Consider the following 46,780-nt stretch of genomic DNA (forward strand, 5'->3'; position numbering starts at 1 on the left):
GGATCTTCCTTTTCCCCCTCCCCCCCCCTCCCCACCCCCCCCCCCCCCCCCCCCCCCCCCCCCCCCCCCCCCCCCCCCCCCCCAACCACCCCCCCCCCCCCCCCCCCCCCCCCCCCCCCCCCCCCCCCCCCCCCCCCCCCCCCCCCCCCCCCCCCCCCCCCCCCCCCCCCCCCCCCACGACGTCATCAGCGTACGACCGGGATGGCTCGCAGCAGCGTCTGGTCGATCGAGGTGCCGGTGGCGTCCTCGGCGGTGACCCGGAAGCCGACGAAGCTGTCGGCAACCAGTGCCGTGCGCGGCGCGGTGAAGCCGTACTCCCCCGGGCCGGCGGGTCGGACCTTGACCTCGGTCCAGGTGGCACCGCCGTCGGCGGTCACCCAGGCCGTCAGGTTACGGAGCTCGCCCGAGGCGCCGGTGACGCTGACGTTCACGTTCAGCGGCCGGTCCGCGCGGGCCCGGTTGTGCAGGTCGAGATCCGCGGTGACGGCCACGTTGAGCAGCCGCACCGGGGTCGCCTCGCCCGACGAACCGTCGGTGCGGAAGGCCCACCTGGTCCTGCCCTCGCCGCCAACGGGGTAGACGTCGCCCGAGGTGAAGGAACGCTCGAGGACGTACGACGCGGGTCCGCTGCCGTCGAAGGTCTTGTCGAGCATCGTGCCGCGGTCCGCGACAAGCGCCCCGTCCCGGTAGAGCCGCGTGGTGGCGTCGGACTTCGACGGGTAGCTGAAGTCGGCGTACATGCCCTTCCGCCCCTGGCTGTCGACCGCGTCGTCCAACGTCAGTTGCAGCCGCGGGCCGGTGACTGTTCCCTGGGCTCGGACCCCGATCGGGGCGGCGAACCAGGTGTCGCGGGTGGTGGTGCCGGGCTGGTAGGCCCGCGGCTGCTGGGTGAAGCGGTACTCCACGCGGTCCTTGTTCCGATAGGTGAGCTTCATCCACTGCGTGTTCCGGGCGGTGATGTACTCGGTGCGGACCCGGGGCACGGTCAGGTACGACGGCGAGGTGACGTTGAGCCCGATCAGGTTGGGACCGTAGACGGTGGTGCCCTCCTGGTAGCGGTGGTCCTCGTTGAAACCCTTGTAGGTCGTACGGACCTTGGCCAGGTCCTCGATGTCTTCGGTGCGGAGCCGGTGCGTGGGGTCGTCCGGCACCTCGTCGTCGGCGAACGTGAGGTCGAACAGGAAGTCGCCGTCGCCGGTCATATGGTCGCTCTTCGCGTCCGCCAGCCGCCAGTGCTCGGAACGGCCGACCGTGCCGTCCATGGTGCCGTTGGTCGGGGTGATCCAGAGCGCGTCCCGGCTGAACGGGCCGTACGCGCCGCCGAACAGGACGCTGTGGCCGGTCCAGTACCTGCCGTCCTTCGTCATGCGCCGCAGGTTGGCGGCGACGAGTTCGGGCCGGGTGTCGAAGCCGTCCGCGGTGACGGTCCAGCGGCGCGTTTCCCGCGCGTCGAGGACGATCGTGTCGGAGTTCGCGGGGTTGTCCTTGGTCAGGATCGCGCCTGCGGGCTTGCCGTTGACCGTCATGGCGATGGTGCCGACGACCACGTACGGGCCGTCGGGCACGCGGACCTCGGTGGTGCCCGCGGCGGGAAGATTGACGGTGACAGCGGTGCCGCTGTCGGCGTTGAGCATCGTCACCTGGGCCGGAGCCGGGTTCCCGTCCCGGTCGAACGCCGAGATCCTGACGGTACGCGCGCGGTCGAGCAGCAGCGGGATGCGCAGCGACTGCCCGCCGTTCGCCGGGGTGGCGGTCAGCGCCCCGCTGTAGGTGCCGGTCGGCGTACCGGTGCTGTCGACGGTGAGCGTGACCTCGCCTGAGCCGCCGGCGGGCAGCGTGACGGCGGCCGGGCTGACGGCCAGCAGGCCGGGGGGCGTGGCAGCGCCGGCGCGGGCGAGGGTGCCCGCGAGGTTGACGGTGGCCTCCGCGGTGCCGGTGTTGGTGATGGTCAGCGTGCGGGTGGTGGTGCCCTCACCGGCGGGGAAGGCCAGGGACCCGGCGGAGGCGAAGAGGGGCTGCGACAGGGCGGCGTCGGCGTCGACGAGGCCGGCGCCCACCTCGTGGATCGACTGCGACGCCGGCGGGGCCACCGCGGTCCCCATGAGCACCGACTTCAGCCGGTCGGCCTTCCAGTCCGGGTGCTCTTCGGCGAGTAGCGTCGCGACGCCGGCGACGTGCGGGGCGGCCATCGACGTACCGCTCAGCGCCGTGTAGTTGGGGTCGGCCTGGACAGTGCCGATGGTGGTCCCGGCGGCGCGGGCGGCCACGATGTTGACGCCGGGTGCGGCGATCTCCGGCTTGACGAGTCCCGGTGCCCGCGCCGGTCCCCGGCTGGAGAAGGCGGCGGTGCCGCCGGCGAAGTCGACGGCCGCGACGGACAGGGCGTGCGGGGCGACCGACGGCGCGGAGACGGAGCCGACGCGGGGGCCGTCGTTGCCGGCGGAGACCACGAACAGCGCGCCGGACTGGGCGGTGAGTTGCTCCAGCGCGGTGGACACCGGGTCGGTGCCGTCGGTGGGGCCGCTGCCCAGCGACATGTTGATGATCCGTGCACCCTGCGCGACGGCCCACTCCATGCCCGCGATGATCTGCGAGTTGTAGCCGTCGCCCTTGTCGTCGAGGACCTTGCCGACGATCAGGTCCGCGTGCGGGGCGACCCCGGAACGGATGCCGGCCGCGCCAGCACCGCTACCCGCGACGGTCGCGGCGACATGGGTGCCGTGACCCTGCCCGTCGGTGGCGTTGCCCTTGCCGGTGAAGTCCGCCGAGGCGCTGATGCGGCCGGCCAGGTCGGGGTGGTTCGGGTCCGCGCCGGTGTCCAGCACCGCGACCTTGACACCCTCGCCGGTACGGCCCGCCGCCCATGCCTCGGGTGCCTTGACCTGCGTCAGGTTGCGGTCGAGGGCATCCGCCTCGGCCTTGCCGTCCAGCCAGATCCGGCTGAAGCTGTCCAGCGTCTCGCCGAGTTCGTCGGCGTCGTCCTTGTCCAGGACGGCCGCGCTGGCCCCGATGGAGGGCAGGTCGCGTCCGTCGGTCAACAGGTCGTCGGCTACGGCCCTCGCCTTGGCCGCCGCCCTGGTGTTGCGCTTGACGATCAGTGGGAGGGTGTCGCGGTGGGCGTCGTCGTAGCCGTCGCGCAGCAGTCCGGTGACGTTGAACAGCTGCGGGTCGAGCCGGGTGCCGACCTGTCCGATCACGTCGCTGGGGTAGAAGAAGGTCTCGCCTGCCACGTCGGTGCGGGCGAGGAACGTGCCGGGCGCGGAGTCGGGTGCCGGTTCCGCGCTGTAGGACCGGGTGCCGTCCGGGGCGGTGGTCACCGTGATCCGGTCGCCGGTGACCAGGGTGATCGTCGTGCCGTTCGCGGCCGACGAATCAGCGGCCGGCGGCGCGGGCTCGGCGGACGCGGGAAGCGCCGGCCACCCGATGATCGCCAGGCCGGCCAGCCCTGCGACCCATCGGGAGAAGGTGGGATGTCTCATCGATCCTCCGGATTCCATTGGCTGCGCGGGTGTCCCACGGTCCGTATCCGGAACATCGCGGGCACCGCGGTCTCGTCGGCGGCGAGCAGCTCGCCGCCGCCCGCCGCACACCATGCGCCCAGTTCGCCGGGGATCGCCGGGTCCTCGGTGAGCACCTCCACCACGTATCCGGGTGGAAGGCGGTGGCAGTGCCGTTCGAGGACGTCCCGCACCCTCGGCCAGGGCTCGCCGCCGGCGTCGACGACGGCATGGACCGGATGCATGGGCTACCTCGGGTGGTGGTGGGGCGGTGTGGCGGCCGAACCGTAGAAGACGGCAGTTACAAGTCAGTTACCGTGACGACGGCGAGCGTTCGGTTGGCCGTGGTGGCGTACGTCAGTCAACCGCCGCGGCAGCCGGCTCGGCGGCCAACTCCGCGGCGAGCACGCGGACCCGGCCCAGCACCTGGGGGTCGTTGGAGTTCCGAGCCGCCTGCTCGCAGTCGGCCAGCGCCGCCCGCGCCTCCTCCGTACGGCCGGTCCGCAGCAGAACCGTGGTGAGGTTGGCCAGGGCGGGCGGTAACGCCCAGGACCGACCGAGTGACCGGGCCAGTCGTACCGCGGACGTCGCCAGGGCCTGCGCCCGTCGGTGTTCGCCGTGGAGCAGCTCGATCTCGGCGAGGTTGCTCTGGTCGATGGCGAGGACGGCCGGGTCACCCATCCGGCGCGCCGCCGCCACCGCCCGCCGCGCGCAGTCGCGGGCCACGTCCAGCCGGCCGGTCTCCCGGGCCAGTTCCCCCATGATGGACAGCGCGCGAGCCAACAGCGGGATGTCGTCACAGCGCTCGGCCAGCCGCAAGGCCTGCTCGCACGCCTCCGACGCCGCCGCGACGTTCCCGGTGACCAGCAGGCATGCGGCGCGTACGCACTCGATCTGGGCGAGCTGGGGCAGCGTCACCGCCTCGTCGAGCTGTCTCGCGGCATGCTCGGCACGGGTGAGCGCGGCGAGCGCGTCGGCGTACTGCCCGGAGCCGAAAAGCATCGTCCCGACGGTCAGTTCGAGGTCGACCCGATCGGTGTGCGGGGTGCCCTCGTCGCCCGGGACCGGTCGGTCCTCCAGGAGATGCCGCACGGATTCCAGCTCCGCCAACCCGTCCTGCGGCCGCAGCGCCCGGCCGAGCACCTCCGCCAGGGCGATCGCCGCGCGTACCACGCTTCGGGGCTCTGCCGACTGCCGGTACGACGTCAGCGCCACCCGCAGCACCTCCTCCGCCTCGTGGTAGCGGGCGCTGCGGCGCAGCACCGTACCCCAGTCGAGCCGGGCGGCGGCTGCCGCGGCCGGGTCGTTCGGCTCCAGGCGCGCGACCAGGTCGGCGTAGTAGGCGCAGGCGCTGTCGTTGGCGAAGAGACTGGCGGCACGTTCGGCAGCACGGCGCAGCCAGTGCGCGGCGCGCGGATCGTCGGCCCGGCTGAGATGGAAGGCCGCGGCTTCCACCGCGTCGGGGCGCTGGACCAGCACGGTCTCGGCGTACGCGCGATGCAGTTGCCGCCGGCTCGCGGCACCGACCCCTTCGGCGCAGGCGAGTTCGACCAGCGGGTGACGGAACGCGTAGCCGGTCACTGGACGCCCGAGTGCCGTGACCGTGCGTTCCACGATGAAGCCGGCCGTGACCGCCGTGTCGAGTGCGGCGGCGACGGCAGGGCCGCCGAGGGGCGGGTGGAGCCCGGCAGCCGCGACGGCCTCCAGTTCGGCGACGGAGATCGCGCCGCCGCCGCCGACGGCGAGGGCACCGAGCGCCGCACGGGCCTCGTCGGGCAGCTGGGAGAGCCGTCCGCTGACCAGTCTGCGCACCCCGTCGGGCACGCCCCGCACCTCGCCGGCGGTGGCGAGTTCCAGCGCGAACAGCGGGTTGCCTCGGGACAGCTCGTAGATGCGCCGAGCCCGCTGCGGCGGAATTCCGACCAGCCGGGCACAGTCGGCTCGGCTGAGCCGGAGCAGTTCGACCTCGACCGCCAACCCCTGCTCCGCGAGGGCGTCCAGGATGAGGCGACGTGGGTCACCGGCGGGCAGTTCGTCGCCGCGGACGGTCGCGACGAACCGCCAGCGCCGTGACTGGGCGGTACGGATGAGATGGTGCAGCAACCGCAGGGATGCCGGATCGGCGGCGTGCAGGTCGTCGAGGACGAGCAGAAGCGGCCGGGCGGCGGCGAGATCGGTCAGCAGCGCGCTCACGGACCGGAAGAAGCGGGCCTGTTCCTCCTCGGGGCTACCCGCGCGGGTGGGCGCTTCCCCGAGGCTGGTCAGGACGGCAGCAAGACCGGGATGTTCGGCGGCGATCGTCGCCCGCTCCACCGCCGGGCACGCGGCGAGATAGCTGTCGAGCGCGTCGACGAACACCCCGTACGGGGTCTGCCCCTCGGCTGTGCGACAGGTACCCCACAGCACCTGGGTTCCCGCCCTGGCGGCCTGCCCGGCCACCTCCGCGACGAGGCGGGTCTTGCCGATGCCCGCCTCCCCCGCCACCAGCGCCAGCGGCGCGCCGCCCGGCCGCCCGGCGAGGGTGGGGGCGTCGGTGGCATGCCCGACGAGCAGGGCAAGCGGACGCGCGCGGCCGATCAGGGGCTGGTCGTGCGGGTGGTGGATCACCGGCGGCAACTGCACCACCGTCCGGTCCGCCCCGGTGCGTGGGGACGTCAGGGCGTCGAGTGCCTCTCGCAGCAGCGCCTGGAACTCGGCCGCGGGCGGAAAACCCAACTCCTCTGCGAGCACATCGCGCGCCACGTGGTACTGCCGTACGGCCTGCCTCGGCCGTCCGGCATCCAGCAACACCCGCGCCAACAGCAGGTGCAGTTCCTCCGCGGCCGGAGTCCGTTCCAGTTCGAGGCGCAACACCTCCACTGCCTGGTCCGTCTCGCCGGTCCGGGCCAACACGGTGGCGAGGGCCGGGACGACCCGGCTGCGCAGGGCCACCAACTGGCGCCGGCGCTCCTCGGCCCAGGACGCGTACCGGTCCTCGGGCAGCAGCTCACGGCTCAACGAGGTCAGTACCGAGGCGAGCGCCGCCCGGTCACCGGTCGCAAGAGCGTGCGCGGCAGCGGCCGTGGCCTCGTCGGCATCGATCAGTATCAGGTCCCGGTCGAGGCAGATCAGCTCACCCTCGGTGTGCAGGTACGCCGACGGGCTGCGTGGCGCCAGTTCAGGTTCCAGGGCGTGCCGCGCCGCGTGCAGGGTCACGCGGAGACTCCGCAGCGTCGCCTCGTACGGCATCTCCGGCCACAGCGCCTCCATCGCCTGGTCGCGGTGCAGTCGCCCGCCGGGCGTGACGGCCAGCAGTTTGACCAGGGTGCGGGCACCGGTACGCCGCCACTGCTCGGCCACCGACCGGCCGCCTTCTCGCTCGACACGGAACCCGCCGAGCAGGTGGATGCGCAGCCGGTGGGGGCGCTCGGCTCCCGGATCCGCCGGCTGAGCTGCCCCTGACATGCGCGACACCCTATCCACGCTGCGGCAACCCCGGCCTGCTGGGGCGTGGGTCACCCACCTCGTGGCAGTCATCGGTCCATCGCCGGGTCAGTCGGGTGATGGCCGCTGCCGACAGCCCGGCCGCGGAGCCCGGGAAAGACTCCAGCGCGGGCACGAAGTCCCCGCTCGACGCCCGGTTCCACCTGCTCGGCCTGGCCGAGCCGTCCTCGGACGGCTCGGCCACGCTTTCGGTTCGTCAGGGGATCACCCGGGTAGCCGGGCTGTCGCCCGGCAGGCCCGACATGTTGGCCTCGACCGGCGGCAACGGGGTGCTTCCGAGGACGCTGCCGTCCGTGGCGTACGCGGTGAGGGTGGCCGGCTGGTCCGGCGGTATCCGGGTGGTGCCGGCGTTCGACGTGTCGAGGGTGACCGTGGCCGGGGGTGCGCCGCCGACCGTGACCGTGACGCGGGCCGCGTCCGGCGGGGCGATCACCCGCACCTGGTCCGTCGGCGTGCGGGTGCCGTTGTCGGCCCGGATCCGCCAGCCGATCGGCCGCTGGTCGGCGCCTTCGGCCGGCAACAGCAGCCGCAGGTCGGTCCACCAGCCGGTTCGGTCGTCGCCGTGCCTGGCGTACGCGATCACCCCGCCGCCGGCGGGCTGCACGGTGAGCAGCGCGGCGGCCTGGCCGTGCTCGCTGCCCGACCAGCGCAGCCGCACCGTCGTGCCGACCGCGGGGAGGCGGCTGTCGAGGAGTGCCTCTTCGACGAAGCTGCGCAGGGTGGCGTCGTCCAGCGGCGTGCCTCGGGCACCCCGTCGGGCGGCGGTGAGCAGGATGTCCATCTCAGCGCCGGTCGGGTCGATCCCGGCGTACGGGCCGCCGCCCAGGCCGCCCTGGTAGAGCACGTGGTCGCCGCGGCTGACCCGGACGACGGGTTCGTTCCGGAGCGGCACGGGGGGCAGGACGGCGAACCCGACCCCGCTGCCGTCCTCCCTGGCGAGGTTCTGGTACTCCAGGGTTCCCCTCGGCGTGTAGCGAGGGTCGCCACTGATCATCACGGTGGATTCGGCCGGCCCGACGACGACCGCGAATCCGCCCCGGTCGGGACCGGCCTGCATCAGGGTCATCACCGGGTCGTCGACGCCCTCGCTGTGGCCGGCGTAGTGCATCTGTTCGGCGCCGGCCCCGGCCGGACCCACGTACCAGACCAGCGCCTCCTTGATCAGCAGGCCGAACCGCAACGGCACCGCCACCAGCGCGACCCGGTGGCCCGGCTGGTCACTGCCGTACAGCAGGCGGATCCGGTCACGGTCGCCGACCTTCCAGACGCCATCCGGGTTCAGGACACCCGACGGTGTGTCGCCGCTGATCCGCGGGTCGGTGCTGATCCGCGTCCGCAGCGTGTCCAGCCAGTCCTGGTCGCCGGCCAGCGTGCCCCGGGGCGGGGCGTCGAGCAGCGCTGCCGGGGCGGCGGCGACCGCGATGCCGGGCGCCCACCCGGGCAGGGGCACCACGTTGGTCTGGATCCCGACGAGCGCGGCCCCGACCGCGACGGCGACCGCCGCCCGGATCAGCCGCGTCCGCCGGTGCCGTCGCTCGCGCCGGGCGAACCCCGGCCACGGGTCCTCGGGTACGTCGACGCCGTGCGCGGCCTGCCGCAGCGCGGGACTGAGCGTCGAATTCGCGAAGCTCTCGGTCATGCCAGTTCCTCCTCGAGCCGTACCGGGGACTGAGGGACGGGTGGGGCGAACTCGCCCCGCAGCCGGGCCAACCCGCGCGACGCCTGGCTCTTCACCGAGCCGACGGAGCAGCCGAGAACCTTGGCGGTGTCCGCCTCGCTGAGGTCCTCGAAGTAGCGCAGCACCAGCACCGCCTGGGTCCTGGGCGGCAACCGCCGCAGCGCGGTGAGGAGCAGTTGCCGCTCCTCCACCTGCGCGTACGCGTCCGGCGTCGGCGCGCTGTCGGAGGTCAGCAGCGGCACCTCCAGCGGTCGCCGCCGACGCCGCCAGGAGATCGCCGTGTTGACCATCGCCCGGCGTACGTAGACCTCGGGCGCGTCCCTGCGCAGTACCCGCCCCCAGCGCCGATGGGTCTTCTCCAACGCCGTCTGCGCCAGGTCCTCGGCTGTCCCCCGATCGCCGGTCAGCAGGTAGGCCGTTCGCAGCAACGGCCCCCACTGTCGTTGTACGAACAGCCGGAACTGTTCGTCGTCCTCGTGCCGACTCACGCCACCTCCAGGTCACATCCGCCTCGTGTCACGTGCGGATGCAGGGTGAGACGCGATCGGCGGCGTCCGGGGTTGAGTGGAACCGTACGTCGAGACGGATCCGGATCTGCCGGTGGCTACCCGCCACGGTCGTGACGGCGGGCTGCGCCAGTCGACTCGCGAAAGGTGCCACGTTCGCGGCCACTCAGTCGAGGCACATAGCAATGCTCTTTCGGTCGGCGTCGGGTCACCACTGGCTGATGAGGGGCGGGTCCGGTTCGTGCTGCCGCCAGGCTTCGCTGAGGCGGGCGAGGCGGGTGGGGGCGGCGATGCCGCGCACGGTTGCGATCTTGCCGTTGGTGATGTCGAACGCCACGGCCCCGAGGACCTGGTCGCCGAGCACGAAGAGGATGGCTGGGGCGCCGTTGACGAGCGCGTAGTGGATGGCGGGCGTGCCGCCGGCAAGTCGCCGTTTCGCGGGTGTGGGTTTGAAGCCGGCCCGTACGACGGCGGCGACGCGCTGCGGAGTGTCGTACCGCAGCAGCGTCTCGGCCAGGCCGGCGCCGTCGGTGATCGCGGTCGCGTCGTCGGTGAGCAGCGCTACCAGCCGTTCGGTGCGGCCCGAGGAGGCAGCGGCGAGGAATTCCTCGACGATCCTGCGGGCGGATGCCGGGTCGACTTCGCCGCCGCCGCGGCGGCGCGCGGCGGCGATGCGGCGCCGGGCCCGGTGGAGGTGCTGCTGGCTTGCGGGCTCGGTGATGTCGAGGATCTCGGCGATCTCGGCGTGGCTGTAGGAGAACGCTTCGCGCAGGACGTAGACGGCCCGCTCGTGGGGTGACAGGCGCTCCATGAGAGTCAGCACGGCCAGCGAGACCGATTCGCGCTGCTCGACAGTGTCGGCCGGGCCGAGCATCGGGTCGCCGGCGAGGAGCGGTTCGGGTAGCCAGGCGCCGACGGTGCGTTCGCGGCGGGCCTGTGCCGAGCGGAGCCGGTCGAGGCACAGGTTGGTGACGACCTTGGTCAGCCATGCTTCCGGCACCTTGATCCGCTGCCGGTCGACGGCCTGCCAGTGCAGGAACGCATCCTGCACGGCGTCTTCGGCGTCGGCGGCGGAGCCGAGCAGCCGGTACGCCAGCGAGGCCAGCCGGAACCGGCTGGCCTCGAACCGACCGGTGTCGAAGCGATCAGTGGCGGTGCTGTCCACTCGGACCACCCTAGGCGGCTACGCCGACCGCCTTCTTGGCGGACGCATCCGGCGCGGCGGCCAGGCGGTGCTTGCGCTTGGGCAGGCCGAAGGTCGGGTGCGAGGTGGCCCACAGCGAGATCCTGAGGATGGCCGACTTGATCCGCGCGGCCTTCCGGCCGCCCGCGTACTTCGGCGTTGCCTGCGCTTCGTCGTCGACCAGCTGCAGGATTCCGTCCCGCCGCCCGAGGCTGATGTGGTTGCCCGGGTAGACCAGCTTGGTGTTCGCGATTTTGCGGCCGGTCAGGCGTCCCATGATCGCCTCGATGGCCTGCTGGCCGGTGAAGCCGGCCGAGGCGCAGGACATCGGCAGCGGCCGGCCGTTGTCGCCGATGGCGTAGGCGCTGTCGCCGGCGGCGTAGACGTTCGGGTGCGAGACCGACCGCATGGTGCGATCGACGACGATCCGACCGTTCTCGGTGACCTCCAGCCCGCTGGCGGCGGCGATGGGGTTGACCGCGAACCCGGCCGTCCACACGGTTGCGTCGGACGCCAGGGCGGTGCCGTCGGCGCACAGCACCCGCGTCGCTTCGACGGCTTCGACGCTGGTGTGCTCCAGGACGGTGATGCCCAGCCGGGCACAGGCCCGGCGCAGGTGGCTGCGGGCTCCGGCGGAGAGCCGGGCGCCCAGCTCGCCGCGGGCGACCAGCGCCACCGACAGGCCGGGCCGGGCTTCGGCGATCTCGGTGGCGGTCTCGATGCCGGTCAACCCGTCGCCGACGACCAGCACACGCCCTCCTTCGCCCCGCCTGCCCAGGCTGTCCAGGCGCTCGCGCAGGCGCAGCGCCGAGGGCCGGGCGGCGATGTCGAAGGCGTGCTCGGCCACGCCGGGGACGCCGTGGTCGTCGCCGTGGCTGCCGAGCGCGTAGAGAAGCGTGTCGTAGCCGAGCTCGCCGCCGCCGTCGGCGTCGGCCAGGGCGACGACCTGGCGCTCGGGGTCGACGGCGGTGACACGGGCCAGGCGCAGCCGTATCCCCGTGCCCGCGAAGACGTCGGCGAGTTTCGGAGCCTTGATCTCGTGGCCGGCCGCGAGTTCGTGCAGCCGCAGCCGCTGGACGAAGTCCGGCTCGGCGTTGACCACGGTGATCTCGGTGTCCGCCGAGGACAGCCGGCGGGCCAGGTTCCCGGCCACGTGGGCCCCGGCATAGCCGGCGCCGAGGACGACGATGCGGTGCTTCATGGGTTGCTCCTGTCGGTTCGCTTGCCTCCGCGAGTTGAGCGGAACGGCGCCCCGATTGCTGACAGGAACTACGTGTGGCATGGGTCACAGAGCGGCAGGAGCGCCGCCCAACGATGCTCGCGACGCCGAGCAGGTCGACCGGGCCGTGGACGGCCGCCACGACGCGGCGCTGACGCAGGCCGAGCTGAACGAGGTGATGATGACGTGGCATCGGTCCTGGCGGCACGGCTGCGCAGTGGACCAGTCACCGACCACTACCGCTCCTTGAGGCGGCGGTCGACCTCCTCGGCGACCCGCCGGTGCAGCTCGGCCAACCGCTCGTCGGTGTACTTCGTCAGGTCGCCCGGGTCCGTGCCGCCGTTCGCCGCCTGCTCCCGTTGCTTCTGCTGGTCCCGGCGCTGCAGCTCCTGTTCCTCAGGCGAGCCGGGGGCGGCGTACGCGCACCGGACGAGGGTGCCGTCGGCGTTCTTCAGGCAGGTCGCCTCCCGGCCGTTGATCTGGCCCCGGCCCTCCACCCGGTACCGGATGCTCTGCTCACTGCCGAGTGTGGCGGTCCACGTGCTGCCGCCGGTCGGCACCACCTCGAACACCTGGTCGTCGTTCCAGCAGCAGACGTCCCGGTACTCCGCCTTGATCAGGGCGACGATCGCCTGAGGCGACGACCAGGTCGGGCTGAGCCGGTGCACGGTCAGCGGGGCGAGACCGCGGCCGGCGTGCCGGGTCGGCACGGTCGACACCGCCACCACCGAACTGGCCTCGCCCTGCGGGGTGAGCGGGGTGACGTACGCGCTGCGTCCACTGCCGTCGCGGTAGCGGAGGGTGAACTCCGACTCGTTGCCCTCGTTGGCGCCGTCCTCGGAGGCGTCCCAGCCGCTGCGCTCGAACCACCAGTCGGCGAAGCCACCGACGGCGGTGGTGCCCTCCCGCTGCTGGGCGGCCAGGCTGATCGGGTAAGACGGTCCGGGCACCTTCGTCGTGTCGTCAGTGATCGTGACCTTTCCGGTTCGGCCGTCGTACTGCGCCACACCGGCCGGCCGTTCGGTCACCACCAGGATTCCGGTCTGCCGTTTCAGCGGCACCACCACGATCGGGTTGTCGCCCTGGCAGTAGACGTACGCGTCGTCTGCGGAGAACCGGGCCCAGCGCCGTTCGGCGGAGATCTTCCGGCCCAGGTTGTGGCTGAACCAGCCGCCGATCCGCGCGTCGGCGGCTGACACGTCGAACTGGCACCGCTGCTGCGCCCGGCTGTTGCCGCCGAGAGGCACCTCCTGCACCAGACCGACCTCGTAACCGGCCAACCAGCCGCGCCGCTCGACCAGGATGGCGAACCGGTCGGAGTCGGGCAGGTAGCTGACGTCGGTGATCTCGCCGGTGACGTCGCCCAGGTTGGGCGCGGCCTGGGCCTTGCCGACCAGGTACGGCGCACGTGCGGCCAGGTCCGGGACCGGATCGCTCACCACCCGCATGGTGGTCCCGTACGCCCGATCCTGGAGGTATTCGCCGTATACCAGCCAGCACGCCCCAAGGGCCAGTCCGACGGCGGCGCCCAGCCAACCGAGGACGATGGTCCCCCTGGTCAACTCGGACGTGGTCGTGCGCCCGCGGAGCCGGTGGGTGAGCAGTCGCACCAGGGCCGGCACCCCGGCGAGCAGGGCCAGCAGGGCCGGCGCTACCAGCCAGGGCACGAGTTTGCGCAGCTCCCACACGAGGACGGTGGTGGCGTACGAGGCGTACCAGCCGACCGCGCCGAGCAGGATGAGCAGGAAGATCGGCGTACCCGTCCGCAGCGCCCGACGCATCGACATCCTCCTACTGATAGGACGAGCCCTGATCGTATTGAGGACGTCAAGACGCCTTGGTGCCGTCACAGCGGCGCGACGACGATCAGCAAAAATGCGTCGAGGATCCGCGATGGTTCGCGCGGCCGGTGCTGCGTCGGGCCATGCGTCGGAACGGGGTCTTCGATCAGCGTCGCTCGGTGCGGGCGCGTCCGAGGGCATCCGCCGTGCCGACCGTCGGGGATGCGGAGCAGGGATACGGGCAGCGGTCGTCAGCCGGGAACGTTCACGAAGCAGATCCGAACGTGCGGTGGGCCCAATCGGCGAAGCTGGTCCAACCAACCTCCGGGTGGGCCGCATGCAGCGCGGCGATGTCGACCTGGTAGCCCGGCCCGTTCAGGAACGCCCACATCGCGTGCATGTCCGGATCGCCGATATCGGCCAGCGGCACCCTCTCATGGCGCACTTCCCGTCCCAGCGCCGCGCCCAGTGCGGCCGCCATCTGGGCGGGGGTGGGGGCATCGCCGGCCAACTCGATGCGTCGCCCGACGTAGGGGGCGGGGTCGAGAAGCACCTGCGCGGCGAAGACCCCGTGGTCGGTGCGGGCAATCTGCTGCAGCGGCCGATCCGCCGGCAGCGGCAGATCGAGCACCCCACTGCGAATGCGGTCCGCCCCGCCGAGCGCGTTGTCGAAGAAGTACGTCGGCCCCAAGATCGTGTAGGGGACGTCACCAGCAGCCAGCTCGGTTTCGATGCGCGCCTTGCTGTCGAAGTGGGGCACACCGCTTCCCTGATCGGCGCCGGCCACCGAGCTGAACACCAGGTGCGGCACCCGAGCTTCGCCGGCGGCTGCCAAGATCGCCCGCCCCTGGGCCACTTCGGCATCCACGCCCGCCTCGAACGGAGTCGTGAGCGCGAAGGTGGACCCCGCGCCCGCCATCGCCGTGGCCAGCGAGCTGGGATCATCCAGCGAACCGGCGACCACCTCGACGCCCCGGTCGGCCAGCCGGCGAGCCGCCGCCCGCTTCGGGTCGCGCACCAGCGCCCGCACCCGGGTTCCGCGGCCCAACAACGCCTCGACAACGGCACTGCCCTGACCGCCGGTCGCCCCGAGCACCAAGATCGGCGCATCGGCCATCGAAGTCACCTCTTCTCAGCGAGCGAGCGCGGCGACCGGTCGTCGCCGCGCTCCACCGTATCCTCCCGCCTCGGCCGTCATCCCATCCTCGCGAACGTTCGCGGTGGCCGTCCCACCTGGCCGGCCGACGGTCTGCTCGGGCGCGTGTAGGAGTAGGAGGCCGGTTCGGGAATGTTCTTGTCGCCGAACCAGAATCCGGCGTACCTGGTTACCGCACTAGATGATCTCCTCACGCACCTTGCCGCTCCCCCGCCGCCGCGGCCCGCATGCGGGCGTACTCGACCTCCATGTCGGGTGGGCCGAAGCCGTAGTTGGCGTAGTCGGCCCGCATGTCCTCGATCGCGGCATCGAGTTCGGCCGACGGGCCGCCCTCGGCGAGCAGCACCACCAGCGGCTCCCACATCGCGCCGCCGAGATCGGGTATGCCGCGCAGCGCCTCGAGGTAACGGCCCGGCCGGAGCAGGTCGAGCGCGGTGTGGACGAGCTTGTCGGCCGCACCGACCAGCAGCGCCGCAGCGTGGTCCAGCTCCTCGGTCGTCGTCACGGTCGCCGGGTACCTGCCAGGGTCCAGGCGCAGGTGGTGGTAACTATCCTCCGGGCATTGGCGGGTCTCGACGAACCCGATCCGGTAGGACGTAGCGTTCTTGTCCAACGGTATCGGAGGCTGGCCCCAGCGGGCGGCGCGCCAGTTCAGGTACTCCCACCATGCGACCGGCACCACACCGATGCCCACGCTGACGAAGATCGTGCCGCCGCCGGCGCTGCGCATCACACTCCGTCCGACACTGATCTGTGCGACGCCGTCGGTCGTGACGACCGACCAGTTCCCGCGAGTGCCGTGGAAGCCCAGCGGCCGCACAACGGCGCCGATGTCCTTGTTCAGCCGACTCGTCGTCTGGGCGGGAGTGATCATCGGGTACACCGTAGCCGCTCGACGCGCCCGTTGAGACGGCACGCGCCCCGCGCCACTCGCGATACGCCGGCCGGATAATCGCCTTGTCGCCCTGCTGGCCACTGCCTACTCTGAGGCGATGATCTCGCGGCTACTAACGGTGACCTTCGATGCGCACAACGCGGCCCGCCTGGCGCAGTTCTGGGCCGGCATGCTCGGCCGCCAGGTCGTCGAGGACGCCGATGGCGCGCTCCTGCCCGGCGAGGACGGCCAGCTCGGTCTCCGGTTCGTCGCGAGCCGCGCGGAAGAGGTGGGGCGGCAGAACCGCCGCATGCACCTTCACCTGACCAGCGCCAGCCCCGACGACCAGCAGCACACGGTGGCCACGGCGCTGAGGCTCGGCGGAAGCCACCTCGACGTCGGGCAGCGCCCCGAGGAGGGGCACGTCGTCCTGGCCGACCCCGAGGGCAACGAGTTCTGCGTGATCGAGCCGGGCAACGGCTTCCTCGCCGGATGCGGCCTGCTCGGAGAACTCGCCTGCGACGGCACCCGGGAGGTCGGCCTCTTCTGGAGCGAGGCGCTGGGCTGGCCGCTGGTGTGGGACCAGGACCAGGAGACTGCGATCCAGTCACCGCTCGGCGGCACGAAGGTCGCGTGGGGAGGCCCACCCGTGGCCCCGAAAGCGGTGAGGAACCCGCAGCGCTTCGAACTCGCCCCGGCCGGCGGCGACCAGCAAGCGGAAGTCGACCGGCTGGTCGCCCTCGGGGCGACCCGGCTCGAGGTCGGTGCGGACGGCACCGTCGTGCTGGCCGATCCCGACGGCAACGAGTTCTGCGTGAGAGGAAACTGACCACAGCGCGGCGTCCTCGGCGCACCTGCTCCGCGAGCTTTCGGCTCCTCTCCTGCGCCGGCCGGTGGCCGCTCCCCGCCCCGGGGAGCGGCCACCGGCACCGGTCACGGCCGGCGGGGACGGCGGGTGAGGGCGAAGCCAGCGACGCCGGCCACGGCGGCGAGTACGCCGCCCACCGTGCTCCAGATCCAACGCGAGCCGAGGCCGGGCAACCAGTCGAGGTACCCGCTCTCGTCCTCATCGACCGGTTGTGCCGCCGGTTCGGCGCTGAGTATCGTGCCGGCCTGCGTGGGCGGCACCAGCGGCGCCTTGAGCTCGCCGTCGTCGCGGGAGTCCTGTCGGTCCGCGCTGACCAGCAGCTCCACGTCGATCGGGAGCCCGAGGTCGGCCTCCGGCAGCTCGGCCACCGACAGGCGGACGTAGTACGTCCCGGGCAGCGGGTCGGCCGACCAGGGCTCGGACCAGGTCCGTACCTGTCGCAGGGTGCAACCGAGGGACACGCTGCCGGCAGAGGCCGCGACGGTGGGGGTCTGCGCGCCGGCCGTGCACGACTGGCGTCGCCGTAGCCCGTCGAAGACCTCCATCGTCCAGGTCGACGCGCCGCTGCGCGACTTCGGGAACGACACGGTCGCGGCGATCTCGTGCCGTTCACCGGCCGCAGCCGGGAACGACCAGTACAGGTAGTCGCCGGTGGAGGCGGCGACCCGGACCGGCTGTCCGCCGGCGATGCTGGCGGCGGTCAGAAAGGAGGTCCCAGCCCGGGTGACCGGGGTGGCGCCCGGCGAGGGTGTGGGCGCGGCCTGGACCGGTGCGGGGACGGCCAGCAGGGCCAGGCCGGCGGCGGCCAGCGCCGCTCCGCTCCGGATCGTCCGGGTACTCATCAGTTCTCCCTCCAGGTGGCCACCCACCAGCGGGTGAGGAGGCCGGTGACCAGTCCGGTGAGCAGGCCGGCCACGGTCAGCAGCACCAGCAGCATCCAGCCCCGACCGAGGTCCGGGGCGACCGGGGCGGGCGAGGACGCGACCACGTCCACGGTCAGCTCGACCGGCATTCCGGGCGTCGCCTGGGTGCCCGGCCGGGGCGCGAAGGCGTTGCTGACGACCAGGCAGACCGTGGTGGCCGGGACGGCGGTTGTGGCGTCCGGCGTCGGTGGCGCCCCGTCCGCCTGCTTCTCGCTCGCTGACCAGCGCAGGCCGGCGGAGACCACGTCGGTGCGGCCGCTGCCCGCGTCCACCCCGCGGACCAGTTCCCGGCCGTCGGTGGCCGTGGCCCGCAGCAGCACTCCGTAGTCGCGGTTCACCGGGCGGTCCAACGCCATGCTGACCGAGACACGCAGCTCCTGCCCGGGGCGGACCGGCACCCGGTACCACCGATGTTCCGAGAACGCCTCCCGGTCGCTGTAGACGCCGGGGCCGAGTAGCGGCGCATCGTCGCACGCCGACTTCCCGGCGACCACGGCCGGGGCCGCCGTGTAGGTGTCCTTCGCCCGGTCGACCAGCTGCTTGATCCGGCTGGTCAGCTCGTCGGCGCTCTGTGCGGCGGTGTACGTGCCGCCGGTGGCGCCAGCGATGCAGAGCAGTTGCCGACGCACCTTCTCGTCCGGGGCCAGCCCGAGCGTGTCGACCACCAACTTCGTACCCTGAGCGGCCAGCTCCCGGGCGACCTCGCAGGGGTCCGGCGGGGCGCAGGTGTCCTCGCCGTCGGTGATCAGCACGATCCGCCGGGCGGTCGTGCCGGTGCCGAGGTCCTGGGCGGCCGAGCGCAGAGCCAACCCGACCGGGGTGAACCCGGTCGGCCGCAGGGTCGCCACCGCGGCCTTGGCCTGCGCCCGATCGACCGGGCCGACCGGCACGATCTGCTGGGTGTCCAGGCAACCCAGCTTCTTGTCCTTGCCATGGTAGGTCGCGCCGAGCACTCGGATACCGAGCTGGGTCTCCTCGGGCAGCGCGTCGACCACCTCGTTGAAGGCCTGCTGGGCGACGGAGATCCGGCTACGGCCGTCGATGTCCTTGGCCCGCATCGAGCCGCTGACGTCGAGCACCAGCTCGACCTTCGGCGGTTCGACCGGTGTCTCCTCGTCCGCGAGGGCTGGCGCCGGCCCGGTCATCACGGTCGCCGCCAGCAGTCCGATGAGGACGGCGGCCGATCGTTTCTTGTTGATCACCGGCGGAGTGTAGGACATATCCACTGTAGATGGTCACCAAGGCTGATGCCGGAGGCTGAAGCGCCCACCGGGGAACCCCTACCCGACGCTGGCCGAGGCGTACAGGGTGGCGGCCCTGGACCTGTCCAACCAGATCCGCAACATCATCCGGACCACCTGGAGGCCGATCGCTCCATCCTCGATCAGGCACCCCGTCCGACTACGGGCCATGCCCGATCAGACCCCGAGGAAATCGTCTGTCACACGCTCGAACTCGTCGGCGTGCGTCCAGATGAGCGCATGGTCAGCATCGTCGATGACGACGAGCTGGGAACCAGCGACACCGTCGTGGAGCATCATCGCGTGGTGGATCGGTACCGCTTGATCATTCGAAGCGGCGATGACGAGCGTCGGACACGCGATCTCCCCCAGCCGGCGCCTGCTGTCGAACGCCATCGTCTCCTTCCAGGCGGACATCATCAACGTGCGGTCCTGGTCTGCCATGAGACCGGCGAGCCAGTCGGCGCGTTCCCGGCCGAGCTGCGGCGCCGCCTGTGCGACGACCAGCTTCGCCAACAGCCGCATGCCGACGACCTGCAACACCAGCGGCAGTACGTGGCCCTCGACCTTCTCTCGAAGGGTCGCCATGTTGAACGCGAAAGTGCAGGCGAGCACGAGGCGATCACATCGGTCGGGGTGGTCGAGGACCAGTTGTTGAGCGATCGCACCGCCCTGCGAGTAGCCGAGCACGGCCGTGGAGCCGACGCCCAACTGGTCGAGCAGCTGCGACAGGTCAGCTGCCAGCCGCGTCGTCGAGTACGGCGGCGGAAGTCCCCGACTCCGCCCATGACCGCGCATGTCGGGAACGATCACGCGATGCCGGATGGCGAGGTGCTCTATCACCGGCTCGAACATCTCCCCGGTGACCATCAACCCGTGTATGAGCAGGGGGGCGACCCCGATCCGCGCTCGGCGAAGTACAGCGGCCCTGAAGGTGATCGTGCCGAGCTCATGGCGTCCTACGGCCTTCCGCGCGTTGTCTGCGCTCCCTCACCGTTGCCCCGGGGCCGGCGCGGTCTCGGTGACAGGGACTCTCCGCCCGTGGCGCACGCAAGATCCGCCTCGAAAGCGCGCTCTCGCAGCGGCTGGTCACTGATCGTGCTGACCCACGCACCTCCTTAAATAGGGAATATAGAGCTCCGTTGACGGGCGCTTGTGCGAGTCGGCACGCATGCAGTCAGCTGACCAGCGGAAACGCAGAACGCGGAGTGGACCTGCGCGGAGGCGGAAACCGTCAATCCGGGTGATTACAGTCGGTCACTGCAATCTACTTGTCGGCACCTGCCGCCGCGCTTCACCGCCGTTTTCCCCTTTCCCGTCCACGCATCGATGCGCCTTCTCGGACGTTGCGGACGCGACCACGGAAGAGGTCAGCCGACCGGTCCGGCCCGGCTCAGCCGGGGCGGGCACACGTCACTCGACAGTTCGTCCACATTCAACCAGCCCCGTCATATAAATCCCGCATGTTCTCCTTTGCGCGGTGTTAGCTTTCCCCTGTCCATCTTGGCCCAAATTGGCCAAATCGGAACAAACCGGACAATAGGCAATAAACGGTTCGATGCTGCGCCGGTATCACGGGGGAAGTGGAGCTGATGAGAAGGACATCGAAGGTCGCCGCCGGTGGTAGGCCGGAGACGGATCTCGCACCGCGGAACGACCTGACGGGGCCCGTCGGGGAGGGGATCAGATGACCCTGAACCGGGACGTCGATGCGCAGGTGCCCGATCTGCTGTCCGAGCCGCCGCTCTCCGCACCGTCCGGGCACGGTGACCGGCCACTGAGCATCCTGCGGATGCGGGAACGGCCCGAGGACGACGCCGGAGTCGTCAACGGCCGCGACGAGCGACAGACCGTGAGCGTGGTCATCCCGACGCTCAATGAGGAGCAGAACATCGCGTGGGTGCTCGAGCGCCTACCGTCGATGGTCGACGAGGTGGTCCTCGTCGACGGGCACTCGTCGGACCGTACGGTCGAGGTCGCCCGCGCCATCCGGCCGGACGTCGTGGTGCTGACGCAGCACTGCCGGGGCAAGGGCGACGCGGCGCGGGTGGCGTTCGCCGCCGCCACCGGCGACCTGATCGTGATGATCGACGCCGACGGCAGCATGGATCCCGCCGAGATCCACCGCTTCGTCACCCCGCTCATGAACGGCTACGACTTCGTCAAGGGTTCCCGGTTTCTGGCCGCCGGCGGATCGACCGACCTGACGGCGCTGCGCCGGACCGGGAACCAGATGTTGGTGCGGCTGACGAACACCCTGTTCCTCGTCCGCTTCACCGACCTGTGCTACGGCTTCTGTTCGTTCCGCCGCGACTGCCTGCCGGCACTCGCTCTGACCGCGCACGGCTTCGAGATCGAGACCGAGCTCGTGCTCCACGCGCTGAAGGCGAACCTGCGTATCGCCGAGGTGCCGAGCAACGAACTCGCCCGCCGCTACGGCACCTCCAACCTGCGTACCTTCCGGGACGGTCAGCGGGTGCTCCGGACGCTCATCCGGGAGCGGATCGTACGGCGCCCCCGGCCGGTGGTGGACCCGATCGACCACCGCGTGCTGCACCAATGGCAGCCCCTGGCCGCCGAGCCGAGCAGCCCGACGCTGAGCGAGCTGCCGCGATGATGACCCGTCCCCTGCGCCGTGCCCGGCCGGCGCGCACGTCCTACGCCCTGGCCCTGGTGTTCGGCGTGCTGATCGGCGCCGCAACGGTGACCGGTGGGCTCGCCGCACCAGCCAGGGCGGCGACCGGCGACATCGGCTACGTCGGTCCCTCCACTGCGGGTGCCGGCTCCGCGGCGACCGGCGAGAAGCCGGAAAGCAAGCTGTGGTGGAACGACGGCACCTGGTGGGCGGTGCTCTTCCACACCAGCAGCCAGACCCACCACGCCTTCCGGCTGGACCGCTCCAGCCAGCAGTGGGTGGACACCGGGACCGTCGTCGACAACCGGCCGAAAACCCGGTCCGACGTGCTGTGGGACGGCACCAAGCTCTACGTCTCCTCGCACGTCCGGGCCAGTTCCTCCGCGGGCGCGGCCTCCGGGAACCCGGCCCGGCTCTACCGCTTCAGCTACGACGCCGCAACGAAGACCTACTCCCGCGACCCCGGCTTCCCGGTGCAGATCACCAACTACTCCAGCGAGACCCTCACCATCGACAAGGACTCGACGGGTGTGCTCTGGGCGACCTGGACGCAGGGCTCGAAGGTCTACGTGAACAACACCACGGGCGGGGACCCGGTCTGGGGCACGCCGTTCGTGCTCCCGGTCGCCGCCGCCACCGACCTGTCCAGCGACGACATCTCGTCGGTGGTGACCTTCGGCGGCAGCCGGACCGGCGTGATGTGGAGCAACCAGGTGAAGTCCGCGGTCTACTTCGCCGAGCACATCGACGGTGCGCCGCGTGATACGTGGAACGTCACGCGTACGGCGATCCAGGGTCCGAACAGCGCCGACGACCACATCAACCTCAAGGCACTCCAGGCCGACGCCTCCGGACGGGTCTTCGCGGTCGTCAAGACCGGACTCGACGACGCCGGCGCCGCGATGTCGGCACCCCTGATCATGCTCCTCGCCCGGGACCCGTCGACCGGCGAGTGGTCCAGCCACCGGGTCGGGCGGATCAAGGACTGCCACACCCGGCCGGTACTGCTGATCGACTCCGAACACCAGACGCTGTACGTCTTCATGACCGCGCCGGACAGTGGGTGTCCCTACACGGGCTACCCGGGAACGATCTTCATGAAGAGCTCCCCGATGGATGGCATCGCCTTCCCCGACGGCCGCGGTACGCCGGTCATCAGGGACGCCCTCTCGCCCAACATGAACAATGTGACGGCCACCAAGCAGAGCGTCACCAGCACCACCGGCATGGTGGTCATGGCCAGCAACGACGCCACCCAGCGCTACTGGCACGCCGACCTCCAGCTGGGCTCGTTGTGAGCGTCGGAACCAGCCTCGAGCCCGGCCTCCGGGGGGCGTCCGGCGACCTGCGACCGCTGCGGGTGACGAGTCCGGCACCGGTCGACGCGTGGGAGCAGGTGCTCGCCTCCGCGCCGAACGCCCTGCCCAGCCAGACGCCGACGTGGCTCCGCTGCGTCTGCATGGTCGAAGGCTACGAGGACGTCTCCCGGCTCTACGAGACGGCCGACAGGCGGCGACTTGTCCTTCCGCTGGTACGGCGCCCGGGACTCGGTCCGATCCTCGCCACGGACTTCGGACTCCCTGTGGGCTGGGGACCGGGCGGGCTGGTCTGCGACGGTGGCGTACTCCGTCCGGAGGACGTCCGGATGGTGGTCAACGACCTGGGACAGCGGTACGTGCTGAGCACCCTGGTCCGTCCCGACCCGGCGACGGCCGCGACCTGGGACGCGGCGGTGCCCGCGAGCGTGCTGCGCGAGGAGCGGATGACGCAGACGCTCCCCCTCGACGGCGGCTTCGACGAGGTCTGGCGCAAGCGGTTCCGCAGCGACACCCGCAACCGCATCCGGCGCGCGGAGCGGGCCGGCGTCCTCGTCGAGTGTGACGACAGGGGCGATCTGGTCCGGGTCTTCCAGCAGCTCTACCGGGAGTCCGTCGACCGATGGGCGCGACGCGACGGTCTCCCGCTGCCGCTCGCCCGACGGCTGGCGGCCCGGCGGGAACCGCCCCGGAAGTTGAGCACCGTCGCGGCCGTGCTCGGTTCCCGGTGCCGGGTGTACGCCGCGTACCACGAGGGACGACCGGTCGCCGCGATCGTCGTGCTGCTCGGCGCGAGGACGGCCATGTACTGGCGCGGTGCGATGCTGGAGAAGCTCGCCGGCCCGGTCTACGCCAACTACCTGCTGCACAAGACCGCGATCGCGGACGCGGTCGCGGCGGGGTGCACGTCCTACAACATGGGCGACTCCGCCCGGGTCTCCTCGTTGGAGTTGTTCAAGAGCCGCTTCGGCGCTGTCAGCCAGGACTACGCCAGCTACCGGATCGAGCGGTTGCCGATCACTCCGCTGGTCCAGCGCGCCCGCGGTGGCGTACGCCGAATCCTGGCGCTCCGGCAGGTGCGGGAGTAGTGATGAGCCGTACCCCACGTCGCCGGCCAGGCCTGTCCCGGCCTGCTGGCCACCGGTGGCTGGTCCTTGCCGCGGCCCTGACCGCGATCGCTCTGCTCGTGACTTTCGACCGCCCCGCCTCGAACCCGCCGGACGACGCCGAAGGCCTCCCGATCGGCTCGGACGCGGCCGGATACGACTGGTCGGCGCCACAGAGCCACCGTCCCGACCCGCGCACCCTTTCCCTGGGCGTCACCCACACTCGCTACTCGATCGACGACTGGGGCAGCGCACCCGCCACCATTTCCGCCAAGGCCGTCCTGACGGCGACCGCCAGCTACCAGAATCAGCACATCCTCGGCTGGGGGGCGGAGAATCCGCAGCCGAGCCCGGGCACGTTCGACTGGTCCTCCCTGGACCGGCGGGTGAACCTGATCAGGTCGACCCGCGGCACCCCGGTCATCACGCTCTGCTGCGCCCCGGACTGGATGAAGGGTGGACGACCCGGGGAGACCAACTGGAAACGGCTGGAGGTCGCGCCCCGTCCTGAGCACTACGCCGACTTCGCGGCGCTCGCCGCGGCAGTCGCCAGACGCTATCGGGACGTGCGGCACTTCCAGGTCTGGAACGAGATGAAGGGCTTCTGGAACGCAGCCGGGAACCGCTGGGACTACGAGTCCTACACCAGGCTCTACAACGCGGTGTACGACGCGCTCAAGGCGGTGGACTCCACCATCGCCGTCGGTGGCCCGTACGTCGTCATCGACATCTGGGCGAACGCGAAGACCGCCAGTCACCCGTCGGCGCTCGCCGGCGCCTGTGGCGTGGTCGACCAGCGCGGACTCGACGCGCTGGACTACTGGCTCCGGCACAAGCGCGGCGCGGACTTCGTCGCCGTCGACGCCGGCCTGTCGACCCGTGACCAGGGCACGATCACGGCGACCACCACCAGCGGCGAACTCTTCGGCGCGCTCACCCGATGGCTGCGTCAGCGGACGTCCCTGCCGATCTGGTGGAGCGAGTTCCACGTGGGCCGGGCCTATGCCGCCGGGCAGCAGCAACTGACCGCCCGGGCCGTCGCTGCCCTTCTGCACATGGCCGACCAGGGCGCGACGGCGGCACTGATCTGGGAACCCCAGGGCGACACCGGGCAGCCGCACGGGCCCGCGCTCTGGAGCTCGACGAACGGCGACGACGGGGGACGGCCCCTGGCGTACGGGGAGGCGGTCGCCCGGCTGCAGCAGGTGCTCGCTGACCGCGCCGGACCCGACGCCGTCGCCTGGCCGGCACCCGAGCTGGGCCTGGCCTGGGGCCGGGCGGGCGTCCTCCTGGTGCACAACGACGGCGACCGGATCGACCTGCAGATTCAGGGACGGCCGCTGAACCTCGGGCCGTACGAGGTCCGGTATCTCCCACTGCGGGCCGACACACCGGTGGAATTCGCGGTCCCCTGGCCGTCGGCGCCGACCGTACCGGCGGGTCGATGCCTTCGCCTGACCGACGCGGCCGCACCCTCGTCGGAGACACGATGAGCGGCGATGACGTGACCACGCCGACGAGGACCGCGGCCGCGGGGGATGCGGTGCCGCCACGGCCGGCCGAACCGGCGAGGGCCGCGCGCGGGCTCGCCCGGGCGGTGCTGGCCGGCCTCGACGAGGCCGGCGTGCGCTGGTGCCTGCTGCGGGGCGGTCCGGAGGCGCTCACCGGCCCCGGAGACCTGGACCTCCTGATCGCGCCGGCCGATCTCGCGCGGACGGTGGCCGTCATCGAGACCCACGGCCTGATCCGCCTGGCAGGTCACGGCCGGGGCAGTCACCGGTTCTTCCTGGGGCTCGACGACGCCACCAGCTCGTGGGTCGAACTCGACCTGGTGACCGAACTCGCCTACGGCCGTCACTTCGAGGTGCGCACCCTGGTCGCCGGACAGTGCCTGGACCGCCGCGCCCGCCAGGACGACGTGTGGGTACTCGCGCCAGGGGACGAGTTCTGGTCGCTGCTGCTGCACTGCGTGCTCGACAAGGGCACCGTCGCCGGCCACCACCTCCGTCGTCTGCGGCACCTGGAGGACCACGCCACGCTCGACGGTCCACTCCCCCGGGCGCTGCCGGACCGGGCGGCCCGGATGCTTCTGGCGTACTGGCGGGTCGGTCGTCCGGCGGCGCTGCCGGCCGTCCGCCGGCAACTGCTCGCCGGCTGGTGGCGGGCCCATCCGGCCAGCGCGGCGCGCCGTGTCGTCGGCTCGGCCACCCTGCGCGCGATCGAGCGGCCCTTGCAGGCGTGGAGTCGCCGGGGCGCGGACGTCGCCCTCCTCGGCCCCGACGGGTCCGGGAAATCCACCCTGGCGCAGGGCATCGAGTCGACGTTCTACTTTCCGGTACGCCGGGTCTACATGGGGCTCTGGCCGTCGACCGAGGCGCCGCGCAGCGTTGCCGAGCAGGCCGTACGCATTTCGCTGCGCCCGTTCACCGTGTGGCGCCGGTACCTGATGGCCACGTGCCACCGGGCCCTGGGCCGGATGGTGGTCTACGACCGGTACGTCTACGACGCGCTGCTCCCGCCGCGCGGGCCGCTGGTGTGGCTCAAGTGGCCGTACTTCCAGCTGCTGAGCCGGCTCTGCCCGGCACCCGACGTGGTGCTGCTGCTGGACGTCCCGGGGTCGGTCATGTACCGCCGCTCCGGGGAGTACGACCCGGCGCACCTCGAGCGGGAACGCGAGCAGTACCGGCGGCTGCGCCGACGGATTCCGCACCTGGAGCGCGTGGACGCCGACCGGGCACCGGAAGTGGTGCTCGCCGACGCGCTCGGCCGGATCTGGCGGCACTACGTCGAGCGGAGGACACGGTGAGGGGCGCGGTCCAGTGGGCGCAGCCGGTCCTGCGCGACCGGCTCGCCTCCTGGCTGCACCGGCCCGAACGGAGCTGGACCGCCACGGTCGCTCCCCGCCTGGTCGCCCGGGCGACCGCCACCGACGACACCTGGTGGCGGACCGAGACCGTCGCCTTCACCAGCACGTCCGTCGCCGTGGCGGCGGTACGGGGCCGCGGCACCGGCGGCCGCTACATGGTCAAGGTGCCCTGGACCGGCCGGGCCATCGAGGGGCTGCGGCGCCAGACCGAGATACTCGACCTTCTGCGGGCAGACCCGCGCCTGCCCGCCCTGCGCCCGGTCCTGCCGCACTGTGCGGCGCAAGGAGAGATCGACGGGCGCTACTACTGCGTGGAAGTGGCGCTGCGCGGCGCTCCTGCGAGCGGGATGATGCTGCGGCGTGCCCGGCGGGGCGCGCTGCTCGCCTCCGCCAGCCGGGTCATCCACGACCTCCACGCGCAGACCCGGGAACGGACCCTGCTCGACCGGGCCGCCGTGACGGGGTGGGTGGACGCCCCGCTCCGGCGGCTGGAGGAGTTCTTCGCTCGCCACCCGCGTGGCGGTCGGCTCCTCGACACGGTCCGGCGGCTACGGGAGGAGCTCATGGTCGCCCTCGTCGGCCGCACCGTTCACACCTCCTGGATCCACGGCGACTTCTGGCCCGGCAACCTACTGGCCAGCTCGATGGACGGCCAGGTGACCGGAATCGTCGACTGGGACCAGGCCGCGGACAGGCAACTCCCTCTGCACGATCTGCTGCACCTGCACGTCCTCGCCCGTCGGCTGGCCCGCGGCGACGAACTCGGCGAGATCGTCGTCCACGCGCTGCGCCACGGCATCGACCGGACGCTCTACGTCCCCGCCGGCGAGGTGGCCGACTGGCTGGACGGCATCCCACCGCGCCCGGCCCTCCTCCTCTATTGGCTACGCCACATCCTGCTCTTCCTCGACTCGGAAGGTGACCATGACGATCCACGCTGGGTCCGCAGCAACGTCGAGCGCGTCCTCGTCAACGTCTGAGCCGATCACCGTCCTCGTTCCGGAGGCGCCGGCCGGGTCCGGCTCGGCCCCGACCGCGACCGTGGTCATCTGCGTCTACACGGAGCGGCGGTGGCACCAGATCGTCCGGGCGGTCGGCTCCGCGTTGGCGCAGGAGGTACCGCCGGCGCAGGTCGTCGTGGTCGTCGACCACAACCCGGCGCTGCTGGAGCGGGCGCGCGCCACGTTCCCCGAGCTGACCGTCGTTCCGAGCAGCGGCCCGCGCGGCCTCTCGGCGGCCCGCAACACCGGGCTGGCCCGGGCGACCGGTGAGATCGTCGCCTTCCTCGACGACGACGCCGCGGCGGAACCCGACTGGCTGGCCCGGCTGCTGCCGCACTACCAGGACGAGCGGGTGCTGGCGGTCGGCGGCCACGCCCTGCCGGACTGGGAGGGGGAACGGCCACGGTGGCTGCCGTCCGAGTTCGACTGGGTGGTCGGGTGCAGCTTCACCGGCCAGCCCACCGAGGTCGCGCCCGTGCGGAACGTCATCGGCTGCAACATGTCCTTCCGGCGGTCGATCCTGGATCGCACCGCGGGCTTCGACCCGGCGCTCGGCCGAGTCGGCCGGACGCCGGTCGGCTGCGAGGAGACGGAACTCTGCATCCGTATCCGGCAGCTCGAACCGGACGGCGTGGTGCTCTACGAGCCGGCGGCCCGGGTGCGGCATCGAGTGACCACGGACCGGGCGAAGTGGCGCTACTTCCGGCAGCGGTGCTTCTCGGAGGGGCGGTCCAAGGCCGTGGTCGCCCGGCTGGTCGGCAGCGACGCCGGACTCGCCACCGAGCGCACGTACACCCGCCGCACGCTGCCCGCCGGGGTGCGCCGCGGCGTGCGCCAGCTCCGGCACGGTGACCCTGCCGGGCTGCTGCGCTCCGCGGCGATCGTCGTCGGGCTGCTGGTCACCACCGCCGGCTACGTCTCGGCCCACGCCCTTCGCGCCTCCCAGGCGGTGAGCACGCCGGTCCCCCGGCGCCGGACGGGTCCGGCACCCGTGCGGGTGGTCACCGTCGAGCTGTCCGAGGGGGTGCCCGACGTACCCGACACCGGCGGGCCGGACGACATCCGGTACGGCGCCGCGCAGGTCCTGGTCCGGCTGCACGGGCAGCCGCTCGGGCTGGTCGATGTCCCGCTGCCGGCCGGCGGGCTGGCTGCGCCGGCGCTCACCGCCACCATCCGGTCCCGGCTGTCCGCGGCGATCGACGCGCACCGGCGGCACGACGGCCTGCCCACGTTCGACCGCCTCGACTCCGAGCCGGCCGAGGAGAGCGGCGGCCCCGGGGAGGCGCACCTTTCCGACGCGGCCGCAACCGGCGACGCCGGGTCGTGTCCTTCCCGTCGACGGGCGGTGGAGCAGTCCGCCTTCGTCAGCGTGGTGGTGCCCACCTGTGGACGCACGCCGCTGCTCGAGTCCACCCTCGACTCGCTCGCCGCGCTCGACTACCCCGACTACGAGATCATCGTTGTGGACAACGCGCCGCAGGTCACCGAAACGGCGCGGATCGTCGCCCGGCGCGCCGCCGACGATCCCCGGTTCCGCTACGCCGGGGAGCCGCGACCCGGCGTCGCGCACGCCCGCAACCGGGGGTTGGCCGAGGCTCGGGGCGCGATCGTGGCCTACGCCGACGACGACGTGATCCTCGACCGGGGGTGGCTACGCAGCCTCGTCGACGGCTTCACCGACGACGACGTCGCCGCGGTGACCGGTCAGGTCCTCGCCCGGGAACTCGACACGCCGTCGCAGATCTGGCTGGAGCAGTACGGCGGCTACGGCAAGGGCTGCCAGCGGCGGCGGTTCGACCGGGCCGGGTTCGCCACGCTCGAGGCGGGAGCCGCCCGTCGGGTGGACCTTCCACCGCGGTCGCTGCACCCGTACCTGCCCGGCTCGTACGGCTCCGGCGCCAACATGGCGTTGCGCAGGGACGCGCTGCTGCGGCTGGGCGGCTTCGATCCGCGGCTGCGCAGCGGGGAGGACATCGACGTCCTGCTGCGTACGGTGCTGGCCGGTCACGTGCTGGCGTACGAGCCGGGGGCCATTGTCTGGCACACCCACCGACGTGAGGTGCGGGCGCTACGACGGACCATGTACCAGTACGGGGTCGGCCTCGGCGCGGTGCTGACGAAATGCCTGGCGAACGACCCCACCACCCGACGGGAGCTGCTGGCGCGGCTGCCCCGCGGCGTCGCCTACGCCCTGCGGCCCGGCTCGGCAAAGAACGGCCGCAAGCAGAAGGGCTACCCCGCCTGGCTGACGGCCGTTGAACTCTGCGGGCTGGCGCTCGGGCCGGTCCATTACGCCGCCGCCGCGGTCCGATTCGCGAGGAGCCGCCGATGAACCCGGCAGCGGAGATCGTCGTCCCCGTCCTCTGCTATCACAGCGTCGGCGACCTGCGCCGCGACGGCACGTTGCGCTGGTCGGTGTCGCCGGGCGACTTCGACGAGCAGATGGCGCTGATCCGGGCGCGCGAGCGTACGCCGATGACCGTCGGCGACTACGCGGCCGTGCTGCGCGGGCTGGCCCCGCTGCCGCCGCGACCAGTGCTGGTCACCTTCGACGACGGCTTTCCCGACCTCGCCGAAACCGCACTGCCGGTGCTCCGCCGGTACCGGCTCACGGCGACGGCGTTCGTCATCGCCGCGCGAGTGGGCGCGACGCCGCCGCCGGACGGGGATCCGTCACTCGACTGGGACCAGCTGCGTGATCTGCGCTCGCACGGGGTGGAGATCGGGTCGCACAGCCAGAGCCACCGCGCCCTCGACTGCCTCCGCCGGGCCGAGCTGCGGCAGGAGGTCGCCGGGAGCCGGCAGGTGCTGGAGGACGGGTTGGGGACGCCGATCCGGTCCTTCGCCTATCCGTACGGCTACCACAGCGACGCCGTGCGGACCGCGGTGCGCGCCGCCGGTTACTCCTCCGCCTGTGGCGTCAAGAACGCGCTGAGCCACCCGGGCGATGACGTCTTCGCCATCGCCCGGGTGCTGATCGAGCGGGACACCGGTGTCGCCGGCATCGGGGCCCTGCTCGACGGCACCGGCTGGCCGCTGGCGTGGCACGGCGAGCGGTTGCTCACCAGGGGCTGGCGCGCGTACCGGCGGGCCCGCCACCTGGTGCACGGTGCGGATCCGCGGCTGAGCCGGCCGACGTCGTGACCGCGGGGAGAGCCCGGGGACGGGAGGAGGGCTGATGTCGTGAGTGCCCAGCGAGCTGGGACGGCGGACCCGTCGGTGGGTCGCGCGACTCCCGGCGTCGGCACCGTCGCCGAGCCGATCGGCGTACGGCTGCGGCAGCACCTGCGCGACCCGCTGAACGGCAACGTCTACGCGCTGATGCTCAACACGGCGGTGAGCTCACTGCTCGGCATCGCGTACTGGGCTCTCGCCGCCCGCCTCTACTCGCCGGTCGAACTCGGCGTCGGGGCGGCGATGGTGTCCACGATGACATTTCTCAGCAACCTCGCGCAGCTCAATCTGAACGGAGCGCTCGCCCGCTTCCTACCGGCCGCCGCCGGTCAGGGCAGTCGGCTGGTCGGGTACTCCTACGGGCTCACCTGTCTCGCGGCGCTCGCCCTGAGCGGCGGTTTCCTGCTGCTCGCCCCCCGGGTCACCGACCGGCTCGATTTCCTGGACCGCACTCCCCTGCTCGCTGTGGCGTTCGCCCTCTCCGTCGCCGCCTGGTGCGTCTTCACCCTGCAGGACAGCGTGCTGACCGCCCTGCGCGGTGTCGTCTGGGTCCCGATCGAGAACACCATTTTCGGGCTCGTCAAGATCGCGCTGCTGGTGCTGCTCGCCGGCGCCGTACCGACCCTGGGCATCTTCGTCTCGTGGAACCTGGCGGTTGTCGCGGCGCTCGTCCCCGTCAACGTGCTGGTCTTCCGCCGGCTGCTGCCCAGGCAGCGGGCCCGCCGCACCGAAGCGGCGCTGCCGGCCCGCCGGGTGCTCGCCCGGTTCGTGGCGCTGGACTACGTCGGATATCTGTTCATGCAGGCCGGCACGAACGCGCTGCCGTTGATCGTGACCGCCCGGCTGGGCGCCGAAGCCAACGGCGTCTTCTACGTGGCCTGGCTGCTCGGCGGCTCCCTGGAACTGGTGGCGTACCACTTCGGCACCTCGCTGACCGTGGAGGCCGCCGCCGACGAGTCGCGCCTCGCGGCGTACGCGCGGCAGGTGCTGCGACGGGGCCTGCTCCTCTTCGTACCGGCGGTCATCCTGCTCTGCGTGTCGGCGCCGCTGCTGCTGACCCTGTTCGGCAGCGACTACGCCGCGACCGGCTCCGGCACGCTGCGGCTCTTCGCCATCGCGGTGCTGCCCAAGCTGGTGCTGACCGTCTTCGTCGCGGCGTCCCGTGTGCAACGCCGGGTGGGGCGGATCATCGCCGTGCACGCGGCCACGAGCACGCTGGTCCTGTCGCTGGCGCTGGTCGCGATGGCCGAGATCGGGGTCGTCGGGGTCGGCGTCGCCTACCTCGCCGGACAGGTCGTGGTGGCGGGCGCCGTCCTGCCGTCGATGATCCAGCTGCTACGGCGCGCGTCGTGAGCGGTGACGGCGCACTGCTGGCCGCCCCGGCGGCCACCGCCGGTCAGCGGATCCGGGAGGGCCTGCTTGCTGGCGTCGAGTGGGCCGCGCCCGCGGCGGCGCTCGCGCTCGGGGTCTGGGCCCTGCGGCGGGGGGACGTCGCCGACATCGGGTCGCTCGGCCTGGTCACCGCGCTCCGGCCCGAGCTGTACGCCGCACTGGCCGTGCTGACCGCGAGTTTCCTGCAGGGCGTCTTCCGCACCCGCAGGGCCTCGGACACCCTGCTCGCCGCACACGTGGGGGTGCTCGTCGTCCTGCTCTTCGGTGCGGCGCCGATCATCGAACCACTGCCGCGCATGATCCCGGGCTGGCTGCACGTCGGCTTCGCCGACTACATCGCCCGTACCGGGGAGACGCTGCCGGAGCTGGACGCCCGCTTCAGCTGGCCCGGATTCTTCGCACTGGCGGCCATGGCCACGCGGGCGGCCGGGATGCCGGACGCCATGCCGCTGCTCGCCTGGGCGCCCGTGGCGTTCAACCTGCTCTACGGCGCTGCGGCGTTCCGGCTGGCCCGGGTGACGTCGGCTGACGCGCGGACGGCGTGGCTCGCCCTCTGGCTGTTCTTTCCCGCCAACTGGGTCGGGCAGGACTACTTCGGCCCCCAGGCGCTGAACTACCTCTTCTACCTCGTCCTGCTGATGCTGCTGCTCCGTTGGTTCCGGCCCGTCCGGTACGGCGGCCGGCAGCGCACGCGGCCCCGGCGAAGCCCGGTCGGTCTGCTGCTGCGCCTGCTCCGGCTGCCGCCGAGGCCGCTGCTGCTCGAACCCGTGGCCCATCAGGCCAGCCCGGCGTCGCTGGTCGGTCTGGTGGCGGTGATCCTCGCCCTCTTCGCGGCCAGCACCGTCAGCCACCAGCTCACCCCGATCGCGATCGTGGTTGCCGTCGGTGCGCTGGCGCTGGTCCGCCGGTGCACGCTCCGCACGCTGCCGGTCCTGCTCGCCGTCGTGCTCATGGCCTACATCAGCTACGGGGCCGTCGTGTACTGGGCGGGGCACCTGGACGACATGTTCGGCAACTTCGGACAGGTCGGCGGCACCATCAACGACGGGGCGGTCGAACGGGTGCGGGGCGACGAGGGGCACCAGGTGGTCGTGCTGCTGCGACTCGTCCTCGCGGTGTCGGTCTGGGGGCTGGCCGCGGCCGGCGCGTGGCGACGAATGCGCCGGGGTGATGCCGACCTGGGTCTGCTGGCACTCGCCGGGGCACCGTTCCTCCTCCTGGGGATGCAGAGCTACGGCGGCGAGATCTTCCTTCGGGTCTACGCCTTCGCCCTGCCGTTCATGGCGATCCTGCTGGCCGCGTTGCTGGTCCCGGTGTGGCCGGCGCGGCGTCGCGTCACCTCGGCCCTCATCGCGGGCGCGCTGAGTACCGTGCTCATCGGCGCGTTCTTCGTCGCCCGATACGGGAATGAGGCGTTCGAGCAGGTACGCCCGGCCGACCACCAAGCCGTCGAGTGGCTCTACGCACACGCTCCGGAGGGCGTCTCGTTCGTCTCGGTGACGTCCAACGTCCCCTGGCGGGCGCAGGGCGTCGAACGGTACCGGTACCGGCCCCTCGGCGAGGACCTCGGGCCGACGAGCGTCATGGCGATCGAGGAAGAGATGCGGCGCAACCCGAAGGGCGCGTACCTGATCATGACGAAGGGGCAGTTCGTCTTCGCGGAGTCGTTCCTGGGCAAGCCGCGCGGCTGGGGCGAAAACCTGGAACGCCAGGTCGTCGACTCAGGACGGTTCAGGCTTGTCTACACCAACTCCGAGGCGCGGGTCTATGTCCTCAGCAATGGCGAAAGGGGCGGTGGTGACGGAGATCGTTGAGTCCTGCGCGACCGCCGATCGGCGTCTCTCCGAGCAACCGGCTGCTTCCTCAGTGAGGGATCTCCCGCTCTCGCCTTGGCCGGCGTTGGTGACACTTCTCGCCAGTGCCGGCGTTCTCAACGTCGTTCTCTGGGACGTGCCGGGCATCTTGCGGGCGGTCGTCGTCCTCGGCTATCTCGCCGTGGCGCCGGGACTGGCTTTCGCGCGTCTGATCCGGATACCGGACGGCCCCAGCCGGTTCGTCGTCGGCGTCGCGCTCAGCCTCGCCCTCGGCGTCCTGGTCGCGCAGGGGATGATCCATCTGCACCGATGGTCACCGCCGCTCGGGCTCGCCGTCGTCACCGCGATCGCGTCGCTGGCCGCCATGATCGAGCTGGCCCGGTGCGGGCTGCAGCACCGCCGGAGGCGACGGATGGAGGCGGAATGATGGACTTCGCCCTCACCGCGGCCCGGGCCGGGCCCGTCCAGGCGGCCGTGCTCGCCCTGCTGGTGCTGACGCTCAGCTCCCGGATCGTGGTGCAGCTCACCGGGCGGCCGGCGCGGCGGAAGACCCTGCGGATCCTCGACATGGTCGCCGCACCGGTACTCGTCGCGTTCGTCATCATCATCCTTCAGCGGTTCCGTGACCTGAGCTGACGGCCGCTCCCCCGGTCCCACAGGCCGTGGCGGTCGCAGGCCGCTGGGACCTCGCGGACTTCAGTGCGAGGAATCGGCCCCGGAAGCCCCCGTACGTCACGAGCGGGGCCTCGTCGGGGTCTCCTGCCGGGCGGCCTGGCCCGAGACGTTCCGCCGTCTGCGGCGGAGCAGGACGGCCAGCGCGGCGGCGGCGACGAGCAGCAATGTCGCCTCGTCCGGCACGGACCCGAGGGTGCGGGCCACCCACTCCTGTGCCGCGCCCTCGACGTCGGTCAGGCCCAGGCCGCCGGCCAGCCCAGCGGTGCCGTCGAAGGCCAGGAAGAACGCGCCGAGCGCGATGAACAGCAGCCCGGAGACGAGGGAGGTGCTGTGCACCTGGAACCTGCCCACCGTCAGGCCCCGGCCCCGTAGCCACCGCCGCTGTCCGATGCGCCACCGGTCCCAGACCAGGGCGAGCAGCAGCAACGGCGCGGTCATGCCGAGGGCGTAGACGGCGAGCAGCGCCCCGCCGGAAGCGGGCTGACCGGATGTGGCGGCGACCGTGAGGATCGCGCCGAGGATCGGCCCGGAGCAGAAACCGGCGAGCCCGGAGACCGCGCCGAGGGCGAACACCGAAGCCGGGGAGTCTCCGGTCAGCCGGCCCAGCCAGCGCTGCGCGGGCCCGAAGGCGAAACCGCGTCCGGCCAGTTGTACGACACCCAACGCGATGATCGCCCAACCGGCGACCAGGATCAGGGTGTCGCGGTTGCGGAAGAACACGCCGGCGATGGCCGAGGAACCGACGCCGAGGGGCACCAGGACCGCGGCGAGCCCGAGGTAGAACACGCCGGTGCGCGCCACGAGGCGGCCGGGGCTGCCGAACGCGTACGCAAAGAACGACGGCAACAGCATCGCGCTGCACGGGCTCAGCAAGGCGAGCGTCCCGCCGAGCAGCGCGGCCAGGTAGCCGACGTCGGTCATCGCGCCAGCTCCAACTCCTTGTCGATGGCCTGCTTGAACGCCTCGAACGGCTGGGCGCCGATGATCGGGGTGCCGCCGACGATGAACGCCGGCGTGCCGGTGATCCCCATCGAGGTGGCCTCCTGCTCGTCCCGGTCGACTGCGGCTGTGGTGACCGCGGAGGCACGGTCGGCGTCGAAGCGCGCCAGGTCCAGCCCGAGTTCGCGGGCGGCGGCGCGCAGCGCCTCGTCGTCCAGGGCCCCGCTGTTGACCCGCCGTTCCTCGGCGTACAGCGCGTGGTGGTACTTCCAGAACTTGCCTTGCGCGCCGGCGGCGCGGGCGGCGGCTGCGGCGTCCCGGGACTCCGGCCCGAGGTACGGCAGGTCCCGCCACTCGATGCGGACCAGACCCTTGTCGACGTATTCGCGGATCAGCCGGGGTTCGACCTGCCGGGCGTGCCGTCGGCAGAACGGGCACTGGAAGTCGGAGTATTCCAGCATCACGACGGGCGCGTCCGGCTCACCCAGTGCCACCGGGTCTCCCGGTGTCCGTCGGGCCAGGCCGGCGAATGGGTTCGCCCGTTCCTCCCCAGGGCCTGCCGCCTGCCCGCCGGGCACGGCCGGCGTTGCGTCGGAGGACGGCCGGCCGAGCACGATCAGCACGGCGACCACGGCGATGACCAGCACGGGACCGAGCCATCCGGCGGTGCGCCGGATGGCGTGCGGCCCACTTGCGCGGCGTACGGGCCGACGCGGAGCGGAACGGGCGGAGGGCTTCATGGTGGCTCCCTGGACACTTCTACTATCCGTCTTAGTACTATCCACTCTAGTACTATGATGATTCGTACGAAGCTGAGGAGGAGCACCATGCGGAGCTGGACGCCGCGCCGGCTGGCCGCCGCGGTGGTCGGTGGCGTCGTCACCGCAGTGGTGATCGCCGTGCCGACCGACCTGCTCGACACGCCCCTGTTCGGCCGCAGCGTTCCGGTGACCTGGTGGGCCTGGCCGGTCCTGGTCGTCACGGCGACGCTGTCGGGCCTGCTGCTGGCCACCTACGTCCGGCCTGCGGGCGCCACGCGGTCCCCTCGGGCGGAGCAACAGGTGGGCGCGGTGGGCGGTGTGCTGTCACTGCTGGCGGTGGGCTGCCCGGTCTGCAACAAGTTGGTGCTGCTCGCGCTCGGCACCAGCGGCGCGATGACCTGGTTCGCGCCGGCCCAACCGCTACTGGCCGCCGCCTCGATCGGCCTGCTCGGCTGGGCGCTGCGGCGGCGGCTGCTCGGTGAACGGCAGTGCCCGGTGCCCGCGTCGGGCGGAAGGGTCGAGCGGTGATCAGGCCCGGGCGCCGTGACCGCGGCGCGGAACGCTCCCTCGGCCCCTTGGAGTCCGAGGTGATGAACCGGCTCTGGGCAGCGGATGCCCCGCTCACGGTCCGGCAGATGGTCGACTCGCTCGCCGACAAGGGCCTGGCCTACACGACGGTGATGACGGTCCTGGACAATCTTCACCGCAAGGGCTGGGCGGAGCGGGACCTCGTCGGCCGCGCCTACCGCTACCGGCCCCGCATCGGCCGAGAGGAACACATCAGCCAGGTGATGGCCGACGCGCTCTCCTCCGCCAGCGACCAGCACGCCGCCCTCGCCCGGTTCGTCGACACCATGAGCCCCGAGGAGGCGGCCCTGCTGCGCGCCATCCTGCACGACCGGCAGGAGTCGACATGATCAGTCTCCTCCTGCTCGTCTGGGCAACTGCCGTCGCCGTGGCTGCGCCCCGCGCCATCGCCGCCCGGTCCTGGAGTCGGGCCGCCCCACGGGTCGCAGTCGGCCTGTGGCTCGGCGCCCTGGCTTCGGCAACCGGAGCCGGGCTGCTCGTCGCCGTGCCGCCAGCCGCGCTCGCCGCCGGCCTTGACGGCGTCGTCGAGGCCTGTGCCCGCGCGCTGGCCCGCCTCGGCGCTCCCAACGGGACCCTCGCCGCACTCGCCCTGGCCGCCACCGCCGTACTCGCCGCCCGCCTCGCGATCAGCGCGGTCGCCACCCTCCACGCGGCCCGACGGTGGCGGCGGCATCACCTGGCGGCGCTGTCCCCCGTGGCCCGACCAGGACCGACGGGCGGTTGCACCGTCGTGGAGCACGCCACGCCGATGGTCTACTGCCTGCCCGGCAGACCCGGACACGTTGTCGTCACCCGTGGCGCGCTCGACGCGTTGACCCCGCAGCAACTCGATGCGGTGCTGCGGCACGAACGCGCTCATCTACGCGGTCGCCACCACCTGCTCGTGGCCGTCGCGGCGGCCTTCCACCGGGCCCTGCCCGGGCTGCCCCTGGCCCGCGCCGCCGAGAACGAGATCCGCCGCCTCGTCGAGCACCTCGCCGACGACCGGGCCGGCGCACAGCACGGCCGCCACACCGTGGCCGCCGCCATCGTCCGACTCGCCGACACCACCCCCGGTCACGCCCTCGGCGCCGGCGGCACCGCCGTGGACCGGGTGCGCCGACTACTCACCCCCGCCCCACCCAGGTCGGCGGCACGGGGTCTGCTCGGTGCCGCCGCCGTCACCCTGCTCCTAATGTTTCCCCTGGTCACGACCGCGACAGCCGCGGGGATCGCCGTGCACGAGACCACCTGCTCACACTCACAGACCTCCGCCCGCGGCTGAGCCTGGGAAAGACCCGCTCACACCTCACCTGCCGGCCGATGCTGAGAGGCGGAAGGCCGACCGGGGCCGGCAAGACCACCCTGGTCAACCTGGTCATGACGCCGCCAAACCGAAAGGAAGCCGAAACGTGGACAGTGCGGACTGGGATGCCCGCTACGCCGACGCCCCCGAACTTGTCTGGACCGCCGAGCCGAACCGGTTCGTCGTCGAGGAGACCGCCGACCTGCCGCCGGGCCGGGCGCTCGACCTGGCCGCGGGCGAAGGTCGCAACGCGGTCTGGCTGGCCGAACGCGGATGGCGGGTCACCGCCGTCGACTTCTCCGCCGTGGCCGTGCGACGCGGCCAGGACCTTGCCCGCGAACGGGGCGTCGACATCGACTGGCAGGTCGCCGACGTCACCACCTACCGGCCCGAAGCCGGCGCCTACGATCTGGTGCTCATCGCCTACCTGCACCTGCCCCGCCCCGACCTGGCCACCGTCCTGCGGCACGCGGCCACCTCCGTACGCCCCGGCGGGTCGTTCGTCCTCGTCGCCCACGACCTGGCCAACCTCACCGCCGGCACCGGCGGCCCGCAGGATCCCGCGGTGTTGCCGACGCCGGAGATGGTGGTCGCCGAGCTGCCCGGCATGCAGATCAGCCGGGCCGAGACGGCCCGGCGTCCGGTCCGGGTGGGGGACGAGACGGTCGACGCCCTGGACACCGTGGTGGCCGCGACCCGCCCGTGACCGCTCCCTACAGGCGATCGCCCCGGCAGCACCCTGCCGCGATTCATCAGCCCACGCGGATCGAACAGCTGCTTCAGGCCCCGCATCGATGCAGCTCCTGGCTGTCGTTGTGGCAACCGGGCCTGACCTGAAGTGTTGGGGGCTTGGGTGTGCGCCGGGGGCAAAATCGACCAGAATTATGGTCGTTATTCATGGCGGACTGCGACTCACGCCCAGACAGCCGCATCAGCCGATGTCTGGCGCCGTGGGGTCTGGGCGACCGGGTCTGCCCTTGAGCCCAAGTGATGGGCTTCGCTTCCGGGCCGCTCCGCCACCAGCTTCCGCCAGCGCCGACCGCACCAGAATGGCTGGCGACTACAGGGTCAACCTTCGCGGGGCTGGCTCACGCCGAGGATGTTGCCTTCGCTGTCCTTGAACCAGGCGCCGCGCATCGTCGGAAACTCTGCGACGCCGTTGACTGTCTTGAGGCCAGGGAGATCGTATTCTTCGAACGTCACGCCGCGCCTCCGGAGGTCCGCCATCTCGGCGTCGAGGTCGGCGACCAGCCAGGCCGCCAACGTGTGGGGCGCCTGCCCGGCATTCGATGTGGGATAGATGAAGAACCGCGTTCCGCCGGAGTCGAAATGGACTGCGTCCTCGGCTTCCTGCGACATGGTCAGGCCCAGGGTATCGCGATAGAAACGCTTGGCCCGCTCCATGTCGTTTGCGGGAATGGCCGCCTGCACCGGTGCGTCTGTCAACATGATGGCTCACCTCCTACGACAGGGTAATCATCACCAGGCCGACAGACTTCCACTTTGCCATCATCGTGGCCGCTCTGGGCTCGCCACATGCACAGGTACGCCCGCCAGGCACCCGGTGATCTACCTCCTGACCCGGCCGTCCGACGAGAGGGCGTGCGACGGTCGCGGGTCCACCCGGGCATACCACTCCCGGATGGGGTGAGGTAGAAGGATCCTCCTTCCTGCGCCGGGTGCAGCCGGAGCAGGGCGTACAGGGCGGCTAGCGGCTCGGGCAGCTCGTCACGGCGCAGCCGGCCGTCCGGGTTGAAGACGGCCTGTTGGACCGGGGCCAGCACGACCCGGTGCTCCACCGACACCACCCCCGTCGCGCAGCCCCGACCCGGGATGCTCGGCCCGGGGCGGCAGCCTCCGCCCGGTCGTCACAGGTCGGCGCTGGCTCGTGCCGGCTCGGTGAGACCGGCAGGTGGGAGCAGGCACGACCAGCGACGCCAGGAACCGCCGAGCGCCCCTCCCTTGGGCCAGGCCGGTCCGCGATGCGGGGCGCCCGCTGTCCACCGCCGGCTCAGGTGCGGGCGCCGATCGGGGACACCTGGCAGAACCAGCCGCTGTGGGCTTCACCGGAGAGCCGAGCAGCACCTGCCGCACGGCGTGTCAGCGGACGTCGCCACTGACGTTCTGCCGACCCGGAAGCCGGTAGCGGAGCCAGGCGTTCTCATCGAACACCGGGACCGGACCGGCTTTGGGGATGTCCTCCATGTTGTCCATCCGGCGCGTCACTTCGAGTCGCAGGAGCTCCTGGTAGTCGCGCCCGAAGCCGGTGAGCTCTTCAATCCTCCGCTGTAGGGCGTCGCGCTCGTTCTCCAACGAGAGGATGGCATCGTGGTAGCGCTGGAGGGCCGCCTCCTCCGCCTGTCCGGCGGTCGCCTGGGCCTCCTCCACCAGCGACTGCGCCTCACCCAGGGCGCTCCCGACCAGCCGGTCCGCCTCGCGTCGAGCGTCCTCGATGTGGCCATCCGCGGTCTGCTGCGCCATTTCCAGCACGCGGGCCACCTGGCCGTCCTGCGCGCCCCCTTCGGCGCGCGCCCCGGCCTGCGCGCGGGCGCGCTCCAGGTCAGCCTGGAGCAGATCCCGGACCCGTTCGGTGTCCGCCTTCTCACTGATCACCCGCTGGAGCCTCGACCGCAGTTCTGACAGCTCGGCGTAGCCGGCTGCGCTGAGCCCGTCAGCCTCGTGGTTCGACGGGCCCTGCACGACCCTTCGGCGCAGCGATTCGTTTTCCTCGATCAGCCGGATGATTTCACGTTCGATTCCGTCGAGGAAAGCGTCGACTTCCTCCTCGTCATAGCCCCTCTTGCCGATCGGAGGCTTCTTGAAAGCGACGTTGTGGATGTCGGCCGGAGTTAGTGGCATCTTGGCTCCCTGGAGTTTGCCCGCGGTCACGGCGTCGCGCCGGACAGACTACCCCGGCCGGCGCAGAGGGATGGCAGCGCATAGACAACGTCGTCGTTACGAGCGGCCCTCGCGCAGAGCTACATCGGAGCGGACCACCCGCGCCCCTGTCCCCCGCCGTCAGCCGGCGGACCGACCGAAACAACCACCCGCGGTCGTGACGGTGCCTCAGATCTCGGGCCTAAGCTGGGCGGGCAGCTCAGCGGCACCGCAGTCGTTGTCCCTGCTGCCGTCACCACCCATGTCGTTCATCAAGCTCGACAGATGCTCCTGGAGGCGCTTGCGGTAGTCCTGGGCAAAATGATTGAGAGTGGTGATGTGCCGCTGCGTCTCCGCCACCTCGACGTCGAGGCCCTCAATGGCCTCCTTGTGGCGGCCAACGGCCTGCATCTCCGTCTCCCGTGCCTCGGCCTGCGATTCCTGAGCTATTCTCTCGATTGTCGCTCGGGTCCCCGACAGCAGTTCATCGGCTTCCGCACGCGCCTTGCTCAAATAATCGTCGGCGGTACGCTGCGCCATCATGAGCACCGGCAGGCTTCTGCCCTCGTCATCAGGCGCGACCTCCCTGGCCTGAGCGCGCGCCAACTCCAACTGTCGCTGCGCGTCCTGCGCGGCCTCCTCGGCGATCGCCCGCTCTCGTAGCAGCCGGGCCAACTGCGCATGCACTTCCTGCAACTCCAGGCCCAGCCGGCCGTGGCCGCCGTCGCCGGTCTCCACCTGCGCCCGCAGAGCACTGTTGTCGTCCGCAAGCCGTTGGATCTCACGTTCGACCTCGTCGAGGAAGGCATCCACCTCTTCCTCGTCGTATCCCCGCTTGCCGAGCGAGGGCTTCTTGAAGGCCACGTTGTGAATGTCGGCCGGCGTCAGAGGCATCGGAACTCCTTGGATCGGTCGCTGAGCGACATCGCCGTCGAGTCAGGGACCGGCTATCGTGCGGCGGATGTGGCAGCTTCTCGATCGCCGGCACCGTCACACGGTCGGCGGCCTTCGTCAGGCGGCACCGTACCGCAAACTCGATCTGCCTTTGAAGATCAGCATGCCGTTAGGGGCAACGTCCCCGCGCACGGCCGGCGGCGGATCCGGATCTCTGATCAAGGTGTAGTGAGCCGGCACTGGCCTGCGAGCAGTAGGTCACGTGCGGGGATGGCTGGTGATGCCGTCCAGGATGGTGATCAGGTTGTGGTGGAAGGTTTCCTCGGCGTTGAGGTGGGCGCCGTCGATGACGAGCCGGGCGATGGTGGGGTAGCGGCCCGTTTCGAGCATGCGTGTCAGGTAGGGCCCGAGGGCGGCCTGCCAAGCGGACACGTCGGTGCCGGTTGACCGGGCGGTGCGTCGCTCGGTGATCTCCCTGCGGAGTGCTCCGACGATGAACGCGTTGAGGGCGCCCACGGCCCGCTGGAGATCGTCGATACCGCGCACGCCAGGGGCCTGGCTGAGCGCCGCCGCGGTGGCTTCGCCCACGGCGAGCGCGTGAGGACCCAAGTGTGGCCTTGCGCCGAGCAGGTCGACGAACCACTCATGATCAAGAGCGGCGTCGCGGGTCCGGTGAACGATGGCCAGTACCGTGGCGCGCCACTCGGAGTGCTGGCCGGCCTCGGCGATCTGGGCATACACGGCGTCGACCATCAGGTCGAGAAGTTCGGATCTGTTGATCACGTAGTCGTAGAGCCGCATCGGACCGACACCGAGCTCTTTGGCGATCTTGCGTACCGACAGCTCCTCGAGGCCGTGTGCGTCGGCGATCCGGATTGCCGTGGCGGCGATCTTCGCGCGGCTCAGCGGCACCGGTGCCGCCCGCGGCTGAGGCTCGGGCCGTTCCCAGACGGGCAGCGGTGCGCTACCGTACGGCGTATCCATAAGATACAGCGTACGGTAACGGAGATGGTGATGCGAATTGCGATCGCCGGTGGTGGCCTCGGCGGCCTGACGCTGGCCCGGATCCTGCACCGGCACGGCATCGAGGCGGTGGTGTACGAACGCGAGGCAAGCCGGTCCGCGCGATCACAGGGCGGATCGCTCGACCTGCACCCGGAGTCCGGGCAACAGGCCCTGGCCGCGGCAGGTCTCGCCGGCCGGTTCCGGTCCGAGGCACGGCCGGAGGGCGAGGAACATCGCATCCTCGACCCGGCCGGACGCACCCTCGTGCACCACAAGCCACAACCCGGCTCATACTCCGGGCGCCCCGAGATCGACCGCAGCGCACTGCGTGATCTTCTGCTCGATTCGCTCCCCGGCGACGCGGTGGCCTGGCAGCACCGGCTCGTCGCGGCGACGCCACGACCCGACGGAGGCTTCGGACTGACGTTCGATGGCGGCCGCAGCGCCGACTGCGACGTCCTCATCGGCGCGGACGGCGCACGCTCGGTCGTCCGGTCGCTGCTGACCGACGCGACACTGTCCTCCGTGGCCACCTTGGCCGAGCTCACCATCAGCGACGTCGACCGGCGCCACCCGGATCTCGCCGATCTGGTCGGCCCCGGAAACCTCTGGTGCATCGGCGTGAACCAGATCCTGGCAGCACAACGCCTCGGCAACGGCAGCATCCGAGTCGGCATCTCCCTACCCGCGGACGATCGCCACCTCGACACCTACCGCAGCAAGCGTGCTCTGCTGGACATGTTCGACGGCTGGGACCCCAGCCTCACCGCACTCATCGAGGCCGGCGACAGCCCGCCGACCCCACGCAGGATCGAGGCGATGCCCACCGGTACACGCTGGGCCCACCAACCGGGCATCACCCTCATCGGTGACGCCGCGCACCTCATGCCGCCGGTCGGCGAGGGCGCCAACCAAGCCATGCTCGACGCCGCCGAACTCGCCGCCGAACTCGCCGCCGACCGCGCCGACCCCGACTCGGCGATCCAGACGTACGAGGAGGCGATGTTCACCAGGATCCAGCCGATCGCCGAAATGTCCGCACGAGTACAAGCAATGATGCTCTCCCCCACCGCAGCCGACGACATCATCCGCTTCTTCACGCCGCGGCCCGCCGAGCCGGCACCCGCAGATGGACAACGCGCAACGCAGCCGGCCTCGCCCTGACAGACCCTCCTGCCCTCGAAGATCGGATGTCCGCTCATCGGCGCGCCCGGATGGGTGCACCCGGGCGTTCACCTTCGTCGCCGGTATCGGGCCGGCCCTGACCCTCGTTCGCGCCCGGTCGCGAGCGACCGCGCGTGGACCGCCGCGTGATGCAGTCCGGGGCAAGGCCACCTTGCCTCTCGCCCTGGCTCAGGCCCACGGCGGCGGCTCAGAGCAGGACGGTCGAGAAGGATGCGGGCGACGAGGGCAGGGAAGGTACCGGAGTGGCCCCCCAGAAGGATCGGATCCAGGTACCGGACCGGGACGCGATCATGAACGGTGACCTTGCTGGCGCGGTCGCAGGAAACGCAGGCGACCAGGCACCAGATGTCGAGGAATTTGCCGTTGACATTGACGCGGAACTTCCCGTCGCCGGTGCTGACGAGGCCGGAATGGCAGTGAACGCAGCGGAATGCGAGCAGGGGAAGGCGCGTGAGCCGAACGGCCCAGGACAGAACGATATGAGGACGCGTAGACATGATCTCTCTTAAGACCTGACGGAGGGCATGGGAAAGAGCCGACGGCGACGTCGGCGACCGATGCGCGGGGATGGTGTCAGGTCTAAAGAGCAGGCGGCGTCACGCGGGGTGAAGTCCTCTCGTGAGTGGGTCGGAGAAGAAGATCCAGTTGCAAGGTAGGGCGGGACGGGCTGGCGAGGCCACCAATTTTTGTCCTGGTGCCGAGCACAGGGGCGGGGTCGGCGTCGACCACGCGCCGATCGCCCGCGCGGCCCTTTCCGCCGTAGTCCGTCCACCCCCGGTGGGACTTGTTCCTCCCGCTGGCCTTCGCCCTGTCCTCCGGCAGCCTCGCGGGGGACGCCTACCTGCCGCGGCGGATCGGTGAACAGAGGATAGAAAGCCGCCTCGAAAGCCCGAGCCCGGACATCCGTCGTCGTCACGGCGGCGCTCGCATCGCGGCTGATCCGGACGACGGTTCAGCTGACGATTCGCCCGATCCGCCCCGTACGACGCCGAACGGTGCCACGATGCCGGCAGGGCGTGCCGGCGGTGGCCGCCCCCCAGTCGAGAGGGGTCGACGTGAGCACCGTCCCGCCGGGCACGCCCTGCTGGGCCGACCTGGCCACCCGGATCTCGCCGAAGTGTTCCACATCCCCGGCGCGATGGCCTGGAACGAGCTGGTCACCCCCGACCCGGAGGGCGCGAAGGGCTTCTACGAGCTGGTCCTCGGCTGGCACCCGGACGACCAGCCGATGGGAACGATCACCAACACCGGCTGGCGGCACGGCGCGCAGATCGTGGCGGGGCTGATGCCGCTCGGCGACGACTTTCCGGAGAATTCGTCCGCCTACTGGTCGGTGCACTTCTCCGTGGTCGACGCGGACGCGGCGGCCGCCCGCGCCGGCGAGCTGGGTGGCACCATCCTGGTCCCGTCTCGGGACAGCCCGGCCTGCCGCTCCGCCGGCCTCCGCGACCCGCAGGGCGCCCTCTTCAACGTCATCGCCCTCGCCCGCACCGGTGCCGGCTGACGGCCGTCGGCTGTCGGCCGTCGGGCCCGCCCGCCGCCATTCCGCCGAGAGTTGCCCGAGCAGAGGAAGCGAAGCCGAAGCCATGACAGATATCCCACCGGGAGCACCCGCCTGGGTTGACCTGGTCACCACCGACCTCCCCGGCGCGGCGCGCTTCTACGCGCCCTTGTTCGGCTGGGCCGTCGCCGAGGCGGACCGGCAACCCGCGGCTGACGGTCACCTCGTCTTCCACCAGCAGGGCAAACCGGTGGCCGGTGCCGGGCTGGGGGCCGGCCCGCAACGGCCGCCTGCCTGGATGCCCTACCTGGCGACCGACGACGCCGAGGGGGCCTGCCAGCGGGTGACCGCCGCCGGCGGCCGGATCCTGACCGAGCCCTTCGACGTCCCCGGCTCCCGGCGGACGGCGCTCTTCGCCGACCCGGCCGGGGCGCCGTTCGGGGTGTGGCAGTCGCTCGGCATGCCGGGGGCCGAGGTGTTCGACGTGCCCGGCTCGCTGACCTGGGCCGAGCTGACCACGCGGGAGTGGGACCGGGCCAAGGAGTTCTACGGGTCGGTGTTCGGCTGGGCGGCGGACGACCAACCGATGGGCTCGATCACCTACACCACCTGGCAGCTGGACGGTCGTCCCGTCGCCGGGATGATGCCCATGATCGGCGAGGACTGGGGTGACCTCCCGTCCCACTGGATGGTCTACTTCGCGGTCACCGACACCGACAGGTTCGTCGCCGAGGCGCTCGGGATGGGCGCGACGGTCGCCGTCCAGCCGACGGACCTGACGCGGGGCCGGTTCGCGGTGCTCACCGATCCACAGGGGGTGTTCTTCTCGATCCTCGGGACTACTCCGCGCGCTGGTTCTGGCGTTGCGTGACCTGGACGATCAGGCGCGGGTGTCGGCGGCGAGGAGGCCTGGCTACACCGGCCGGGTTGACGCCGCCACCCCGCTCGTCACTCTCGTCGCCGATCGGGCACCGCGGATACGGCCCATGGCGCGCTCACGGATGCCGTGCTTTGTCAGCGGCTACCGGAATGCGGGCCAGTGCTCCGTCCTTCAGGGCGGGGGTGAAGGCCCGCGCTGGGAGGGCCGTCAGGCCCGAGCAGTGCCTTAAGCCGGACGGTTCTGCTGCTCGATGTACTGCTTCACGGCACTCAGCGGTGCCCCTGCGACGGAGCCCGCGAAGTACGAGCCCGACCAGAGTTTGTTGGCCCGGTAGTAGTGGCGTACGAGGTCGGGGAACTCCTGCCGCAGGCGGCGCGACGACACGCCTTTGAGGCTGTTGACCAGCCGGGCCACGGCCACTTTGGGCGGGTAGTTGACCAGCAGATGCACGTGGTTGTTCTCGCCGTTGAACTCGAC

General features: G+C 71.6%; 40 protein-coding genes and 1 pseudogene. 20 read left to right on the forward strand and 21 right to left on the reverse strand.

Annotation, left to right across the window (positions count from 1 at the left end):
* Window positions 1-185: 185 nt before the first annotated feature.
* From ACZ6O2_RS30115 to ACZ6O2_RS30160, 10 genes are all read right to left on the reverse strand, one after another.
* Entirely contained in the window at window positions 186-3,479 is a 3,294-nt protein-coding gene (locus ACZ6O2_RS30115; RefSeq protein WP_466025239.1) for a S8 family peptidase, read from the reverse strand.
* The gene (locus ACZ6O2_RS30120) at window positions 3,476-3,742 is read right to left on the reverse strand and encodes a hypothetical protein (protein WP_466025240.1); all 267 of its coding nucleotides are present in this window, start codon (window positions 3,740-3,742) and stop codon (window positions 3,476-3,478) included. Before ACZ6O2_RS30120 ends, ACZ6O2_RS30115 begins: the two co-directional genes overlap by 4 nt.
* A 112-nt stretch (window positions 3,743-3,854) precedes the next feature.
* Window positions 3,855-6,941 (reverse strand): ATP-binding protein, encoded by a 3,087-nt coding sequence (locus ACZ6O2_RS30125; RefSeq protein ID WP_466025241.1) that lies wholly within the window; start codon window positions 6,939-6,941, stop codon window positions 3,855-3,857.
* 235 nt (window positions 6,942-7,176) lie between these two features.
* A complete protein-coding gene (locus tag ACZ6O2_RS30130; RefSeq protein ID WP_466025242.1) occupies window positions 7,177-8,619 on the reverse strand; it encodes a hypothetical protein in 1,443 nt (480 codons plus the stop codon).
* A complete protein-coding gene (locus ACZ6O2_RS30135) occupies window positions 8,616-9,146 on the reverse strand; it encodes a SigE family RNA polymerase sigma factor (RefSeq protein ID WP_350709827.1) in 531 nt (176 codons plus the stop codon). The genes ACZ6O2_RS30130 and ACZ6O2_RS30135 overlap by 4 nt, the downstream gene beginning before the upstream one ends.
* A 226-nt stretch (window positions 9,147-9,372) precedes the next feature.
* Window positions 9,373-10,329: a sigma-70 family RNA polymerase sigma factor gene (locus tag ACZ6O2_RS30140; protein WP_466025243.1), complete on the reverse strand. Its 957-nt coding sequence runs from the start codon at window positions 10,327-10,329 to the stop codon at window positions 9,373-9,375.
* Window positions 10,330-10,339: 10 nt separating this feature from the next.
* Entirely contained in the window at window positions 10,340-11,548 is a 1,209-nt protein-coding gene (locus ACZ6O2_RS30145) for an NAD(P)/FAD-dependent oxidoreductase (protein ID WP_466025244.1), read from the reverse strand.
* Window positions 11,549-11,802: 254 nt separating this feature from the next.
* Window positions 11,803-13,353, reverse strand: a complete 1,551-nt coding sequence (locus ACZ6O2_RS30150; protein ID WP_466025245.1) for a hypothetical protein — start codon at window positions 13,351-13,353, stop codon at window positions 11,803-11,805.
* Between the two features lie 259 nt (window positions 13,354-13,612).
* A complete protein-coding gene (locus ACZ6O2_RS30155; RefSeq protein ID WP_466025246.1) occupies window positions 13,613-14,464 on the reverse strand; it encodes an NmrA/HSCARG family protein in 852 nt (283 codons plus the stop codon).
* Between the two features lie 77 nt (window positions 14,465-14,541).
* A complete protein-coding gene (locus ACZ6O2_RS30160; RefSeq protein WP_466025247.1) occupies window positions 14,542-14,865 on the reverse strand; it encodes a DUF5996 family protein in 324 nt (107 codons plus the stop codon).
* 630 nt (window positions 14,866-15,495) lie between these two features.
* Here ACZ6O2_RS30160 and ACZ6O2_RS30165 point away from each other — a divergent pair.
* Window positions 15,496-16,206, forward strand: a complete 711-nt coding sequence (locus ACZ6O2_RS30165) for a VOC family protein (RefSeq protein ID WP_350709817.1) — start codon at window positions 15,496-15,498, stop codon at window positions 16,204-16,206.
* A 104-nt stretch (window positions 16,207-16,310) separates the two neighbouring features.
* Here ACZ6O2_RS30165 and ACZ6O2_RS30170 read toward each other — a convergent pair whose 3' ends face one another.
* The 3 genes from ACZ6O2_RS30170 to ACZ6O2_RS30180 form a co-directional block, all read right to left on the reverse strand.
* Window positions 16,311-17,087, reverse strand: a complete 777-nt coding sequence (locus ACZ6O2_RS30170) for a peptidase (RefSeq protein ID WP_466025248.1) — start codon at window positions 17,085-17,087, stop codon at window positions 16,311-16,313.
* Window positions 17,087-18,370 carry a VWA domain-containing protein gene (locus ACZ6O2_RS30175; RefSeq protein WP_466025249.1) on the reverse strand — a complete coding sequence of 428 codons (1,284 nt, stop codon included), beginning with the start codon at window positions 18,368-18,370 and terminating at the stop codon, window positions 17,087-17,089. The genes ACZ6O2_RS30170 and ACZ6O2_RS30175 overlap by 1 nt, the downstream gene beginning before the upstream one ends.
* A 216-nt stretch (window positions 18,371-18,586) precedes the next feature.
* Window positions 18,587-19,348, reverse strand: a complete 762-nt coding sequence (locus ACZ6O2_RS30180) for an alpha/beta fold hydrolase (RefSeq protein ID WP_466025272.1) — start codon at window positions 19,346-19,348, stop codon at window positions 18,587-18,589.
* Between the two features lie 748 nt (window positions 19,349-20,096).
* Here ACZ6O2_RS30180 and ACZ6O2_RS30185 point away from each other — a divergent pair.
* The 12 genes from ACZ6O2_RS30185 to ACZ6O2_RS30240 all read left to right on the forward strand — a co-directional run bounded on the left by ACZ6O2_RS30185 (window position 20,097) and on the right by ACZ6O2_RS30240 (window position 34,349).
* Entirely contained in the window at window positions 20,097-21,026 is a 930-nt protein-coding gene (locus ACZ6O2_RS30185) for a glycosyltransferase family 2 protein (RefSeq protein ID WP_466025250.1), read from the forward strand.
* Window positions 21,023-22,342: a hypothetical protein gene (locus ACZ6O2_RS30190; RefSeq protein WP_466025251.1), complete on the forward strand. Its 1,320-nt coding sequence runs from the start codon at window positions 21,023-21,025 to the stop codon at window positions 22,340-22,342. Before ACZ6O2_RS30185 ends, ACZ6O2_RS30190 begins: the two co-directional genes overlap by 4 nt.
* Before the next feature lie 62 nt (window positions 22,343-22,404).
* Window positions 22,405-23,448 carry a GNAT family N-acetyltransferase gene (locus ACZ6O2_RS30195; RefSeq protein ID WP_466025252.1) on the forward strand — a complete coding sequence of 348 codons (1,044 nt, stop codon included), beginning with the start codon at window positions 22,405-22,407 and terminating at the stop codon, window positions 23,446-23,448.
* Between the two features lie 2 nt (window positions 23,449-23,450).
* Window positions 23,451-24,959 (forward strand): GH39 family glycosyl hydrolase, encoded by a 1,509-nt coding sequence (locus ACZ6O2_RS30200; protein ID WP_466025253.1) that lies wholly within the window; start codon window positions 23,451-23,453, stop codon window positions 24,957-24,959.
* A complete protein-coding gene (locus ACZ6O2_RS30205) occupies window positions 24,956-26,272 on the forward strand; it encodes a hypothetical protein (RefSeq protein ID WP_466025254.1) in 1,317 nt (438 codons plus the stop codon). Before ACZ6O2_RS30200 ends, ACZ6O2_RS30205 begins: the two co-directional genes overlap by 4 nt.
* Complete coding sequence (locus ACZ6O2_RS30210; protein WP_466025255.1) at window positions 26,269-27,312, forward strand: phosphotransferase family protein; 1,044 nt, start codon at window positions 26,269-26,271, stop codon at window positions 27,310-27,312. The genes ACZ6O2_RS30205 and ACZ6O2_RS30210 overlap by 4 nt, the downstream gene beginning before the upstream one ends.
* Window positions 27,257-29,665 carry a glycosyltransferase gene (locus tag ACZ6O2_RS30215; protein WP_466025256.1) on the forward strand — a complete coding sequence of 803 codons (2,409 nt, stop codon included), beginning with the start codon at window positions 27,257-27,259 and terminating at the stop codon, window positions 29,663-29,665. The genes ACZ6O2_RS30210 and ACZ6O2_RS30215 overlap by 56 nt, the downstream gene beginning before the upstream one ends.
* Window positions 29,662-30,477, forward strand: a complete 816-nt coding sequence (locus ACZ6O2_RS30220; RefSeq protein ID WP_466025257.1) for a polysaccharide deacetylase family protein — start codon at window positions 29,662-29,664, stop codon at window positions 30,475-30,477. The genes ACZ6O2_RS30215 and ACZ6O2_RS30220 overlap by 4 nt, the downstream gene beginning before the upstream one ends.
* A 75-nt stretch (window positions 30,478-30,552) precedes the next feature.
* The gene (locus tag ACZ6O2_RS30225) at window positions 30,553-31,860 is read left to right on the forward strand and encodes a lipopolysaccharide biosynthesis protein (protein WP_350709792.1); all 1,308 of its coding nucleotides are present in this window, start codon (window positions 30,553-30,555) and stop codon (window positions 31,858-31,860) included.
* A complete protein-coding gene (locus ACZ6O2_RS30230) occupies window positions 31,857-33,713 on the forward strand; it encodes a hypothetical protein (RefSeq protein ID WP_466025258.1) in 1,857 nt (618 codons plus the stop codon). The genes ACZ6O2_RS30225 and ACZ6O2_RS30230 overlap by 4 nt, the downstream gene beginning before the upstream one ends.
* Entirely contained in the window at window positions 33,697-34,140 is a 444-nt protein-coding gene (locus tag ACZ6O2_RS30235) for a hypothetical protein (protein WP_466025259.1), read from the forward strand. The genes ACZ6O2_RS30230 and ACZ6O2_RS30235 overlap by 17 nt, the downstream gene beginning before the upstream one ends.
* Window positions 34,137-34,349 (forward strand): hypothetical protein, encoded by a 213-nt coding sequence (locus tag ACZ6O2_RS30240; protein WP_466025260.1) that lies wholly within the window; start codon window positions 34,137-34,139, stop codon window positions 34,347-34,349. Before ACZ6O2_RS30235 ends, ACZ6O2_RS30240 begins: the two co-directional genes overlap by 4 nt.
* A 96-nt stretch (window positions 34,350-34,445) precedes the next feature.
* Here the strand turns inward: ACZ6O2_RS30240 and ACZ6O2_RS30245 are convergent, their stop codons facing one another.
* Window positions 34,446-35,309, reverse strand: a complete 864-nt coding sequence (locus ACZ6O2_RS30245) for a cytochrome c biogenesis CcdA family protein (RefSeq protein ID WP_466025261.1) — start codon at window positions 35,307-35,309, stop codon at window positions 34,446-34,448.
* Entirely contained in the window at window positions 35,306-36,067 is a 762-nt protein-coding gene (locus ACZ6O2_RS30250) for a DsbA family protein (protein WP_466025262.1), read from the reverse strand. The genes ACZ6O2_RS30245 and ACZ6O2_RS30250 overlap by 4 nt, the downstream gene beginning before the upstream one ends.
* An 87-nt stretch (window positions 36,068-36,154) precedes the next feature.
* Between ACZ6O2_RS30250 and ACZ6O2_RS30255 the strand changes: the two genes are divergently transcribed.
* The 4 genes from ACZ6O2_RS30255 (at window position 36,155) to ACZ6O2_RS30270 (ending at window position 38,667) form a co-directional block, all read left to right on the forward strand.
* Window positions 36,155-36,616, forward strand: a complete 462-nt coding sequence (locus ACZ6O2_RS30255; protein ID WP_350709781.1) for a hypothetical protein — start codon at window positions 36,155-36,157, stop codon at window positions 36,614-36,616.
* Window positions 36,613-37,005 (forward strand): BlaI/MecI/CopY family transcriptional regulator, encoded by a 393-nt coding sequence (locus ACZ6O2_RS30260; protein ID WP_350709779.1) that lies wholly within the window; start codon window positions 36,613-36,615, stop codon window positions 37,003-37,005. Before ACZ6O2_RS30255 ends, ACZ6O2_RS30260 begins: the two co-directional genes overlap by 4 nt.
* Window positions 37,002-37,940, forward strand: a complete 939-nt coding sequence (locus ACZ6O2_RS30265; RefSeq protein WP_466025263.1) for a M56 family metallopeptidase — start codon at window positions 37,002-37,004, stop codon at window positions 37,938-37,940. Before ACZ6O2_RS30260 ends, ACZ6O2_RS30265 begins: the two co-directional genes overlap by 4 nt.
* Before the next feature lie 127 nt (window positions 37,941-38,067).
* On the forward strand, window positions 38,068-38,667 hold the full coding sequence (locus ACZ6O2_RS30270; RefSeq protein ID WP_466025264.1) for a class I SAM-dependent methyltransferase: 600 nt from the start codon (window positions 38,068-38,070) through the stop codon (window positions 38,665-38,667).
* Window positions 38,668-39,029: 362 nt separating this feature from the next.
* On the opposite strand, the gene ACZ6O2_RS30275 is transcribed toward ACZ6O2_RS30270, so the two are convergent.
* The 4 genes from ACZ6O2_RS30275 to ACZ6O2_RS30290 form a co-directional block, all read right to left on the reverse strand.
* Window positions 39,030-39,410 (reverse strand): VOC family protein, encoded by a 381-nt coding sequence (locus ACZ6O2_RS30275; protein ID WP_350709769.1) that lies wholly within the window; start codon window positions 39,408-39,410, stop codon window positions 39,030-39,032.
* Window positions 39,411-40,061: 651 nt separating this feature from the next.
* The gene (locus ACZ6O2_RS30280; RefSeq protein WP_466025265.1) at window positions 40,062-40,820 is read right to left on the reverse strand and encodes a DivIVA domain-containing protein; all 759 of its coding nucleotides are present in this window, start codon (window positions 40,818-40,820) and stop codon (window positions 40,062-40,064) included.
* Between the two features lie 207 nt (window positions 40,821-41,027).
* Window positions 41,028-41,732: a DivIVA domain-containing protein gene (locus tag ACZ6O2_RS30285; protein ID WP_466025266.1), complete on the reverse strand. Its 705-nt coding sequence runs from the start codon at window positions 41,730-41,732 to the stop codon at window positions 41,028-41,030.
* Between the two features lie 258 nt (window positions 41,733-41,990).
* A complete protein-coding gene (locus ACZ6O2_RS30290; protein WP_466025267.1) occupies window positions 41,991-42,716 on the reverse strand; it encodes a TetR/AcrR family transcriptional regulator in 726 nt (241 codons plus the stop codon).
* A gap of 24 nt (window positions 42,717-42,740) precedes the next feature.
* Between ACZ6O2_RS30290 and ACZ6O2_RS30295 the strand changes: the two genes are divergently transcribed.
* Window positions 42,741-43,901, forward strand: coding sequence for an FAD-dependent oxidoreductase (locus tag ACZ6O2_RS30295; protein ID WP_466025268.1), 1,161 nt, complete (start codon window positions 42,741-42,743; stop codon window positions 43,899-43,901).
* Window positions 43,902-43,969: 68 nt separating this feature from the next.
* Here ACZ6O2_RS30295 and ACZ6O2_RS30300 read toward each other — a convergent pair whose 3' ends face one another.
* Entirely contained in the window at window positions 43,970-44,419 is a 450-nt protein-coding gene (locus tag ACZ6O2_RS30300) for a DUF1062 domain-containing protein (protein WP_466025269.1), read from the reverse strand.
* Between the two features lie 569 nt (window positions 44,420-44,988).
* On the opposite strand from ACZ6O2_RS30300, the pseudogene ACZ6O2_RS30305 reads away from it, so the two are divergent.
* Together ACZ6O2_RS30305 and ACZ6O2_RS30310 are read left to right on the forward strand one after the other, a co-directional pair.
* Window positions 44,989-45,426, forward strand: a pseudogene (locus tag ACZ6O2_RS30305) (VOC family protein); the annotation flags it as partial.
* An 82-nt stretch (window positions 45,427-45,508) separates the two neighbouring features.
* Window positions 45,509-46,294 (forward strand): VOC family protein, encoded by a 786-nt coding sequence (locus ACZ6O2_RS30310; RefSeq protein WP_466025270.1) that lies wholly within the window; start codon window positions 45,509-45,511, stop codon window positions 46,292-46,294.
* Between the two features lie 234 nt (window positions 46,295-46,528).
* Here ACZ6O2_RS30310 and tnpA read toward each other — a convergent pair.
* A partial coding sequence (gene tnpA / locus ACZ6O2_RS30315) for an IS200/IS605 family transposase (protein WP_466025271.1) occupies window positions 46,529-46,780 on the reverse strand: 252 nt, incomplete at its 5' end.

This window comes from Micromonospora sp. NPDC048040 (genome assembly GCF_055587185.1).

What these genes read in the sequence shown, in the direction of transcription:
- ACZ6O2_RS30115 (WP_466025239.1), bottom strand. Translation starts at nt 3,479, where the DNA reads ATGAGACATCCCACCTTCTCCCGATGGGTCGCAGGGCTGGCCGGCCTG.
- ACZ6O2_RS30120 (WP_466025240.1), bottom strand. Translation starts at nt 3,742, where the DNA reads ATGCATCCGGTCCATGCCGTCGTCGACGCCGGCGGCGAGCCCTGGCCG.
- ACZ6O2_RS30125 (WP_466025241.1), bottom strand. Translation starts at nt 6,941, where the DNA reads ATGTCAGGGGCAGCTCAGCCGGCGGATCCGGGAGCCGAGCGCCCCCAC.
- ACZ6O2_RS30130 (WP_466025242.1), bottom strand. Translation starts at nt 8,619, where the DNA reads ATGACCGAGAGCTTCGCGAATTCGACGCTCAGTCCCGCGCTGCGGCAG.
- ACZ6O2_RS30145 (WP_466025244.1), bottom strand. Translation starts at nt 11,548, where the DNA reads ATGAAGCACCGCATCGTCGTCCTCGGCGCCGGCTATGCCGGGGCCCAC.
- ACZ6O2_RS30150 (WP_466025245.1), bottom strand. Translation starts at nt 13,353, where the DNA reads ATGTCGATGCGTCGGGCGCTGCGGACGGGTACGCCGATCTTCCTGCTC.
- ACZ6O2_RS30155 (WP_466025246.1), bottom strand. Translation starts at nt 14,464, where the DNA reads ATGGCCGATGCGCCGATCTTGGTGCTCGGGGCGACCGGCGGTCAGGGC.
- ACZ6O2_RS30165 (WP_350709817.1), top strand. Translation starts at nt 15,496, where the DNA reads ATGATCTCGCGGCTACTAACGGTGACCTTCGATGCGCACAACGCGGCC.
- ACZ6O2_RS30170 (WP_466025248.1), bottom strand. Translation starts at nt 17,087, where the DNA reads ATGAGTACCCGGACGATCCGGAGCGGAGCGGCGCTGGCCGCCGCCGGC.
- ACZ6O2_RS30185 (WP_466025250.1), top strand. Translation starts at nt 20,097, where the DNA reads ATGACCCTGAACCGGGACGTCGATGCGCAGGTGCCCGATCTGCTGTCC.
- ACZ6O2_RS30190 (WP_466025251.1), top strand. Translation starts at nt 21,023, where the DNA reads ATGATGACCCGTCCCCTGCGCCGTGCCCGGCCGGCGCGCACGTCCTAC.
- ACZ6O2_RS30200 (WP_466025253.1), top strand. Translation starts at nt 23,451, where the DNA reads ATGAGCCGTACCCCACGTCGCCGGCCAGGCCTGTCCCGGCCTGCTGGC.
- ACZ6O2_RS30205 (WP_466025254.1), top strand. Translation starts at nt 24,956, where the DNA reads ATGAGCGGCGATGACGTGACCACGCCGACGAGGACCGCGGCCGCGGGG.
- ACZ6O2_RS30215 (WP_466025256.1), top strand. Translation starts at nt 27,257, where the DNA reads ATGACGATCCACGCTGGGTCCGCAGCAACGTCGAGCGCGTCCTCGTCA.
- ACZ6O2_RS30220 (WP_466025257.1), top strand. Translation starts at nt 29,662, where the DNA reads ATGAACCCGGCAGCGGAGATCGTCGTCCCCGTCCTCTGCTATCACAGC.
- ACZ6O2_RS30240 (WP_466025260.1), top strand. Translation starts at nt 34,137, where the DNA reads ATGATGGACTTCGCCCTCACCGCGGCCCGGGCCGGGCCCGTCCAGGCG.
- ACZ6O2_RS30245 (WP_466025261.1), bottom strand. Translation starts at nt 35,309, where the DNA reads ATGACCGACGTCGGCTACCTGGCCGCGCTGCTCGGCGGGACGCTCGCC.
- ACZ6O2_RS30250 (WP_466025262.1), bottom strand. Translation starts at nt 36,067, where the DNA reads ATGAAGCCCTCCGCCCGTTCCGCTCCGCGTCGGCCCGTACGCCGCGCA.
- ACZ6O2_RS30255 (WP_350709781.1), top strand. Translation starts at nt 36,155, where the DNA reads ATGCGGAGCTGGACGCCGCGCCGGCTGGCCGCCGCGGTGGTCGGTGGC.
- ACZ6O2_RS30265 (WP_466025263.1), top strand. Translation starts at nt 37,002, where the DNA reads ATGATCAGTCTCCTCCTGCTCGTCTGGGCAACTGCCGTCGCCGTGGCT.
- ACZ6O2_RS30275 (WP_350709769.1), bottom strand. Translation starts at nt 39,410, where the DNA reads ATGTTGACAGACGCACCGGTGCAGGCGGCCATTCCCGCAAACGACATG.
- ACZ6O2_RS30280 (WP_466025265.1), bottom strand. Translation starts at nt 40,820, where the DNA reads ATGCCACTAACTCCGGCCGACATCCACAACGTCGCTTTCAAGAAGCCT.
- ACZ6O2_RS30285 (WP_466025266.1), bottom strand. Translation starts at nt 41,732, where the DNA reads ATGCCTCTGACGCCGGCCGACATTCACAACGTGGCCTTCAAGAAGCCC.
- ACZ6O2_RS30290 (WP_466025267.1), bottom strand. Translation starts at nt 42,716, where the DNA reads ATGGATACGCCGTACGGTAGCGCACCGCTGCCCGTCTGGGAACGGCCC.
- ACZ6O2_RS30295 (WP_466025268.1), top strand. Translation starts at nt 42,741, where the DNA reads ATGGTGATGCGAATTGCGATCGCCGGTGGTGGCCTCGGCGGCCTGACG.
- ACZ6O2_RS30300 (WP_466025269.1), bottom strand. Translation starts at nt 44,419, where the DNA reads ATGTCTACGCGTCCTCATATCGTTCTGTCCTGGGCCGTTCGGCTCACG.
- ACZ6O2_RS30310 (WP_466025270.1), top strand. Translation starts at nt 45,509, where the DNA reads ATGACAGATATCCCACCGGGAGCACCCGCCTGGGTTGACCTGGTCACC.